This is a genomic window from Alloalcanivorax xenomutans, assembly GCF_900217905.1.
GTDB lineage: Bacteria > Pseudomonadota > Gammaproteobacteria > Pseudomonadales > Alcanivoracaceae > Alloalcanivorax > Alloalcanivorax xenomutans.
This window is the reverse complement of the sequence record NZ_OBMO01000029.1, coordinates 1-45799: the sequence shown is the minus strand read 5'-3', so window position 1 is coordinate 45799 and position 45799 is coordinate 1. Positions and strand designations below refer to the sequence as shown.

The following is a 45799-nucleotide window of genomic DNA, read 5'->3' as shown; positions in this document are numbered from 1 at the left end:
CCACAGTCTGTACCCTAGGGTCAGAAGCTTGCCTGGTCCCTCCACCCCGACAAGTCTCTTCTTTCTAAGACTTGCCGGGTAACCATACAAGCTTGCCTGCAAGCGAATCTCCCAACACCGGAGACCACATTCGTGTTGCTGGGCACCATAGAATCTCCGCCTACAGCGGCCTTGTAGCAATCTCTGGATTCAGAGCTTTCTCTGTCTGAACTAGAGCGTACAGCCCCCATCCACGGCGATAGCCTGGCCAGTGACGTGTTCGGCACAGGCCAGGTACACCGCCAGTTGCCCCATGTCTTCCGGGGTTTGCGCCACGCCCTGGGGCAACAGGGTTTTCTGGTGGCGAGCCCAGGATGCCTCCTCGCTTTCCCCTTCTTCCCGCCAGCGCCCGGCCAGGCCATCCTCGCCACGCCACATGCCAGTGCCAACGATGCCCGGGCACAACGCGTTGACGGTGATGCCGTCCAGGGCCACTTCCTTGGCCACCGCGTTGGTGAAGCCGATCACCGCGAATTTGGACGCGGTGTAATGGGACAGATCCGGGAAGCCGATCTTGCCGGCGATGGAGGCCACGTTGATGATGCGCCCCCAGCGTCGCGGCCGCATCACCCGCACCGCGGCCTGGGTACAGAGGAAAACCCCCTTGGCGTTCACCGCCATGATACGGTCGAAGTCCTCGGCGGTGAGTTCCTCGATGGACTGAATACTGATGATACCGGCGTTATTGACGGCGATATCCAGGCCGCCCAGCTCCGCCTCCACCTTTTCCACCATGGCACGCACCGAATCCGGCTGCGCCACGTTGACGGAGATCGCCACGCTACGTCGCCCCGCGGCCTCTACCTTGGCGGCGGTTTCCTCGGCGATGGTCTGATCCAGATCCGCCACCGCCACATCCGCGCCGGCCCCGGCCAACGCCAGCGCAATGCCCTGCCCGATACCCCGGCCACCGCCGGTGACCAGGGCGACTTTTCCTTTCAATTCCATGATCGCTGCTCCTGTTCAATGAGTCCCGGCGTTCAGCATAGGCGGGACAGGCCCGCCCGCCGCTGACGCAAATCAATCAAGCCAGATGATGCACTTCCTGCTGGCCATACACCGGCGTGTCCAGGCCTTCCATCCGTGCTTTCAATTGCAGCGCCAGGAACTGCGAGTAGAAACGGGACTGGTGCAGATTGCCGCCATGGAACCAGAGCGCCTGCTGCCGGGTGGGCTTCCACATATTGCGCAATTCGCCTTCCCAGGGGCCCGGGTCCTTGGTGGTGTCCGAACCCATACCCCAACATTTACCCACTTTGTCCGCCACTTCCTGGGAAATGATGCGCGCCGCCCAACCGTTCATGGATCCATAACCGGTGGCGTAGACGATCAGATCCGCCGGCAACTCGGAACCGTCGGTCAGCGTCACCGAATGCGTATTGATGCGCTCGATGCCGACACCGCTTCTCAATTTGATATCACCGTTGGCCACCAGCTCGCAGGCGCCCACATCGATGTAATAGCCGGAGCCGCGGCGCAGATATTTCATGAACAGGCCGGAACCGTCGTCGCCGAAGTCCAGCATGAAACCAGCGTCGCGCAGACGGCGGTAGAAATCCGCGTCCTTCTCCGCCACCTGTTCATAAACCGGAACATGAAACTGCGGCATCACTTTGTAGGGAATGGAGGCGAAGGTCATGTCCGCCATTTCCGTGGTGATACCGTTATTCACCGCCTCTTCGGAGTACAACGGCCCCAGCACCAGCTCCATCAGTGTTTCCGATTTGATCACGTGGGTGGAGGAACGCTGCACCATGGTGACGTCGGCGCCGTGCTCCCACAGGGCCGCGCAAATGTCGTGGGCCGAGTTGTTGGCCCCCAGCACCACGCACTTCTTGCCGGCATAGGCTTCACCTCCGGGGTGCTTGCTGGAGTGATGCTGCTCGCCCTGAAAATCTTCCATGCCCGGGATTTCCGGCACATTGGGCATGCCCGACATGCCGGTGGCGAGCACCAGTTGTTGCGGGCGCAAGGTGACACGCTCGCCATCGCGGTTCACCTCCACCAGCCATTCCTGCTTCTCCTCATCGAAACGGGCGGAGGTGCATTCAGTGGATCCCCAGTAGTTGATCTCCATGATCCGGGTGTACATCTCCAGCCAGTCGCCGATCTTGTCCTTGGGCGAAAACACCGGCCAGTGATCGGGAAACGGCAGGTACGGCATGTGGTCATACCAGACCGGATCATGCAGACACAGGGATTTGTAGCGGTTGCGCCAGGAGTCGCCGGGGCGCGGGTTCTTTTCCACCACGATGGTGGGGACATTCAACTGCCGCAGACGCGCCGCCAGACCGATACCGCCCTGGCCGCCGCCAATGATCACGCAATAGGGCTGGCGGCTGTAACCCAGCTCCGCTTCCTCCTCGCGGCGTTCCTCCAGCCAGCTTTTACGGTTCTTGAACACGCCATGGCGGGCCCCCTTGGGCCGCAGGGCATTACGTTGCTCCGGATAATCCCGCAGTTCCTTTAGCGTGGTCAGCAGAGTCCAGGCCTTGCCCTCACGCAGACGCAGGTGGCCATGGCCTCGTCCCACCGCGGTCTGGAAAGTAATCCAGGCTTCCACCACGCCGTTTTCCTCCCGGGCGTCACCGGCCAGGTTCCAGTCGAAGGGTTTGGTGTTGGCGACGGTGGCGCCAATCATGTCGCGCAGGGCGGCATGCCCCTCCACGGTTTTGATGTTCCAGGTGAAAGAGACCAGATCGCGCCAGTAACCGTTTTGCTCGAACAGTTCGGCGGCGGCGGTGGGGTCGTCACCGCTCAGGGTACGCTCCCATTCGCTAAGCCAGTGTTCCACCTGTTGGTTCGGCGTGTTCGCATTACTCATGATTTGCTCCTCGCATGCGTTGTTGTTTTTCGTGTTCCGCCACCGGCGTCGTGGTCGATACGGACGCGGGGGCGGATGCAGGGACAAGAGCAGAAGCCGTGCCAATCCCCCGGCATGGCCGCCAATTGACTTTTAGAGCATTGATTCGGAAAAGAATTTTTAATGGAACCGGGTACAGGACAACGTTTCTTGGAGAGGTTTAATAGCCTTCTCAGGCGTAACGGCGCGCAACGCTTTTCGTTACAGGTGTAACGTCCGCGGGGTGCATTTAGTACTCAAGTCGGATGGAGCCGTCAGGGCCATGGGGCTAGGCTGAATCCCAGGCAAAAAACAGAACAACAATCCAACGCGGAGGCCCGGGCATGAGCAGCCTGCATGCGCAACAACGCCGCCACATCGACGACATTCTGCGATACGCGGACGGCGGCTATCGTCCCACCGTGTCCCCTGGCGACGCCATGATCGCCCGATCCTGGAAACGCTGTATCGAAGAGTACGGCCTGGATCCGGCGCGGCCCCGCCCGGCCCGTATCGTTACCCATCAGACCCTGCGGGAACATCAGGAAAGCGCCGACGAGTTTCTCAATGTGGCGCGGGCCGGCGTCGAGCAGTTGTATGGCCAGATCGCGCGACTTGGCTATGTGCTGCTGCTCACCGATCAGCGCGGCATTACCGTGCAGTTTCTGGGTGACCGCCGACACGACCAGCGGCTGCGCCAGGCGGGGCTCTATCTCGGCGCTGACTGGAACGAATACCACGCCGGCACCTGCGCCGTGGGTACTTGCATCCGCGAAGGCGAGGCACTCACCTGCCATCGCCAGGATCACTTCGACGCCACCCACATCGGCCTCACCTGCACCTCGGCGCCGATCACCGATCCCCAGGGTCGTCTACTGGCGGTGCTGGACATTTCCGCCCTGGATTCCGCGCCGACCCGGGACAGCCAGAATTTCGCTCTGCATTTGATCCGCCTGTACGCGCGCATGATCGAGGATGCCTACTTCTTGCGCCTTTACCGCCACCACACCGTGTTCCGCTGCGATACCTCACGGGAACTGGTGCAGGTCAACGGCCAGTATCTGTTCGCTCTCGACGGCGACGGCCGGGTACTCGCCGCCAACGGCGTCGGCCGGCATCTGCTGGCCCGGGCGCGCACGGACGACGGCGACATCGCCTTGCCGGAAATGTTCGACTGTGACGCCCGGGATATCTGGTCCATCCCCTATGCCTGCGAAGATCAGGTGCGTGCCTTTCGGGTACAGGCTCTCGGCAGCACCCTGTTCGGCAGCCTCATCGAACCGCGCCGGCCGGCCCGGCCCGCCGCGCCGCAAGCGTTGATCCCGGAAGAGGCGGTACCTGAGCTGGACCGGCTGGCGGCCGACGATCCGGCCATGCGCCGCACTCTGAAGCTGGCCAAGCGTCTGCGGCAACGGGACGTGAGCCTGTTGATCCTGGGGGAAACCGGCACCGGCAAGGAAGTGCTGGCACGGGCCATTCATGACGCCGGGCCGCGCCGGCACAAACCGTTCGTGGCGGTGAACTGCGCCGCCATTCCCGAATCCCTGATTGAAAGCGAATTGTTCGGCTACAGCCCGGGCACCTTCACCGGCGCCCGCGCCAAGGGCATGCGCGGCCTGATCCAGCAAGCCCACGGCGGCACCCTGTTTCTGGACGAAATTGGCGACATGCCATTGACGTTACAGACCCGGCTGCTAAGGGTATTGGCGGAGGGGGAAGTGTTGCCGCTGGGTTCGGAGCGGCCCATATCGGTGGACTGCCGGGTGATCGCCGCCACGCACCGGGATCCGGCCAGATTGATCGCCGACGGCTATTTTCGCGAGGATCTTTATTACCGGCTCAACGGCGCCACACTGCGGCTGCCCGCGCTCCGGGAACGAGCGGACAAACAACATGTGATCATCTCGGTAATGGGCCAACTGGCCCGCGCCGTCGGGCAACCGCGGCTGCAGTTACGCGCGGATGCCATGAGCGCGTTGCTGGCCTGCCCGTGGCCCGGCAATATCCGTCAGTTGGTGAACGCCCTGAACTTTGCCGAGGCCACTTGTGACGGCGAGCAAATTACGGTGAACGATCTGCCGGAAGAGTGTCTGGCCCAGGTGATCGGCCCCGGCACCACGCCGGCCACCACGGAGGATGACGACGATGGCGACCCGCAACGCGCCGGCCTGCTGTCGATCCTGAAACGCCACCACTGGATGATCAGCGCGGTGGCCCGGGAACTGGGCGTATCCCGTCCCACCGTCTACCGTCGTATGCGCAAGCACGGGCTGACACCGCCGAATCAGCGGGATGGTTAGCCTGATAGTCGCCAAAATCAGGTTAATCAGGGTTCAGTGGGAAGTTTTTCCAGCAGGGGAGTGTCGCCGGTCAGAGTCTTCCAGGACCGCGTTTGGCCAGGGATGGCCAAACGCGAGCATACAGGGATGTACTTGTAGCGTGCCCTGGAAGACTCTGACCGGCGACACTCTTCGAGCTCTGAAATACCCAGCTTCGAGTCAACAACGGTGAAAAGAAAGGCGAACCTTTCGGCTGGCTGTGACCGAGGGTCTTGCTTGTCCCCCGAGGTGTCCATGACTGTGTGAGGCAGGACGCCGAACGCAAGCCTACAGGGACATATTCACGGCGGGTCATGGACACCTCGGGGGACAAGCAAGACCCGGCTACGAAGCACTAAAGCCTCTCAGTCGAACTGCCGTTCGTCGGCGATCACCTTGCCGTCGTTGGGCAGGGAACCCGGTGCCACCAGTTCCACACCACCGCGCAGCTTGGTCACCACTTGCAGAGTCTCGGTGACTTTCTCGGCGAAGGCGCTATCGCTGCTGTCGCATTCCGCCGACAGCACCATGCGGTCCTGCTCGTTTTCCCGGGTCACCACCAGACGGGCCCGCTGGATTTCCGGGTGCCGCTGCATCAGCTGGTTGATCTGCTCCGGCGCCACGAACATGCCCTTGATCTTGGTACGCTGATCGGCCCGGCCCATCCAGCCTTTGATACGTGGCGCGGTGCGTCCGCACGGGCTGGCACCGGGCATGATCGCGGTCATATCACCGGTGGCGATTCGGATCATCGGGAAGCTGGCATTGCGCAGCACGGTCACCACCATCTCACCGACCTCGCCATCCGGTAACGGATCCCCGCTACCCGGACGCACCACTTCGATCAGCACGTCCTCATCGGCGATCAGTCCTTCCCGCGCCTCAGACTCATAGGCCACCAACCCCAGCTCGGCGGTTCCGAAACTCTGCGACACCTTGACGCCCTGGGCTTCCACTTCCTGACGCAGGCTGCTGCTGAGCGGTTCGCCGCCCACCGAAGCCGCCACCAGAGAACTGGTGTCCTTGCCCAGTTCACGCCCCTTGTCCAGCAGCATTTTCAGAAACGACGGCGTGCCGCCGTAGTAGCTCGGACGCAGTTGCTGGATGGCATCGAGCTGCATCTCGGTGTTACCGACGCCGGCGGGAAATACCGAACAGCCAATCGCCCGGGCGCCGCTGTCCACCATCATGCCGGCGGGGGTGAGGTGATAAGAAAAGGTATTGTGCACCAAAGCGCCAGGGCGCATGCCCGACGCCCACATGGCGCGGCCAAAGCGCCAGAAATCCGTAATCGCCTCGCTGGCTTCGTAAATCGGTCCTGGCGACAGAAAAATCCGCGACAGCTCGCCCATGGGCGCCGCTTCCATGCCGCCCAGTACACCCTGTGCCTGGATCGTGGGAATATCGGACTTGCGCGTCAGCGGAATCCGGGCCAGGTCCGCCGGGCCTTGAATCGCCTCGGGGTCGATATCGGCCAACACGCCGGCCCAATAGCGGGATCGCGCCTTGGCGTGGGCCAGCGCCGCGCGCAGCGCTTCCCATTGTCGTGCCGACCGCTCATCAGGCGAGCGGGTTTCACGATCATCCAGATACGCGGAATGACTACCCATGCTGTTTCTCCTGAGCACGACCGGCGCTCACCGGTCGTCACAAACTGATGAATCCACCGCTCACGGCGTCAGGACAACCAACGCTTGCGGCGACGATAATGCTTGGTATCACGGAAGCTCTTGCGTCCTTCTCCGGATCCCACGCCAAGGTAGAACTCCTTGACGTCCGGGTTTTCACGCAACTGGGCGGCATCGCCGTACATGACGATACGGCCGTTTTCCAGGATGTAGCCGTAATCCGCATGGCGCAGAGCCACATTGGTGTTTTGCTCGGCCACCAGGAAGGTCACGCCCTCCTCCTTGCGCAGCTTGGAGACGATGTTGAAGATCTCCTCCACCAACTGCGGCGCCAGGCCCATGGACGGTTCGTCCAGCAGGATCATGCGCGGCTTCGCCATCATCGCCCGGCCCATGGCCAGCATTTGCTGCTCACCGCCGGAGGTGTAGCCGGCCACCGAACGGCGGCGCTCCTTGAGGCGGGGGAAATAGGTGTAGACCATTTCCATGTCGCGCTGCACCGCGGCGGCGCCGTCACGCCGGCCGTAGGCGCCGACCAGCAGGTTTTCTTCCACGCTCAGGTGTTCGAATACCCGGCGCCCTTCCATGACGTGCAGTACACCTCGGCGCACACGGTCGGCGGCGCTCAGGGTGTCGATGCGCTCGCCGTTGTAATGGATCGATCCACGGGTGATGTCACCGCGTTCCCCGGTTAGCAAACCGGAGATGGCTTTCAGGGTGGTGCTCTTACCGGCACCGTTACCGCCCAGCAGGGCAACGATGGACCCCGGCCCCACATCCAGGGATACCCCTTTGAGCACCAGTACCACGTGGTTGTACACAACTTCGATGTTATTAATGGAAAGCAGGGTCTGTTCGGCCTGTCGAGCCGTGGCTTGTTCCGCCATGTCGTTTTTCCTCTGTTCGGTCAGCGGTGCCGGAGTGTCTACTGCTCCGGCACCGCGCCGTTAGTCACAGGACCGTTAGTCGCAGGATTTGGGGGTGATGCCTTCCTGCTTGGCGTAGGCTTCCGCCGACGCTTTGTACATCGGGAACACCAGGTCCTTGTTCGGCTTGCGGAATTCAGTGACCTGCTCCCAGGCTTCGCCATTCCACTGCTGGATCAGCGCCATGCCGGGGCCCTCGTGGTCCAGACAGGTAATATGCACCGGCGGCATCAGGCCGCCCATACCCAGCTCCTTGGTGCGGGCCTCGGGGATATCCAGACTCTGCCACGCCTTCAGCGTTTCCTCGCGGGTGGAGGGCCGGCCTTTCTCGGACATTTCCTGAGCCTGACGCCAGGCTTCGACGATATAACCGGCGTTGATCAGGCCGCGGTTATAGGCGATGGTGCCTTTGGCATCACCGGAACCGGCCGCCAGATCCTTGTCGTAGACGTGCTTTTTCAGTTCCTGGTAGATCGGGTAATCGGCACCGGGACCGTGGAAGGTAACCGCCTTATAGCCCTTGGCGTCTTCTCCCGCCGGTTTCACCGCATCGTCCTGGGCGGCGTAGATACCGCCAATCATGCGGCTGACGTCGATGCCCATGGAAGAGGCGGTACGGATGGCGGTGGGGTTCATCACGCCCCAGCCGAACAGGGAGATCCAGTCCGGTTTGATGCGGCGCACCTGAGTCCACACCGTGCGCTGCTCCACACCCGGCGGAGAGATCGGCATTTCGTGCAGAGTGAAGCCGTACTTCTCAGCATAGTGGCGCAGCACGCCCAGCGGCTCCTTACCATAGGCGGAATCGTGATAGGCATGGACGATATCCTTGCCTTTCAGGTTTTCCCAGCCGCCTTCCTGCTCGGCGATGTAGTCCATCACCACGGTGGTGCTGGACCAGTAGGTGGTGGGCACCATGAAGACATTATCCAGCACCGGGCCATAAGCGGCATCGGCGCGGCCATAGCCCATGGTGCTCATGGTGATGCCGTCCGCCCGGGTACGCGGAATCAGCGCATAGGTGATCCCGGTGGACAACGGCGCCACCACGGTGGCGCCGCCGTGGCGGTCCTTGAGACGTTCATAGCATTCCACGCCCCGGTCATTGGCATAACCGGTTTCACACTCCTCAAGACGAATTTTCACGCCGTTGATACCGCCGTCGCGCTCATTGATCAATGTCACGTAATCGGCGAAGCCATCAGCAAAACCGATGCCGCTGGGCGCGAAGGGACCGGTGCGGTACACCAGGCTTGGCAGGTACTGCTCCTTGGCCTCCTGCGCCTGCGCGGAGATCGCGCCGGTCAGGCCGATGCAGGCACTCAGCCCCATCAGCGCCGCTTTCCTCAACATTGTTGTTTTCATGATCGTCCTCCAAGGGGGCAAGCCCCCGACCCTTGATTGTTATTTCATTGTCCGCCCGACCGGGCGATTCTTCCTGTTACAGCCTTTTCCGCCACCGTCGTGATCAATAGGGGAACGGCCAAAGCCGCAGTTTCTGTTTGGCGATGCTCCACAAACGAGCCATGCCATGGGGCTCCACGATCAGGAAGAAGATGATCAGGGAGCCAAAGATGAACACTTCAATGTAGCTGATCATGGCGGTGCTCAATGGCAGCCCCAGAGCGCTGGGAATGATATTGAGGAAGATCGGCACCAGTACCACGAAGGCGGCGCCAAGGAAGCAGCCCAGAATCGACCCCAGACCGCCGATGATCACCATGAACAACACGTCGAAGGAAGTGTAGATATTGAACGCATCCGCCTCCAACTGGCCGAGGTACAGGAACGCCCAGAGCACACCGGCGATGCCGATGAAGAACGAGCTCACCGCGAACGCCTTCAGTTTGGTGGGCATGGGCCGGATACCGATAATCTCCGCCGCCACGTCCATATCGCGGATCGCCATCCATTTGCGGCCCGTGGCGCTGCGTACCAGGTTCTTGGCCAGCAGTGCCATCACCACCAGGATAATCAGCGACAGATAGTAGCGGTCGGTAACCGTTTCGATGCTCCAGCCGAACATGTGGAAATCCGGTGCCGAGATCACCCCGGAAGCGCTGTAGTTATTGAACCAGGGACGCTGTAGCAGCCAAACCAGGAAGAACTGCGCCGCCAGCGTGGTCACCGCCAGATAGAACCCTTTGATGCGCAATGCCGGCAGGCCGAACAGCACCCCGGCGCCGGAGGTAATCAACCCCGCCAGCACGAAGATCACCGGCATCGGCAAGTCGGTGCGGATCGCCAGGTTCCAGGCGGCGAACGCGCCCACCGCCATGAAGCCGCCGGTGCCCAGGGATATCTGCCCGCAATAGCCCACCAGGATGTTGAGCCCGATGGCCGCCAATGAGTAAATCAGAAACGGCAGCAGCAACGAGTTCATCACATAGTTGGACGCGGTGAACGGAATCACCAGGAACGCCACCAGCAGCACCAGGATCAGGAAAATACGGTCCTGGCGCAGCGGCAGGATCGCCTGGTCCGCCTGATAGGTCTTTTTGAACTGTCCGGATTCGCGATAAATCATGCGGTCAGATCCTTTCGATAATTTTTTCGCCAAACAGGCCTTCCGGCCGCCATACCATGAACGCCATGGCAATGATGTACGCGAACCAGCTGTCGATGCCGCCGCCGATGATCGGTCCCAGATAGACCTCCGCCAGAGCTTCGCCGGCGCCGATGATGAGGCCGGCGACGATGGCACCCGGGATCGACGTGAGTCCACCCAGCAACAGCACCGGCAGCGCCTTGAACGCCACGTCCACCATCACTGGCTGCACCCCCAGGGCGCCGCCCCAGACGATGCCGGCGACCACCGCCACCAGCCCGGCGATGGACCACACCACCACCCACACCGTGCTCAGCTTGATGCCCACCGACTGTGCCGCCTGGTGATCATCCGCCACCGCTCTCAATACCCGTCCCATACGGGTCTTCTGCGAGAAAAACACCAGCCCCACCACCAGCGCGGCGACGATGGCGGCGGTGATCAGGTCATAGCTCTGCAGCAGCATGTCACCGAGAAAGATCGGATCGGAGGGGATACCCACGTCCAGCGTACGCGACCGGCTGCCCCAGAAAATCTCGGCGAAGCCGATCAGGGCGAAGAAAATACCGATGGTGGACATGAACAGGATGATCGGTTCCTGGTTCACCATCGGGCGCAATACCACCCTCTCGATGACCCAGGCCACGCCGATCATGATCACCAGGGTGATCGGGATCGCCAGCCAGTACGGCAAGCCCCAGTCGTTGTGCATGCCGCCCATGAACATGGCGGCGAACAGGACCATCGCCGCCTGGGCGAAGTTGAAGATGCCGGAGGCCTTGAAGATAAGAACGAAGCCCAGCGCCACCAATGCGTACATCACCCCGGCCAGCAAGCCGCCGATGAGAACTTCCAGAAAAAACATCATGGCTATGCGCTCTCCTGTTCCTGAACACCCAGATAAGCCTCGATCACCTTGGGATCGTTGCTCACCTCCCTGGGCGTGCCCTCGCCGATCTTCTCACCGTGATCCAGCACCACGATGCGATCGGACAGGTCCATCACCACGCCGATATCGTGCTCGATCAGGCAAATAGTGGTGCCGTACTCATCATTGACGTCGAGAATGAAACGGGCCATGTCCTGTTTTTCTTCCAGGTTCATGCCCGCCATGGGCTCGTCCAGCAGCAGCAGTTCCGGCTCCGCCGCCAGTGCCCGGCCCAGTTCCACCCGCTTTTGCAGGCCGTAGGGTAAGGTGCCCACCGGGGTCTTGCGCACATGCTGCAGATTGAGAAAGTCGATGATCTCCTCGCAGAAGCGCCGGTGTTCCAGCTCCTCGCGGCGGGCGCGGCCAAACCAGAAGGCGTTCTCCAGCAACGAGGCCTTGGTCTTCAGATGCCGGCCGGTCATGATGTTGTCCAGCGTCGACATGCCCTTGAACAACGCAATGTTCTGAAAGGTCCGGGCGATGCCCTGACTGGCGGTCACGTAGGGCCGCATATGCTTACGCGGCTGACCTTTGTAGGTCAGGGTCCCGGAAGTGGGATGATAAAAACCGTTGATGCAGTTGAGCATCGACGACTTGCCCGCTCCGTTGGGACCGATAATGGAAAAAATCTGCCCCTTGCGGATTTCAAAGCCCACGTCATGCAGGGCACGGACCCCGCCGAAACGCAGCTCCACATTTTCCACTTTGAGCAGTACTTCCGACTCCTGCTCGCGTGGCGTCAGATCGGAAACCGTTGCCACCATGGTTCACCCCGCCTTGCTGAGCTGCTGATAGGTACTGGCGTCACTGATCGACAGCGTGGAACGCAGTTGACCGGTGCTGCCATCCTCGTAAGTCACCCGGACATCAACGTCCACCCTCTCATCACCGCCGTAAAGCGCCGAAATCAGCGGCTCATAACGCTCGGCGATGATGCGCCGGCGCACCTTGCGGGTACGGGTGATTTCGCCGTCGTCCGGGTCCAGCTCCTTGTGCAGGATGAGAAAACGGTGAATCTGGATCGATGCCATTTCCGGATCCTCGGACAGATCCCGGTTGACCGCTTCCACCTCTTCTCTGATCAGCTGGTACACCTCTTCGCGCCCGGCCAGGTCCATATAGCCGGTGAACGAGATGTTGCGCCGTTCCGCCCAGTTGCTCAGCGCTTCGAAGTCGATGTTGATGAACGCGGTGACATAATCCCGTTGATGACCAAACGCCACCGCTTCCTTGATGTGCGGGTGGAACTTCAGTTTGTTCTCGACGAACTTGGGACTGAACAGGGTGCCGCCATTGAGACGCCCCACATCCTTGGCCCGGTCGATAATGCGCAGATGGCCATCCTCGGTGAACATGCCGGCATCGCCGCTGTGCACCCAGCCATCCTCGGTCTTGGTTTCACGGGTGGCTTCTTCGTTCTTGTAGTAACCCATGAAGACACCCGGGCTGCGGAACAACACCTCGCCGTTTTCGTCCAGCCGCACTTCCACGCCTTCCGCCGGCGGCCCGACGGTATCCGGGCGCACGTCGTTGTCCTTCTGCAGGCACAGGTACACGGAACATTCTGTCTGCCCATACAGCTGTTTAAGGTTGATGCCCAGGGCGCGGAAGAAGTCGAAGATGTCCGGACCCAGCGCTTCACCAGCGGTATAGGCCAGACGAATACGGCTGAAGCCGAGCACATTACGCAGCGGTCCGTAGACCAACACGTTACCCAGGGCGTAATGCAACCGCTCGAACAACGACACCGATTTGCCTTCCAGAAGACGCACGCCAACCTTGCGGGACACCTTCATGAAATGTTGGAACATGATCTGCTTGAGACGGCTGGCGTTCTCCATTCTCACCATCACATTGGTGATCAGGTTTTCCCAGATCCGCGGCGGCGCGAAGAAGTAAGTAGGCCCGATTTCGCGCAGATCGGTCATTACCGTTTCCGGGGATTCCGGGCAGTTGAAGCAGAAGCCGGAGATCAGACTCTCGCCGTAAGTGATGAAGTGATCGCCCACCCACGCCATCGGCAGATAGGCCAGGGTTTCGTCTTTCTCGGTGATGTTGTCGAACTTCACCGCCAGCTTGCCGGTCTCGATCAGATTGTCATAGCTGAGCATGACCCCCTTGGGCCGGCCGGTGGTACCGGACGTGTAGACGATGATGGACAGGTCCGGCCCTTGTCCCAGGGCCGCTTCGCGAGCGAAGAAATCACTGTTCTCACGGGCGTAGGCGCGGCCTTTTTCCTGCACCCCGGTCAGTTCGTGCAGAAACGGTTCCGGGTAGTTGCGCAGGCCCCGCGGATCGTCATAAACCATGGTCTCCAGACTCGGCACCTGGCTTTTGATGTCCAGCACCTTGTCCACTTGCTCCTGGTTTTCCACCACCGCGAAGCGGACCTCCGCATGGTGCAGCACATACTGCATTTCGTCGCCGACCGAATCCTGATACAGCGGCACCGGAATGGCGCCCATGGCCTGTACCGCGGCCACCGACCAATACAGTTGCGGCCGATTGTCGCCGATCACCGCCACCCGGTCGCCGCGCTGCAGCCCGAGCGCCTTCAGCCCCCCGGCCAGGGCTTCCACCTCCTTGTACACCTGGCGCCAGGTCCAGGTCTGCCAGATGCCCAGATCCTTTTCCCGCATGGCATCCACATTCGGCCGATGCTCGGCGTTATGAATCAGCAGTTTGGGAAATGTGTCCAGTTCATTGACCGACATGGCGGAAACCTCCCTTTTTTCTCATACCAAACCGAAGGTTGGTCACGGTGAAACAGGGGGTTGCCACGGAGATTCCGGTGCGGCTCGGACAGGCTCGGGAAGCGATGACGGAGCAGGGCCGGACAAGGGAATAACAGGAAATCGCGGTGCTCATGGCAGCCGTGGCACGTTCAATAGACCTACTGACGCCACCAGTGCCCGCCAAACGAGGGATACACGTCAAGGCTCTCACCTCCAGCTTTTGCGTGGCCGCTCGGACCACGACGTTATTGTTATTAACCGTTCTTATACTTACTCTTTTCTGTTTCAGGCTACCCGCCTGACGGCCTTTTGCAAGCGGTCCGCACAACGGCGTCCGCGGGATCATCCAGGGCCGGCGCATCAGCGCATGACCATCTATATCATCGACTGGCTGCACCAAGCTGTCGTTTCCGCGACAATCTGGGAAAGAAGCTCTTTTTCAGACCGGAGTACGGGATTACAACACCATGTCCGTCAAAGATCATAGCGATGACATCACCACCTCCCACAGCGACGTGGAGAGCATGCTGCGCGACTCGATCTGGGCCCAGAACCTGGATTCCGTGGCACTGGATCACGTGCGCAGTCAGATCACCGAGCGGGAGGTGGGCCCGGGGGAGTATGTCTGTCATCAAGGTTACCCGGCGGACCATTGGATCGGCGTGATTCAGGGGCTGGTGAAGCTCAGTGTGCTGTCGCCGGAAGGCAAGGCGATCACCCTTACCGGGGTCAATGCCGGCGGGTGGTTCGGAGAAGGCTCATTACTCAAGGACGAGCCCCGCCGCTATGATGGTATCGCGGTGGGCCAGACCCGGGTGGCTTTGATGCCCCGCGTCACTTTCACCTGGTTACTGGACAACAGCATCGCCTTCAACCGTTTCCTGCTGCGACAACTGAACGAGCGCCTCGGCCTGTTCATCTCCATGGTCAGCTTCGATCGCATGCTGCGCCCCGAGGCCCGGGTGGCCCGCTGCCTGGCCACGCTGTTCAATTCCTACCTCTACCCCAATGGCTCCCTGAGCCTGAAGGTCTCCCAGGAAGATGTGGCGCAACTGTGTGGTATGTCACGCCAGCGCGCCAATCAGGCCCTGCGCGAGCTGGAAGCCAACGGCCTGCTGAAAGTGGAATACGGCCGCATCAACATCCAGGACCTGGAAGCACTGCGGGACTATGGGGAATAGGGAAAGCAGGTAATAGTTAATAGTGAACAGTTAACAGCGAAAACCCTGGAACGGCCCCGTAAGGGGTAATGCTTTGACCTTCTCTATTAACTGTTCACTACTCACTTTTCACTGATTTTTCCCGGTGGCTGGAAGCCGAATCCGGAGAAGGCGCGGGCGAGGCCGGGTTTTTCCGGCGCCGTGGCCCAGCTGAGGAAGGCGCCGGAGGACACCGTCGGCAGGGGCACCTCCCCCACCACCTGTACCACCCGCCGGGCAATGGCGTCGCCGGAGTCGATCCAGTGCACGGGTCCTGGCGCCACGGCGGCCAGGGATTCCCGCAGCAGCGGGAAATGCGTGCAGCCGAGCACCACCGTATCCAGCCTGGCAATCGCCGCCAGAGGCGCCAGACACTCGGCGAGCACCCGTGCGTCCAGCGGCTCCCCGGCCAGCCAGCGTTCCGCCTGGGCCACCAGCGGGTCGGCGGCGACGCGCGCCACGGTACAGTGGCCAGCGAATTCCTCGATCAGACGGTCGGTGTAGGGACGCGTCACGGTGGCGGTGGTGGCCAGCAAGGCAATGACTCCGGTGCGGCTCAGTTGCGCCGCCGGTTTGATCGCCGGCACCGTCCCCACCACCGGAATCGCCAGCCGTTCACGTAACGCCTCCAGCGCCAGAGTACTGGCGGTATTGCAGGCCACCACCAGCACCCGGGCGTCACTGGCCGCCACCGCCGCCACGCAGACGTCGACGATCCGGTGCAGCAGCCAGGAATCCGGCTTGGTACCGTAGGGCAAGGCGGCGTTGTCACAGACATAAGCCAGCGGCAGGCCCGGCACCTGTTGGCGCAGGGCGGTCACCACCGACAGACCGCCGACACCGGAATCGAACACCAACACCGGGCGGCTCACAGCACCACCCGCAGCCACAGCCACCACAGCCAGTGCTTTTGCCCGGCCAGGAAGCGCCTGGCGGCGTTGGCCACCCGTTCCTGACCGCGCAGGCGCCACCAGTGGCGACGCACCAGACGCAGACGTATCGCCGGATCGATCTCGTCACTGTCCAGCAGCCACTCCAGCGCGAAACCGAACAGCCCGCCGCGCCGCGGATCGCGGCGTAGCCGCTCCAGGTTAGCAAGCAGTTCATCGCCGGATACGCCGGCCAGCGCCTGGGCCCGGGCCCAGACGACCACCACGGCGTCGGGCATGTCGGGGTCGGCCAGCCAGTCCGGAACCGACCGCCACAGCGCCTGGCGGGCATCGGCGCCGGCGGCCGCCACCCATGCCAGCGGCTCCAGCAGCAACCAGTTGTTATCGCGCCAGTCCCGGACCACGCTTTGATACAACGGCCAGGCCGCGTCCAGCTCAGCGGACTCCAGCGCCAGCCGCAACTGCCGGGCGCGCACGAACACATTGCCCTCGTCGACCAGGATGCGGGTCATCAGTTCCCGCGCCCGTTCGGGGTGCCCGCTGTCCATATAGTGGTCCAGCAGCGTCAGTTGAATATAGGTGTCGGAATAGTCCCGCGCCAGGGCCCGCTCCAGGTAATCGGACACTTCCTCCTCGATGGCCCGCCGGGCGTCGCCTTCGGTCACCTCCAGCATCAGTTCGGCGGCTTCCACCAGGGCACCGGCATGCCCCGGCTGCAGTGCCACCAACTGGCGGCTGGCGTGCAGACAGGGTTCCACTTCACCGGCGTCCTTGTACCAGGTGGCCAGCAGACGCCAGCCACGGGAGAATGCCGGATCATCGCGCAGCACCTGATCCCGCATCATGCTGATGGCGGTGTCGCGATCGCCCTGCTGATGACGCAGCCAGGCGGTGAAGCCCAGCACCTCGGTGGGCGGCGGCCCGCGCCAGTAGTCCCGTGACAGTAGCGGCTCGATCTCCTTTTCCCGGCCGATCCGGTGCAGCACCTCGCATTGGTCGATCACCAGAGAGGGGTCGTGGGGGCGCAGCGCCCGTGCCCGTTCGATGAACGCCAGTTCCTGATCCTGCTCGTCGGTGAGCATATAGCAGTGGCGCCACAAATCAGCGTTACTCTCCTGCTCGTTGGCGAGACGTTCCGCCAGCGCCAGTGCCTCGCCACGGCGATCGGTTTCCCGCGCCCATTCACCCAGCTTGTCCCAGCCCCAATGGTAATCCGGGGTCTCGGCCAGGGCACGGACCATGGTGTCGAAGGCCTCCTCGCGCTGCCCGCGCCGCCACAGCAGATCGGACTTGTAGCCCAATAGCAGGCCTTCCCGGGGCAAGCGCCGCAAGGCGCGGTCGATGTGTCCTTCGGAGGCATCGAAGTCGCCCCGCACTTCCAGCACATCGGACAGGGAAATGACCGCCTGCACCCAGTCCGGCGATTGCCGCAGACACTCGGTCAGGTCGGCCTCGGCCCCTTCGGTGTCGTCCGCCAGCAAGCGCAAACGACCGCTTTCCAGCCACAGGCGCGGGATCAGCGGGAACCGCCGGCAGCCCTCCTGAATGCACTCCAGGGCGCGGTCCAGATGGCGTACATCGCGATGAAAATGGGCGGCGGCGAGCCAGCTCTGCCACAGGTCCGGACGCTCCGCGATGACCTGATCCACGAACGCCGCCACCTCCTCATCCGTGAGGAAACGGCGGGCCAGCGCCACGAACGCTTGCACACCGTCACCGAAGGTCACTTGTTCCAGTAATTGCCGATGAATGAAGCCCAGCGCCTCGCGCTTGGCGGCCACGTCCGGATAACACTCCAGCAAGCCGTGAAAGGCATCCGGCCGATCCACGCTGGCCCGGATAGCGGCACGGAAGGCCTGTGCCGCGGCGTCGTTGTCCTGGGCCAGCAGATGGGCGCGCGCGCTGATCACCAGAGCCCGATGGTCGTCCGGGGCTTCCGCCAGCACCCTGCTGGCGAAACGCAGGGCCTGAGCGTAATCGCCGCGCTCCAGGGCACAATCGGCCATGGCCTGGGCCACCCGGCTGTCGTCCCCGGCCTGCGCCGCCAACGCCTCCAGTTGCGGCCAGCGTTGACTGGGCGGCAGTGCCTCGAGGAAGTCGAGCTTGACGCCGCGAATACCGTAATCATGGGGATTCAGGCTGCCCTGGCGGTCGATGAACGCCAGTGCCGCCTCCAGGCTGTCGTCGCGCCGCAGTTGCCCGGCAACGAAGCGCAGCGCGCCGGTGTGGAACGGCCGCAGCGCCAGCAGCGCCCGGAAGTGAACACTCGCCTGCTCCAAGTCTCCGGCCTGGCGGGCGATATCCCCCTCGAACTCCAGCACCATCGCTTCCGGCAGATCGGCGCGGCGCTGGGCCAGTAACGCCCGGGCGCGTTCCAGATCGGAGCGGCTCTGATAGAAAATCAGCGCTTCATTGACCAGCCACACGTTGCGCGGATGCTCGTTCAGCGCCTGCTCGAACACCTCCGCGGCTTCGCGGCTCAAATCCAGTTGCTCCAGCATCAACGCCAGCGTCACCCGGGCGTCGGCGGACAACGGTCCAAGCCGGTCGGCGCGGCGGCGCAACCAGTCCAGAGCCTGGTCGGTCTGGCGCAGAAAGCGGGCCGCCTTGAAGTAGCTCTGGGCGTAGCGCTCCACCTTGTCTTCCAGGCAGGCACACAACCGATACAGTTCAAACGCCTGCTCGCGTTTGCCCTCGTCCCAGTTGAGCCCGGCCAGGGAATAGAGGGCGGTGGCTCGGGTCGGCTCCAAGCGCAACAAGCGCTCCAGCCATTGGTGGGTTTCCTCCGCCACCCGATAGTCGTGGCGCAGGGCATGGACCAGCGTCTGGATCAGCAGCGGATGGCTGTGGCCCGCCTCCAGCTGCTCACGCAGGTAGGTACGCTGCTCCTGGAAACGGCCCAGCTCACCAAGCATATCGGCCCGTGAAGCGATCAGGTTGAGGTCTTCCGGATAGCGTTCCAGCAGCGCATCCAGGGTCTTCAATGAGGCCGGCGCGTCGTGGTCATAGGCGGCCAGGCTGCGCTCTCCCCACAGCACCAGGCGGTGCTCGGCGCCTTCCTGGCGCAACTGTTCCAGCGCCGTCACCGCCGCCGGCCGGTCGTGCCGCTCCAGCGCCAGTTGCAGATCATGGTAGTGGTCGTACAGACGTGCCGCCGGCAGCTCAATGCCTTCCAGCCGCCCGGCCTGATCCGATGGCACCACCACCATGCAGCGCGGGCCAGTGGCGGCGTAGCGTTTGGCGGCACCGTCCATCAGCATTTCGCTGATCAGCGGCGAGAACGGATCACGGATTTTGTACACGCCCTTGCGCAAGTCGTAACCGACAATGGCCTGCATATGGGCGCTGCCCGGCTCCACCGTGGACAGCGCCACCGGCACGCCCCGATCCACCAGGGCACGAATGATGTCGTGATCCATTTCGAATTCACGCACATGCCAGCCCAGTTCGCTGATCCAGCGCCGCTCGGTGGAAGCCGGCGTGCCGTCGTAGCAAATCTGTTCCGCCACCTCCAGGTGGTCGAACTGGTGCCCCCAATAGCGGGCCAGGGCCACGAAAGTGGCGGGCGCGCAGGTCATGTGATGCTGGCGCACGAAGGCCACCGGCAACAACGCCTCCGCCGGCTGGTCACGACGTTCACGTAGGCGCTCGCGGACACTGACCACGAACGGATCCTTCAGCTCGTCGGCGGCCTGCAGCGCCTGATCCAGCTCACCGCGCTCATAGTGCAGCTCGAACTCCCGGTAGACCAGTTCCCGGTCCACGGTGCCCGGCAGTTCCGGCACCAGGGAGCGGGCTCTTTGCAGCGCTTCAGCGGCGGCGTCGCGCTCGCCATTTTCCAGCAATAGATCATAGAGACGCAGACACAGCTCCACCGATTCCATGCGGGGGGCATGCTTGGCCAGCAACGCCACGGCGTCGTCCCGCTGGTCCAGCAGCAACAGCAATTCGGCCCCGGCGGCCACCACCGGACGCGGTGGCGCGGGTGACGCCAGCCACGGCTCCAATACCGCCATGGCCTCCGGATAACGGTCTTCCCGCTGCAAAATAACGGCGTGCTCGAGCGCCAACCAGGAGGAATCCGGATGCAGGGCCAGGGCCCGTTCGAGGAACTCGTGGCTGCGTTCCCAATCGCGGTAGATGCTGTAAAGCGTAGCGAAATGACCCAGCCACAGCCCTTGCAGATGGGGGTCGTCCTCGCACAGAATCTCGCCGTGTTGCTGAATGAAGCGCAGCGCCGCCCAGGGCCCGCGCCGGCCGAGCAATTGAAAACCGCGATAATAGCGCTGGCGCGGCCGCTCCGGTGCGCCGCGCCAGGCGCGCTGCATCAGCGCCAGGGCGGTACGGGAGCGGCCCAGATGGTTCAGCGTGCGGCCGCCCAGCAATTGCAATTCCGGGTCTCGCCATTGAGCCGGTTCACCGTGTTCGCGACGCAAAATATCGAAGGTCTGCCGGTACAGCCCCTGTTGGTACTTTTGGCGCGCTTGCCACAACGCATCCGTGGTTTCGGTGACTCCCTGCTGCACGCTCCCCTCCCCTTGCCTTTAAAAAAGAGGGACATGTTAGCCGTGCGAGACAAGAACCGCACCGTATGCGGCGGTTCGTTGTGGGAACGTGGTCTCAGATTTGGCGCGCGACCACTCCGGCGGGCCCTGTCTGGTCGGCTTCCAGCCACCGCGCCAGACGCGCCACCACCGCCGCCGGCCGTCGTGCCCAGCGAAAATGGTCCGCCTTGTCATTCAATTCGCCAGCGCTCAGCACCTGCTCTTCCGGGCGATGACGCTGAAAGCGCCTTAACACCGAATCCACCGCGATGGCGGAGGCGAAAGGGTCATTCTCCATACGCAACATCAAGGCGGGGCCGGTGTAGTCCGCCAGGGCCTGATCCACCCGGCGGTCATCGGCGCCGACCCGATAACGATTGGTCAGCGCCAGGTGACGCCAGTCGCTCATCACACCACGCGCCTCGCGCCCCCCGAAACCGAGGCGGTCACCGGGGTAATAGCCAAACAGCAAGTGGCACAACGGAATCAGGCGGGTGAGCCGTTGCACCCGGCGGCGGTCCGCTTCCTGATAAGCGGAGATCCAGGGGCTGCCGCAGGCGCACATGACGATACCCTCGAAACGCTGCGGGTAGAGACCCGCGCACATCGCCGCATAGTGGCCGCCAAGGCTGTGGCCGAACAGGTAAACCGGCTGCCGCGGCGCCTCCTTCGCGATCCAGTCCAGCACCGCCGGCACGTCGTCCTCGACGACGTCACGAAAACCCCAGTTATGCCGTCTTGAGGGACGCAGAGCACTGCTGCCCAGGCCCCGCTGCTCCATCAGCGCCACCGACCAGCCGCGCGCGGCCAGCTCCGCCACCAGTTTGTCGTAGAAGGGCGCGGCCACGCCGAGAGCGCCCATGACCAGAAAGACCGGGCCACCACCAGCCACCCAGGTGACCGGCACCGCATAGCCTTTCCCGTTATCGATGTGTACCGACCGTGCTTCGTTCATCCCCTTTCTCCCCACGCCGGGAGAGGGCCTCCTCAGCGCGCTTCGATTTTCGTCTTGCCGCAACGCTGGCACCGGTAGAGGGTGACCAGTCGCCCCTGTTTGGAATCAAAGGTGGTGTCCTTCGCCACCACCCATAGAGCCTGTTTACGATCTATTCGCCACCGCGTTGCTGCTGGAAAAGCCGCCAGACGGCGTCGCGGACTGCAGGCTTTGGTGGGCCAAAGGCAAAGGCCGGGGCGTCGTCTGGCGGCTTTTCCAGCGCAACCCGAAGGGCCGGGCCCCTTTTGCCGCCAGATCGCGATTACGCTTGTTTATGTAGATTGACTACACCGCACAATCGAAATCACGACCTGACGACAAAATGAACTCCGGCGCGGCGGTGAATAGATCGTAAACAGGCTCTTGAAAGCCGTGGCAGCACAGACTTTTGTTGGCGACTTTCTTTTTCGCCGGTTTCGTGAAGGGCAGGATATCGGCCATGGCCGGGCCTCGTGAGGTTAGAGCCCCTCAGCATAGCCGCCCCGCTCACCACGCAACAGCCGCCAACATCGCCGCCATCACCAGTTCCAGCAGCAGAAACCGCGCCGGCCATTTCGGCAGGACCCGGTCCACCGCCCAGGAAACCAGACGCCCCGCCGCCATCCCCAACAACGCCACCGCCACCGTGACGGTAATGCCGTCGCGCCAGAGCGGCGACACCCAGGCCACCAGCAAAAGTATGGCGATGGCGATGCCGAAACCGCCATACACCGCACGCACTTCGTTGCGCATCGGCGCCGTCAAGGCATGAACGTCGAAATACGCCAGCACCATTGGCGGGCGGGCCAGAGCGACAAGCCCCATTACCAGAAACACCATCGCCACCGGAAGCAGTAACAGAATCATGGCGGATCCTCCGTGAACGGGGCGGCGCCAGGACGCCGCCCCAGGACATCATGCGTGCGCCGGCTGCCGCAGGCCCCGCCACTGGCACCACACGCAGAAAGCGGTGATCAGCACCAGGTCCGCCAGCAGCAATTGACCGATATTGGAGAGCCAGGGCGCCGCCACCAGCATCACCACCGGCATCGCCACGACAAAAGCGGCGTCCGCCAGGGTCAACAATCGCGCCAGCAGACGCGGAATCGGCCGGCGAGTGGCGACCCAGGCCAGATCCACCGCCAACACCAGCAGCACGGCACCAGCGGCGGTGGCCAGCCACACCGGGATAGCGCCGGCATGAGCGCCGGCCAGACCGGCGAAGAAGGCGCCGGCGGTAACCAGGGGAACGCCGAACACGGCGCAGACAATGGCATTGAACAGCAGTGCGGATTTCAAGGATTGCCAGGGCATGATCATTCTCCTTCGTGGTTTCTGATAGAGTCAGAATCCCCGCCAGGGGTAATCAAAACAATTACCTCGGAGGTAATCACATGCAGGCAGGCACGATACTGGCGGACTGGCGCCGCACTCGACGCATCAGCCAACTGGAACTGGCCAATAACGCCGGCGTTTCCAGCCGCCATCTCAGTTTCGTCGAAAATGGCCGCTCCCGCCCGAGCGCGGACATGCTCAAACGGCTGGCCGGGGCGCTGGATCTGAGCCTCAGGGAAACCAATTACCTGCTCACCGCCGCCGGCCATCCGCCGGCCTTTGGCGAAACCCGCCTGGACGAGGCCGCCATGGCCCCGGTGCGGCAGGCGCTGAATCTGATGCTGGAGAACCACCTGCCCTATCCGGCGGTGGTGCTGGACGCGCACTGGAACCTGCTGCTGGCCAATCCGGCTCAGCACCGTATCGTGGCGGCCATGGTGGCGGAGCGCGGCCCGCTGCCGGAAACCACCAATATCATGGAACTGGCATTTCATCCCGACGGCTTCCGCCCGTTCATCGAGAACTGGCCGGTGGTGGCATCGTTCCTGCTGCGCCATCTGCGCCGCGATCTGCATGCGCGACCAGACCCGGCACTGCACCGCCTGCACCGTCGTCTGGCGACGCTGGCCGATCTCAGCCGGATTCCGGTGGACATGCCAGTGAGTACGGACCCGATGCTGACACTGGTGCTGAACATCGGCGGGCAACGTCTGAACGCCTTCTCCACCCTGGCCAGTTTCGGCACCGCGGTGGACGTGGTGATGGAGGAGTTGCGCATAGAACAATATTTCCCCGCCGATGAGGCGACGGCGCGGTGGTTCAGGACACAGGCGGGCGAGAACGGCGGTGGTTGATTCGTTTTTCACCGACACGCATCGAAGCCGGCGCCACAAACCCGTATAATCGCCCGCCCCCGCAACCATCCAGGCGATCGCATATCCATGACCGAATTTGTTCCCGGGCAACGCTGGCTAAGTGAATCCGAAACCGAGCTGGGTCTCGGCGTGATCAAGGAGGTGGACTACCGCCTGGTCACCGTGCACTACCCGGCGGTGGAAGAAGAGCGGACCTACGCCAAAAATAACGCGCCGCTGTCCCGGGTCACCTTCGATGTGGGCGAGACCCTGACCACCGACGACGGCCTGGAACTGAAAGTTCAGGCGGTCAATGACCTCAACGGGCTGCTGGTCTATCACGCCCATCCGGTGGATCAGCCGGACAATGTGCAGCCGGTACCCGAGTCCCATCTCGGCCATCAATTGGCCCTCAATGGTGCTCAGGAACGCCTGCTGGCCAACCAGCTGTCTTCCAATCGCTGGTTCGAACTGCGCATCAAGGCACTGCAGGCCAAGGCCCAGAGCGAACGGTCTCCCCTGCAGGGGCTGCGTGGCGCCCGTATCGATCTGATCGGCCATCAGCTGTATATCGCCGAGCAGGTGGCGCGCCGCTACGCACCGCGGGTGTTGCTGGCCGATGAGGTGGGGTTGGGAAAAACCATCGAGGCGGGCCTGATTCTGCATCAGCAACTTTATACCGGGCGCGCGCAGCGAGTGCTGGTGGTGGTGCCCGATGCCCTGGTGCATCAGTGGTTCGTGGAAATGGCACGGCGCTTCAATCTGCGCTTCAGCATTTTCGATGAAAGCCGCCTGGAGGCGCTCGGTGCCTCCAGCGCCGCCAGCATCAAGAACATGCTGGCGGATATCATCGCCGAGGAAACCGGTCAGGAGTCGGCCACCCAGGACAATCCGTTTCTGTCCGAACAACTGGTCCTGTGCAGCACCACCTTCCTGGAAGGCTGCGACATCGATCTGCTGGCGGAGGCGGAATGGGATCTGCTGGTGGTGGACGAAGCCCACCACCTGGCCTGGAGCCCGGAACAGCCCTCCACGGCTTATAGCCGGGTGGAACAGGTGTCACGTCAGGCCCGTGGTCTGCTGTTGCTCACCGCCACACCGGAGCAGTTGGGTCTGGAAAGCCACTTTGCCCGCCTGCGCCTGCTGGACCCGGACCGCTACCCGAGCCTGGACGCCTTCATCGAGGAACAACAGCAGTATCGGCAGGTGGCGGAACTGGCCGGCGCCCTGCATGACGAACCCAACTGGTCGGCGTCACTGCGCGAAAGTGCCGCCCACTGGCTGCCCGGCGAAGACATCGACGAAAGCCGCCGTGACGCCATTCTTGGCGAATTGCTGGACCGCTTCGGGCCTGGCCGGGTGATGTTCCGCAACACCCGGCACAATGTGGCCGGCTTCCCGGAGCGGCGGGTTCAGGGTTACCCGCTGCCCTTGCCGGAGGCCTATCGCCTCGACGAGGACGAGGATCTGGAGCTGGCGCTGTACCCGGAAACCGCTTACCGGGACGACCGCTGGTGCGCGGAGGATCCGCGCACCGACTGGCTGGAGCAGTTCCTCAAGCAGCATCGTGGTGAAAAAGTGCTGGTGATCTGCGCGCATCGCAATACCGCCATCGACCTGCACGCCCACTGCGGCTACAAGCTGGGGCTGAATCTGGCGGTGTTCCATGAGGACATGGATCTGATCGAGCGGGACCGCGCCGCCGCCTTTTTCGCCGACGAAGTGGACGGCGCCCAGGCCCTGATCTGCTCCGAGATCGGTTCCGAAGGCCGTAACTTCCAGTTCGCCCATCATCTGGTGCTGCTCGATCTGCCGCGCAATCCGGACTTGCTGGAGCAACGCATCGGTCGCCTGGACCGCATCGGCCAGACCGACACCATTCAGATTCACGTGCCGCATTTCCAGGCCCACGCCCAGCAAGTCCTGTTCCGCTGGTACCACGAAGGCATGGGCGCGTTCGAGCACACCAATCCCGCCGGTCACGAGATAGGCCAGCGCTGCGGGGAAGCCCTGGAACAGGCCTTGCGCGCCCCGGACGATGACACCAAGGTCTCCGCCCTGCTGGCGCAAACCCGGGAGGTCACCGATGAACTGCGCCAACGCCTGGAGGAAGGCCGGGACCGCCTGCTGGAAATGGCATCCTGCGATCGTGAACAGGCCGACGGCTTGCGCGACCAACTGGCCCAGGAAGATGAGCAAACGCCCATGGCGTTCCTCGGCGAGGTGTTCGAACACTACGGCGTCGATCAGGAAGACCACTCCGAACACGCCTGGGTTCTGAAGCCGGCGCCGCATTTGCGCGAACCCTTCCCCGGTCTGCCGGAAGAAGGCATCACCGTCACCGACCAGCGCGGCACCGCCATCGCCCGGGACGACATGCAGTTCCTGACCTGGGAACACCCGATGGTCACCGGCGTGCTGGACCGCTTGCTCACCGAAACCCGAGGCAAGGCCTCGGTGGCGCTGCTCAAGAACCCCAAAATCCCCGCTGGCACCCTGCTGGTGGAAACCATCTATACAGTGTCGTGCAGCGCTCCCCGGCATCTGCAGCTGGACCGCTTCCTGCCCACCGTGACGATCCGCCATCTGCTTGATCCCAAAGGGCGTGATCTGTCCCAGGCCATCGACTTCCCGGGCCTGTGCCGGCAGTGCCACAAGCTGGAAAAACCGCTGGCCCGCAAAGTGGTTGGCAGCCAGAAGGCGCTACTCGAAAAGCTGCTGCGCGCCAATGAATCACGGGCCAGGGAAGCAGCAGAAGAGCATATCAACAGCGCCCGCGAAGCGATGAACCGCCATCAGCAAGCGGAGCTGGCCCGGCTCAAGGCACTCCGCGAGAAGAACCCGGCGGTGCGTGACGAAGAGATCGAGTTCCTGGAAACGCAGACCCGGGCCCTGGCCGCTTATCTGGACCAGGCGCGGGTGCAATTGGAAGCGGTCCGTGTGATCGTTGCCGGAAACTGAGTTAAGGAGTGCCGGAATGAGCTATCTGCCCTGTGTGGAAATCGAACCGCCGCAGCCCGCTGAAACCAGCGTGATCTGGTTGCACGGCCTGGGTGCCAGCGGCCATGACTTCGAGCCGGTGGTACCGGAGCTGGCACGCAAGAGCACCCGTTTCGTATTTCCGCACGCACCGCAAATTCCGGTGACCGTCAACGGCGGCATGGTCATGCCGGCCTGGTACGACATCATCAGCCTGGGCGGCGGCGGGCCGATCGACGAGGACGGCATCCGCCGCTCGGCGGCCCGGATCGACGCCCTGATCGAACGTGAGATCGAGCGCGGCATTCCCGCCGAACGCATTGTTGTGGCCGGCTTTTCCCAGGGCGGCGCGGTGGCCTATGAGGTGGCTCTGCGCCATCCGGCACGGCTGGCCGGCCTGATGGCCTTGTCCACGTACTTCGCCACCGCCGACAGCATCCAATTCAGCGATGCCAATCAGGCCCTGCCGATCTTCATCGCCCACGGTACTTTCGATCCCATGGTGCCCGAGGAAGGCGGCCGCCGGGCGGCGGAAACGCTGACCGCCAAAGGTTACTCCACGGACTACAAAACCTACCCCATGGAGCACGCGGTGTGTCTGGAGGAGATCCAGGACATCGCCGCGTTCCTGCATAGCGTGCTCGACTGACCACCGCTGCCCCACCGTTGTGGGTCAGGCCCTGCTTACACGTTGATTCGCCGCCAAGGCAGCTTCCCACAGCGGCTCAGTCGGTAAACACCTCATCGAACAGGTCGTCCATGGCGGCAAACGCCCGCCGCGCCACCTTGGCGTTGTATTCGCTGGTGCCCGGGTTGCTGGCGTTGGGATCGGTGAAGGAGTGCACCGCCCCACCGTAATTGATAAAGGTCCAGTCGGCGCCGGCGTTGTCCATCTCCACCTTGAAGGCGGCGATCGCTTCGGCGCTGACCATGGGGTCGTCGGCGCCGTTCATCACCAGCACCGGCCCGCGGATCGGACCGCTTTGCTCCGGCTCCGGCGTCTCCAGCAGGCCGTGGAACGACGCCGCCGCCCGGATGTGGGCGCCATCGCGGGCCAACTCCAAAGCGCAGGCACCACCGAAACAGAAACCGAACACCGCCACCCGGTCCTCGGCCACGCCCAGTTTGCCCGCCTCCTCGCGCAACACAGCCAGCGCCGCCCGCAACCGGGCACGCAGCGCGGCGTTGTCGTTGCGGATCGCGCCCATGGCCTCCGCTGCTTCCCCTGCGCTGGCGGGGCGCACCTCCACACCGTAGGGATCAAGGACCAGAATGACATTGCGCTCTCCGACTCGTTCCCGAGCCAGCTTCTCGGCGGCATCGCTGACACCGTAAAAGTTCGGCGCCATCAGCAGGGCCCGGTCAGGCTTACCCTCCGCCGGATACAGCAGCCGCCCTTCGAAGGGGGCTCCGTTCACCTCATAGGACACGGTCCGCACTTCAACTTCCGACATATTCCTCTCCCGTCATATCAAACGGCGCGATAACACCGTGGCAAAGATAAAATCTCGTAATCCCGGGCTCTGGCACACTTTCTCGAACGCCATCCGGCTCTATATTGGAGAAACGAACATTGCACAGAATCCACAAGGAGGACGCAACCATGGGCCGCAAACTGATTACAACACTGGCTGTGGGCGCCCTGTTGGTCACCGGCGCGGCGCAGGCGGATCCGCCCCCCTGGGCCGGGAACGGCAACAAGCACAACGGCAAACCCCATAAGGTGGAAAAACGGATCGAGTACCATAACGATCGTGACTGGCGCGACTACCGCTTCTCCCGGGATGAGCGGGACCGGCTTGGCCGCTTTTATCAGCGCTACCCTTCCCATTCGGATCTGCCGCCGGGACTGCGCAAGAAGCTGGCCCGCACCGGCGAACTGCCGCCGGGATGGCGCAAGAAACTGCAGTCCGGACACCGCCTGTCCGATGATCTCCGCCGGTTCGGCTACCGCCTGCCCAACAGCTACTACGGAGACGGCTATCGCGGTGGCTACGGCTACTCCGATTATGTCATCGACAATGAGGTGGTTCGTGTCCTGGACGCCACCCAGACCATCATCGACATCTTCCAGTTGACCCGCTAACGAAACCACGGAGGGAACCCCTGCTCTTCTCCGGCGTCACATTGAAGGTGCGACTTTGGAACCACCGACACGGATAATCAGGAGTTCCCATGCCCAGATTGGCGATTCAAGGCCTGCTGGCGATCACCGCCACGCTCTGGCTGTCCCAACCCACCCTGGCCCGGGTGGAGAGCAGCGATATCGACCCACCGTCGGTGGAAACCCTGGAACCGGGCGCCGCCTCGGCCACCGAAACCCCGCCCGGAGAAAGCGAAGAGGAAAAATTCTGAATTTGGAGGTTTTACCGGGAACTTGCCGTCAACGGCACTGACTAATCTTGTGCAGTTTCTCCCTTGTAGATAATCAGGCAACCCTCGGGGCGCCTGGCGGAACGAACCGCCGGCGCCTTTTTTTTGTGTCCACCATCCGAGGCGGATCCGCTATTTCTTGCCGCCAGGCCCGAACGGCATGGGGAAGGAGGTCACATTGGAGCCGGTGGCCTCGGTAATTTTACCTATTCCTTCCTTCTCCACCTCATCCACCCGGATGATGGCGTGCATGGGAATGAACGAGCGCTGGACGCCGGCGAACTCACTCTTCAGCCGTTCCTCGGACGGATCCACCACCATTTGCGATCGCTCGCCAAATAAAAATTCCTCTACTTCGATGAAACCGTAGAGCTCACTCTGATAGATCTGGGCGGCGTAGATCTCATAGATCTGCCCCTGATTGAGGAAAATAACCCTGTAAATCTGACGGCTTTTGGACATTCCTGAATCCCTGCGCAGGGGTCGAAACGGGGCGCGCAGTCTAGCATAAATCGGCCCGGGCACACCCTCCCCAAGCCACGTGACATGCGGCATTCCGGCTGGACTTTACCCCCTTGAATGTCTAGAGTTACCCGCCGTATGCCGTGGGGCATTTTGCCGCACTCTGGAAATTCGAACCAAACCACTCATATTCATGTAATTTGTTGATTTGGTTGGGGTTTCCCCCTTCTCGAGACGTTTGGGCAGCCGCTTTTTTGGCCTGCCCCGCCCCGTTTTGGGTCTGGAATCCGGCAACGGCTCCACAGCATCCTCAAGAAAAAGCCTGGGCCCGGTTCCAGGTGCCGGTGACGGCTAAGAAGGCGAAGAATGGGCTTGGACTCCTTACTGGGGGGTACCTTGCCGGGGAAAACAGGGAGCAAACGCATGCAGTCAACTCTGTTCCACCGCATGGCGGTCGGCTTGACCTCGCTGATGATCAGCGGGTTGGCCACGGCCAGCGACTGGGCTGAACGTTCCGACCACAACCTACGGCCCGGGGTGACCGCCGTCGCCCAGGAAATTCACGGCTTGCATAACACCGTGTTGTGGATCGTATCCATCATCGGCCTGCTGGTTTTCGGGCTGATCCTGATCTCGGTGATCCGTCACCGCCGATCCAAACACCCAACCCCAGCCACCTTCCATGAAAATATCTTCCTGGAAGTTCTGTGGACGATCATTCCCTTTATCATCTTGATCGCCATGGCCGTACCCGCCACCCGGGTACTGATTGAACTGGACGATACCGCCGATTCCGAACTGACCGTCAAAGTCACCGGTTATCGCTGGAGATGGGGCTACGAATACCTCACCTACCAGGACGACAACGACGTCGGTGTTTCCTTCATTTCCTCCCTGGCCACGCCTCCTGAACAGTACGAAAACCCGGTACTCTCCGGCGGCCTGTTCCCCTACGGCACCGCCAAGGACCGCGTCGGCGCGCCGTCCCAGGACAAGGACCACAACTACATGCTCGAAGTGGATAACCCGCTGGTTATTCCTTCCGGCCAGAAGGTTCGTTTCCTGGTCACTTCCGATGACGTGATTCACTCGTTCTGGATCCCTGATTTCGGCGGCAAGAAGGACGCCATCCCCGGCTTCGTCAACGAAACCTGGGCGCTGGTTCCCGAGGGCCAGGAAGGCACCTACTATGGTCAATGCGCCGAACTGTGCGGTAAGAACCACGCGTTCATGCCCATCGAGGTCAAAGTGGTTGCCCAGAGCGAGTTCCAGGAGTGGCTGGCGCAGAAGAAAGAAGAGGCCGCCGCCGCACCTGACCTGACTCCGTTCGAAAGCCTGGACGCCGCCATGGAGGTGGGCGAGAAGGTCTACGCTGGTCAGTGCGCGCTTTGCCACGGGCAAAACGGTGAAGGCGGCATCGGTCTGGCTTTTGCCGGCAGCGACTTCGCCACCAAGTCCGAGCATCTTGAGGAGCATATCCATGTGCTTCTCGAAGGTCGTAACGCCATGCCGGCCTTCAAGGGCCAGTTGACGCCGAAGGAAATCGCGGCGGTGGTGACCTATGAACGGAACGCCTGGGGTAACGACACCGGCGATCTGATCCAACCCGAAGACGTACACGAAGAAGAGTAAGGGAGGGGACCGCGATGAGCACTGTTGCCGCAGCACACGATGATCACGATCATCACCACGCCCCGACCGGCCTGAAGCGCTGGCTGTTCAGCACCAACCACAAGGACATCGGTACGCTGTACCTGTGGTTCAGCTTTGCCATGTTCCTGGCCGGCGGTTTCATGGCGATGATCATTCGGGCCGAATTGATCGAGCCCGGGATGCAATTCGTTGATCCGGAATTCTTCAACCAGATGACCACCGTCCATGGTCTGACCATGGTCTTCGGGGCGGTCATGCCCGGTTTCGTGGGTCTGGCCAACTGGATGATTCCGCTGATGATCGGCGCGCCGGACATGGCGTTGCCGCGTATGAATAACTGGTCGTTCTGGATTCTGCCGTTCGCGTTCGCCATTCTGCTGAGCTCGGTGCTGTTGAGCGCCTTCGGCCATGGCAACCCGAGCGCGCCGAACTTCGGCTGGACCTTCTACGCGCCGCTGTCCACCAAGTACGGCCCGGCCTCCACCGATCTGTTCATTCTCTCGGTCCACATGATGGGGATCTCTTCCATCATGGGCGCCATCAACGTGATTGTGACGGTGTTCAACCTGCGGGCACCGGGCATGACCCTGATGAAAATGCCGCTGTTCGTTTGGACCTGGCTGATAACCGCCTTCCTGCTGATCGCGGTGATGCCGGTACTGGCCGGCGCCGTCACCATGATGCTCACCGACCGTCACTTCGGCACCAGCTTCTTTGATGCCGCCGGCGGTGGCGACCCGGTTCTGTTCCAGCACGTGTTCTGGTTCTTCGGGCACCCCGAGGTGTACATCATGATTCTGCCGGCGTTCGGTATCGTGTCGGCGATCATTCCCACTTTCGCGCGCAAGCAGTTGTTCGGTTACGCCTCCATGGTGTACGCCACCGCTTCCATCGCGCTGTTGAGCTTCGTGGTCTGGGCCCACCATATGTTCACCGTGGGCATGCCGCTGGCCGGCACCCTGTTCTTCATGTACATGACCATGCTGATCTCGGTGCCCACCGGGGTGAAGGTGTTCAACTGGGTGGCCACCATGTGGCGCGGTTCCATGACCTTCGAGCTGCCGATGAAGTGGGCCATCACCTTCGTCATCCTGTTCACCTGCGGCGGCCTGTCCGGTCTGATGCTGGCGATCACGCCGGTGGACTTCCAGTATCACGACACCTACTTCGTGGTGGCGCACTTCCACTACGTATTGGTCTCCGGCGCTGTGTTCACCATGTTCGCCGCCGCTTACTACTGGCTGCCGAAGTGGTCCGGCGTGATGCCGAGCAAGGTACTGGGTGAACTGCACTTCTGGAACTCTCTGATTTCCGTGAACCTGCTGTTCTTCCCCATGCATTTCGTGGGCCTGGCCGGCATGCCGCGCCGCTATGCCGACTACGCTCTGCAATTCGCCGATTACAACTTCTGGATCTCCATCGGCGGGTTCTGGTTCGGTCTTTCCCAGCTGTTCTTCCTGGCTGTGTGTCTGCAGTGCGCGCTGAAGAAAGGCGAGAAGGCGGAAGCCAAGCCCTGGGACGGCGCCGAAGGTCTGGAATGGGAAGTGCCGTCTCCGGCCCCCTTCCACACCTTCGACACACCGCCGGTGGTGAAGTAACGGATCCGACGGAAAGAGGGAGGCACCATGAGCAACGACGATCTGCAGGCCCGCAACGCCCGCACTTTGAAGAAGCTCCTTATCTGGGCGGTGGCAATGTTCGGCTTCGCCTTCGCCATGGTGCCTTTCTATAACGTCATCTGTGACATCACCGGCCTGAACGGCAAGACATCCAACACCGCGGCGACCCAATCGCCGGAAACCGTGGTGGAGGACCGGGTCGTGACGGTGGAGTTCATTACCCAGAACGGGGCCGGCGTGAACGGCAGCTTCTACGCCAAAACTCACCGGGTGCGCGTGCATCCGGGCGAGATCACGCTGGTGAACTTCTACGCGAGCAACCCCAAGGACCACGACATCATCACCCAAAGCATCCCCTCCATTACTCCCGGGCAGGCGGCGCGCTACCTGCACAAAACCCAGTGTTTCTGTTTTGATCAGCAGACGCTGACGGCGGGGGAGATGAAGGAAATGCCGATGATTTTCTACCTGGATCCGGAGTTGCCCAAGCACATCACCACCCTGACCCTGTCCTACACCATGTTCGATGTGACCGAACGTGTAACCGGGACTGATAACAAAAGCGACACCGTGGTGCGCTAAAACCCGGTGGTAGAGGAGACCAATTCAATGGCAACCGATAAGTACTATGTACCCGAGAGCAGCCCCTGGCCCCTGGTGGCCTCGGTGGGGCTGTTCATGACCGCCTTCGGCGGCGCGCACTTCATTCAACAGGCCACCGACCCGGACACCTTTTCCGGTTCCTGGGGCCAGCCGCTGTTCTTCTTCGGCCTGGCCTGGCTGTGGCTGACCATCGCGCTGTGGTGGCGTGACACCATCAAGGAATCCCGTGGCGGGCTGCACAGCCATCAACTGGGCATTTCCTATCGCCAGGGCATGCTCTGGTTCATTTTTTCCGAGGTGATGTTCTTCGGTGCTTTCTTCGGCGCCCTGTTCTACACCCGCTGGCTGATCGTGCCATGGCTGGGCGGCGCCGGCAGCAACGCCATGACCCACGAGTTACTGTGGCCGGACTTCCAGGCCATGTGGCCGCTGGTGAAGACGCCGGGCGGCACCACCACCCAGGCGATGGGTGCCTGGGGTCTGCCGGCGATCAACACCGCCATCCTGTTGACCAGTTCCATCACCCTGACCATCGCCCACCACGCCTTACTGGCTGGCAAACGCGGCAAACTGATCGGCTTCCAGGCCATCACCGTTCTGCTGGGCGCAATCTTCCTTGGTCTGCAGGTGGAAGAATACATCCATGCCTATACCGAAATGGGCCTGACCCTGGACGCCGGCATCTACGGCAGCCTGTTCTTTATGCTCACCGGTTTTCATGGGGTCCATGTCACCATCGGCACCATCTTCCTGGCGGTGACGCTGATCCGGGTGATCAAGGGGCATTTCGACGCCGAGAACAACTTCGCCTGGGAAGCGGGGGCCTGGTACTGGCACTTCGTGGACGTGGTGTGGCTGTTCCTGTTCGTGGTGGTGTACTGGCTGTAACACGCCGCCGCCGTCCCGAACACCAAAAGCCCCGGCAATGCCGGGGCTTTTTTGTTCGAAGCTCCCACAAAGCAGCTTCGTACCACAAACTGTGGGAGCCAGCCTGCTGGCGAATGCGACCTCCAATGCTGGGATATTCGCTTGCAAGCAAGCTCCCACAGCGGCGTTGTAGCAACCTCCGAATTTATCTCTCCACGGCTCGATGAAGGGTAATGCCGTTTCCTGCTAGACGCTGGCGATCTCCGCCGCCGTCAGCGCCCGATATTGGCCCGGCGCCAGGTTCGGATCGAGGTGAATTTCCCCCATTTGCTCGCGATGCAGAGCGACAACGCGATTGCGGAAGTGGCCGAACATGCGCTTGACCTGATGATAACGCCCTTCGTACAGGGTCAGGCGGGCGCGGTGGCTGCCCAGCAATTCGAGTTGGGCGGGCAAGGTGGTGAGATCTTCATAGGCAAAGTACAGACCACGGGCGAACACCTCGATGTAGTCCTCGCTGATAGGCTGCTCGGTATCGACCCGGTAAACCTTGGGTTTGCGCTGCTCCGGCAGGGTAATACGCCGCGACCAGTGCCCGTCGTTACTGAGCAACAAAAGGCCACTGGTATTCAGATCCAGCCGCCCGGCCAGGTGCAGTTCGTGTTTGTCCGCCTCATCGAGCAAATCGAGCACGGTGCGGTGGCTATCGTGCCAGGTAGCGCTGACCACGCCCACCGGCTTGTGCAGCATCCAGTAACGGGCGCCGCGCCCGGCTTGCAGCAGAGTACCGTCCAACTCCACACGCTGAAATGCGCTCACCTCATGACGAGGGTTACGCACCACTTCACCGTCCACCCGCAGGCGCCCGGCACTGATCAGCAGCCGGCTTCGCCGCCGGCTATAAAGTGGAGAGAGGCTTAGCAAGCGATCCAGGCGCATGCTTCCATCCTGCTTACAGCGGCTCGGCGCCCTTTACTCTCCTTGTTGCTGCACCGGCTCGCCGTACAAGGTGGTCGGATTGACATCGTGGGGCTGGATCCAGCCCATCATCATGCTCAGCAGAATAAATATGAACACCGCCGCCGAGAAGCCCACCCGCCAGGCCAGCGCGCGCATGGTTTTACCTTCCTTGCCTTCATTACGGACCAGGGCCATCAAGGCCCGTCCCAGGGAGACCACGGCCGCGGCCAGCAGCACGATGACGATCAGTTTCACCCACCACATACAGGCACCTTCCACACTCGCTGTTCATGTACAATGTGCGCCCATTGTAGTCCCCCGGCGGTGAAGTGCACGCTCCACCGGCCGCCGTGACCCGGAGATCGCCCATGGCCGGAAAACCCCGCCTGTTTTCCCCTCTTGCCACCGCACTCACCCTGGTGGTGATCACCGTGTGCCTGAGCTTGTCCTGGTGGCAGTGGCAGCGCGCGGACGAGAAGAGAGAATGGCTCGCGGACCAGGCCGGCAAGGCCGCCGGGGCGCCACAGTCGTTATCCGCGGCCTTGAGGCATGAGGACCGCCAGCATCTGCCCATCACTGTCAGCGGCGAACTCGACAACGCCCGTCCGGTACTGCTGGACAATCGCATGAATCAGGGCATCGCCGGCTACTACCTGCTTTCGCCGCTGCGTACCGATGACGGCCGCTGGGTGCTGATCAATCGCGGCTGGTTACCCCGTGGCAGCGATCGCGCGGTGCTGCCCTCGGTGGCGCCAGTGACCGGTCCGCTCACCGTGGAAGGCACGGTATACGAGCCCTCCACCCGTGCCCTGGTACTCAAGGACACCCCTCTGCCGGACAATCAATGGCCTTTAAGGGTGCAAAAGGTGGATTTTGCAGCCATCGGCGCCCGACTTGGGGTAGAATTGGCGCCCTTTGAAATCCGCCTTGCCGCGGATCAAGGCCTGGGCGATCAGCCGCCATTGCCAAAACCCTGGCAAGACGCGGAAACCACCATCAGCCCGCAACGTCACGAGGCTTACGCGCTGCAGTGGCTGGGGCTGGCCGTGGCGGCCCTGGTGGTCTTTCTGGTAGCGAGTCGGCGGCAGGCACGCCGACAGGATCAACTGGACGTATAAACCGATGTCCCCTCGCAGCAAAAACAGACTCACTTTACTGGCCATTCTCAGCCCCTTCGTGCTGTTTTTCCTGGCCGGCCGTTACCTGATCGACCCCTGGGAACTGCCGCGCCAGAACAAGGGCCAGTTGCTGATCCCGCATATTCCGGTGTCGGATCTGGGCCTGATGGAAAGCACCGAAGATCCCTACCGGGCCGATGACATGAGCGGCCGCTGGACAATGATGTACGTCGCCGGCGACGGCTGTGACAGCCGCTGCAAGAACGGCCTCTACTATCAGATGCGCCAGGTTCGCCTGGCACTCACCGAGGATGCGCAGCGCGTACGCCGGGTCGTGGTGCTTACCCGGCAACCAGATGCGGACTTCCGTGCTTTCCTGGACGACAATGTCGCCGGCATGGAGGAGGTCCAGGGTGACCTGGAGACCCTGAAAGCCACGCTCGAAGCCGCTTACGGCGAGAGTCAGTCTTCACCGGTGGGGGATATTTATCTGGTCAGTCCCGACGGCCAGATTTTCATGCGTTACCCCACCCACGAGGACATGGAAGCCACTCTGGAAGAGGCGGAGAACATCCGCCTGGATTTGAAACGGACACTCAAGGGCTCCCTGATCGGTTAGCGCCTACCCGGCACCACCGTTTGGATAGCCCGTGCTTTTATCCCGCGCGGACAACCCGCGCGTAGATCGGATGAACACCAGCAGGTCCCGAAATCATGCAAACCCTGACGTCTTCCCAAATCTGGCTGCGTCGCGTGACGATCGTAGCCATTTTCCTCGCCGCCGGCGTGATCGCACTGGGCGCCTGGACCCGCCTCAGTGATGCCGGCCTGGGCTGCCCGGACTGGCCCGGTTGCTACGGCCACCTGGATGTGCGTAAAGCCGTGGCCCACGTGGCCGATGTCAACTCGACGGATCCCGGCGCATTGCGTGAAGCGCACAAAACCATCCCGGAGATGGTCCATCGCTATTTCGCCTCCGTGCTGGGCCTGACCATCCTGATCATCGCGGCGCTCAGTTGGATCAATCGCAAGCGTGCCAAACAACCGCTGAAACTGCCGCTGTTCCTGGTGGTGCTGGTGATCTTCCAGGGCCTGCTTGGCATGTGGACGGTGACCATGGGGCTGCAGCCCACCATCGTCATGCTGCATTTGCTCGGCGGCTTCACCACCCTCACCTTGCTGTCGCTGCTGGCCGCCCGCCTCTACCGCTGGCCGGAATTTCTCAACGACTGCGATGTCCGCACCCTCAAGCCACTGGCCGGCCTGGCCCTGGCGGCGGTGATTCTGCAGATCGCCCTGGGCGGCTGGACCACCGCCAACTACGCGGCGGTGGTCTGTACCGAACTGCCGGTGTGTGAGTCCGGATGGACCGAACACCTCAATTTCGCCGATGCCTTTATTTTCTGGGGGCATGAGCACGACCTGCCCGACTATGAATTCGGCGTGCTGGAAAATGACGCCCGTACCACCATCCATGTGATGCATCGTTTCGGCGCCTTGCTGGTCTCTCTGCTGGTGCTGACCCTGGTGGTCCGCATCCTGCGCCGTGCTCACAGCACCTTTTTTCGCAACTTCGCCGGAGTGATCCTGCTGCTACTGCTGGTGCAAGTGGGTCTCGGCATCGGTAATGTGGTATTTTCCGTGCCACTGCGGATAGCGGTGGCGCACAACTTCGGCGCGGTGGTCCTGCTGATCACCCTGGTCCTGTTCATCCGCGCCATCAACGTCAAATGCACCAGTGCCCGACCGGGCCCCAACGGGGAATAGCGTTCATGAGCACCACCACCTGGCGAGACTATCTGGCCCTGACCAAGCCTGGCGTGGTCATGCTGCTGATGGTGACCGCCGTGGCCGGCATGTTTCTGGCCACGGATCCGCCGGGCATGGTTCCGCTGCCAATCTTTATCCCGGCGTTCGTAGGGCTGTCTCTGGCGATGATGGCCTCCGCCGCCATCAATCAGATCATGGACCAGAAGATCGATGCGATCATGAAACGCACCGAGCAGCGGCCGCTGGTGGCGGGCAAGCTGTCACCGCGAGCGGCGGTGGCGTTCGCCGTGGCGCTGGCGATGCTGTCCATGGCCATGCTGTACTTTCTGGTCAATCCGATGACCGCCTGGCTGACCCTGTTCGGCTTTGTCGGCTACGCCTTTGTCTATACCCTGTATCTGAAGCGCGCCACGCCACAGAACATCGTTATCGGCGGCGTCGCCGGCGCCATCCCGCCGCTGCTGGGCTGGGTGGCGGTAACCAACGAACTTCACCCCCATGCCTGGCTGCTGGTGTTGATCATCTTCGTGTGGACACCGCCGCACTTCTGGGCGCTGGCGATCCATCGGGCCGATGAATACGCCAAGGCCGATATCCCGATGCTGCCAGTGACCCACGGCATCCCGTTCACTCGCGAGTCGGTGCTCTATTACACCATCCTGCTGTTCGTGTGCTCGCTGCTGCCCTATCTCACCGGCATGAGCGGGCTGATCTATCTGATCGCCGCGGTCATCCTCGGCGCCATCTTCCTGGTGCACGCGGTGCGCCTGCGCTTCTCGGAAGACCCCAAATTGCCGATGAAGACCTTTGGCTACTCCATCACCTACCTGTTCGTGTTGTTCACCGCGTTGCTGGTGGACCACTACATCCCGCTTTACCCCTTCATCGTCTGAAAGACGCTTCCCACAGACCGGACCACGAGCCGCTGTGGGGGCGTTGTCCGGGCAACGGGCCTCGCGACGAGTGTTAATTCGATCACGCCGGCTCGTCGGTCTACTTGGTTGTACGGCGGCATTACAGTAACTTAACCCATGGGAATGAAGGTCCGCCGGATGCGAGGCCGGCATTCCCCAATAATATGAGGTCCCGTGGCCGGCCCCGTCCGCTCCTGACAACCGCCGCTCGCGAGGAACCACGATCCGGGGAACCACGTTACTATCATTCTGGGGGGATAGTATGGGGGAGTGGCTATTCGCCGGCGTTATCGCCGCGCTGCTGTTGTATCTGATCGCCGTCTACAACCGGCTGATCCGTCTGCGTAATCAGTATCGCAATGCTTTCGCTCAGATCGATGTGCAGTTGCAACGCCGCCACGACCTGATTCCCAATCTGGTGAGCGCCACCCGCGCTTATCTGCGCCACGAACAAGACACGCTGACCCGGGTCACCGAAGCCCGCCGGGACGCCGCCAAAGCCCGCACCGATGCCGCCCGCCAACCAGGCGAAAGCGATGCCATGGCACGTCTGTCACAGGCCGAGAATCTGCTTTCCGGCAGCCTTGCCCAGTTTCGGGCCGTGGCCGAGAGCCATCCGGAACTGCGGGCGGACGCCACCGTGTCCGAGCTGATGGAAGCCCTCACCAGCACCGAGAATCGCATCGGTTTCGCCCGCCAGGCCTTCAACGACACCGTGATGGGCTACAACACCTACCGCGAGCAGTTCCCGAATAACCTGATCGGCGGTCTGTTCGGACCATTCCGCGCCGCCGACCTGCTGTCACTGGAAACCGCGACGGCACGTCAAGCGGTCACGGTCAGACTCTGAGGCCACGGCGGCGATGGACTTCTTCCAGCATCAGACCCAGGCCCGGCGCCGCACCCTGCTGCTGGCGCTGTACTTCCTGCTGGCCCTCGCCGGAGTCACCGCGGCGGTCAATCTGGTGACCGTGGTGCTGGTCCGCCTGTTGCTGCCCGGCCTGGCGTCCGCGCCCTGGCTCGGCAGCAGTCCGTTCTGGTGGGTCAGTCTGTCGACGCTGTCGATCATGGCGTATGGCTCGCTACGCAAGGCCTGGCAACTGCGCGGCGGCGCCACCGCGCTCACCGCGCTGCTGTCGGCACGGGAAGTGGACGCCGACGCCGGCGACCAGCCGCTGCGCCGGCTGCGCAACGTGACGGAGGAGATGGCGATCGCCAGCGGTCTGCCGGTGCCACGCCTGTTCGTGCTGGACAGCGAAACCGGCATCAATGCCTTCGTCGCCGGCGCTCGTCCGGATCAGGCTTTGCTGGTGGTCACCCGCGGCGCCCTGGAGCAGCTGAGCCGGGAGGAACTGCAAGGCGTGGTGGCTCACGAATTCAGCCATATTCTCAACGGCGACATGCGCCTTAACCTGCAATTGATGACCGCGCTCTCCGGTATTCTGGCGGTGGGAAAAGTGGGCGAGTTCCTGTTGCAGCCGATCTCCCGGCGGCATCGCTATCAACCGCTCTTTTTCACCGGCGGCGTCCTGATGATGACGGTGGGCTACGCCGGGCTGTTCTTTGGTCGACTGATCAAAGCCGCCATCTCCCGGCAGCGCGAACATCTGGCGGATGCCTGCGCGGTACAGTTCACCCGGCAAAGTGAAGGCCTGGCCGGCGCTCTGATCAAGATTCGCAACGGTGGGGGTTCCTTGTTGCATTCCCTGTATGCCGAGGACATCAGTCACATGGGCTTCGCCGAAACCGTGTCCGTTCATCTGCGCGCCCTGCTCTCTTCGCACCCGCCATTGGAGCAACGCCTGCGGGCACTGGGTCCGGATTGGAACGCGCGCGCCCGGGTACGGGCACGCCGCGCCCCCCGCGCTTCTCAACATATCGGTTTTCTCGACGATGCCAATCTGGGTTACGCCCGGTCCCTGGTGGCCAGTATTCCGGAGCCCCTGCGGCAAGCCCTGGCCGGCAACGAAGGCGCCGAAACAATTCTGTACGCGCTGGCGCTGGGGCCCCGCCCAATACCATCGGCGCTGGCCGGCGGCAAACGCGGCGAGTGGATCCAGCAAGTACGACAGCTGGGCACCCGCCTGCGCCTGCCGTTGCTGGATCTGGCGCTGCCAACCCTGGCGCGCCAGCCCTTGGCGCGGCGCCAGGCCATCATTGATCAATTACTGGGAATCGCCCGCCAGAGAGGCAATCGCGATCTGCTCTGCTGGGCCCTGTGCGCGCTGGCCCGAACCCGCCTGCTGCCCGCCAAACGGCTGCCGGAGCCTGCCCTGCATCGGTTCGGCGCGGTGGCGGCGGACCTTCAGGTGGTGTTTTCCGCCCTGGCCTGGGCCGCCGACAGTGCCCGTCATACCGCCGTGACGCTGTTTCAACAAGCCACCCGGGGGCTGCTGCCAGCGGGCCGTCAACTGTTGCCTCCGGACCGCTGCACACCGGAGCGGATGAATCATTCAGTGGCGCGACTGAATCGGCTGACACCACCGCTCAAATCAGCGGTGATCGATACCGCCGCCGACCTGATACTCGCCGACGGCCGGATTCAGGTGGCGGAAACAGAACTGTTAAGGGCCCTCTGCGCCCTTCTCGACAGCCCGATGCCACCTTTGTTTCGTCGGACCCGCTGATTCTCCGTCAATGCGGATGCCATGGAAAAAACAATGCATTTGGAAAAAATAAGCCACCGCGTCACCCGTGACGCGGTTCATCAAGCCACCCGCGAAGTACGCCAGGGCCAGCTCGATCCGGCGTTGAATCAATGGTTCTCGGACCAGGGGCTGGACCTGGGCCGCACCCTGTTCGCCAGTCTCTGCCCCTTCGATCAACATACCTACACCGGCACACTGGTGGATCCCCAGGGCCGCGTCCTGGAGTTCCTGGTGGATCTGGATGAGCCGGACAACAGCAGCCTGGAGGACGTCAGCGACGAGCTGGGCCCCAAGCACCCGGAACATCCGGAGGCGGATCCCTGCGATCGCATCACCATGGCATTACTGATGCAGCAGCAAGGCGACGTGGGGAACTCATGAAAGATCCGACCGGAACGGCAACAGCGTCAGCGCTTCTTCCCGGTAGCCGCTGACATGCCGGGCTTCCCGGGCACAGAAATCCGCCACCGCGCGTTGAAACTCCGGTTCCGCCAGCCAGTGCAAAGAATAGGTAATGACCGGTTCAAATCCGCGCAACAGTTTATGCTCGCCCTGCACACCGGGATCGAACTCCGCCAGCCCCTGCTCGATGGCGAATTCGATGCCCTGGTAGTAGCAAAGTTCGAAGTGCAAAGCATCGAATTCGCGCAGGCAGCCCCAATAACGGCCGTACAGAGCCTGATCGTCGAACAGGTATAAAGCGGCGGCCACGGTGTCGTCCCGATGGCGGGCCAGCGCCACCATGATCTGATCTCCCTGGGAGGCGGCCAGATCGGTGAAGAAGGATTCGGTAAGATAAGGCCACTGCCCTCGTTTCAGATAGGTGCTGGCGTAACACTGGTAAAAGTGCGCCCACTCCGCTTCACTCAGCGTCGATCCCAGCCGGCGTTCCACCTGAACCTCCTGCGCCGTGACTTTTTCCCGTTCGCGTCTCAGGTTCTTGCGCTTGCGGGACTGGAAGCGCGCCAGGAAATCGCCGAAGTCAGCATAACCGTGGTTGAACCAGCGGAAATGGCAGGCCTGCCGTTCGACCAAGGGCAGCTCCGCCAGCGCCATGCGGCTGGCGCGGTCCGGAAACAACAGATGCCAGCCCGAAGCACCGGTTTCCGCCATTCGCTCGCGCACCGCCCGCCACATTCGGCCGGCGTCGATGTCCCCCCGCCAACGCGGTCCCACCACCGGAGTATAGGGAATGGCACTGACCAGCTTCGGATAATAGCGGTAACCGTAACGCTCGTAGGCGTCCGCCCAGGCGTAATCGAACACGTACTCACCACGGGAGTCCCGGCGCTCGAATAGCGGCAGGAAACCGCCATCGAGTTGCACATGACGGGGCAGCCAGCCGGCGTCTTCACCAGTGGCGCCGCTGCGCGCCAGGGCCTGAAAGAAACTGTCGGATAAAAACGGATACCGCAAAGTAACGCCTCTACTGCTCAATTCGGCCCTGGCGGGTGTGAGATTATCCGCCGCCTTGGTTACAATGGCCCGGCGGCGATCATAATGATAACGCAGGCCGATCTACTCCGGGGCTCGCCCTTTATCCCTTCTTTGCCCGCGGAGGCGACGCTCCCCTACAAGAGGAAGCGCGCGGAAACGACCATCGGCCCTGGCCGCCCGCCGGTAGCGCCGGCGTGACGTTCCTCTCCGCTTTTCGGAGAGGGTCCCGAGCCCAATGAGCATAAGGTAACGTCCATTCCATGAAAGTTTCCAAACCTTTGGCCGCCTTTTATATGCTGGCAGCCTTGTTACTGGCCCTGTGCGGCGCCTGGCTTATTTTCGCGCCGCGCTCCCTGATTCTCTCCGTGCATGACATCGAGCTGATGGTCTCCCCGGTATTGTCCCAGCAGGCCGGCCTGGGTCTCCTGCTGGCCGCCGCGGTGAACCTGGTGTGCCCGCTTGGCGGGCCCGGCCGTCTGCCCCTGCATTTGGCGGTGTTCTTTTACCTGGCGGGGCTGGTACTGGCCCACGGCCAGGTGGCCTTCGGCGTTGCCGCCTGGCTGTGGATTCCGGTGCTGATTTACCTGCTGCCGTTGCTGCCCTGGCAAAAACTCCGACTCGGCGGCGGCACCATGCGCCATGGCGAGGTGAAGTGGTTCAATCCCAATAAAGGCTTCGGTTTCATCCTTACCGACGATGAGGAAGAAATTTTCGTCCACTTCAAGGCGGTACAGAATGGTGGGCGCCGCAGCCTGCGTACCGGCACCCGGGTTCGCTTCACCACACGGCAATCCGATCGGGGTGAACAGGCCGATCAGGTGTACATCGAACAATAACCGGATCTTCACGCCATGAATCTGGCCTTCGCCGATTGGGCCGTGATGGCCCTGTACCTGCTGGTGGTACTGGTCATCGCGCTGTATTGCTCGCGACGCAATACCAGCACCGAAGAGTACTTCGTCGGTGGACGCCGGTTTCGCGGCTGGGTCATCGGCCTGTCCCTGGTCGGCACCTCAATCAGTTCGGTGACTTTCCTCGCCTACCCCGCCGACGCCTTCAAGACCGGCTGGCTGCGCTATCTGCCCAATCTGGCGCTACCCTTCGCCATCGCCATGGCGGCCTGGTTCTTCCTGCCGTTTTTTCGCCGTGGCAATCTGACCAGCGCCTATGAATATCTGGAACAGCGCTTCGGGCCGAGCCTGCGGGTGTACGGGGCGGCGGCGTTCATCATCGCCCAGTTGGTACGGGTGTCGATGATCCTGTGGCTGCTGGCGCTGCTCATCCAGCAGTTGGTATCGATCCCGCCGGCCACCGCCATCGTGCTCAGCGGCCTGTTTGTTGGGCTGTACACCGTGGTCGGCGGTATCGACGCGGTAATCTGGACCGATGTGCTGCAAACCGTGGTGCTGATCCTGGGTGGCGTGTTGTGCCTGTGGATCGTGGTGGACGCCCTGCCCGGCGGGCTGGTCCAGCTGTTCAGCGAAGCCGGCCGGGCCGGTAAATTCGCCCTGGCGGAATGGGGTGAGGACGGCCCAGGGGCCACCCGCTGGACACTGTCCCTGAGTGAAAAAACCGCCACCATGATGTTGTTCATCGGCCTCACCAACTGGCTCACCGAATACGCCAGCAACCAGAACACGGTGCAGCGCTACTGCGCCGCCCGCTCCCTCGGCGAAGCCCGGCGCGCCCTGTGGGTCTATCTGTTCACGGCCTTGCCACTGTGGGCCTTCTACATGCTGTTGGGGACCGGGCTCTGGGTGTTCTTCCAGCACTTCCCCGACTCACAGTCACAGGAAGTTCTGGCCGGCACGGCCCGGGCGGAAACCATCGTGCCCTGGTTCATTACCGAATATCTGCCGGTGGGTATCGCCGGGCTGGTGGTGGCGGCGGCGCTGGCGGCGGCGATGAGCTCGCTGGATTCCAGCATCAACGCCGTGGCCACGGTTTCCGTAGTTGATCTCTACCGCCGCCACTGGCGGCCGAATCAGGAGGATCGCCATTATCTGGCGGTGGCGCGCAGCGCCGCGGCACTGACCATGGTCCTGATGATCCTGGGCGCACTCTGGCTCAACGGCGCCACCACTCACACCCTGCAGGACACCTCCACCATCCTGGTATCACTACTGGGCGGCGGTATGCTCGGACTGTATCTGCTGGGGTTCTTCACACGCACCGGTAACACCTTCTCGGCCTGGTGCGGCCTGATCTGTACTCTGGCCTTCACCGGCTGGACTCTGCTGTCGGAACAGAGCTGGTGGCCGGAAGCACTACGCGCCCCCTTTGATCTGTACTACACCGGCCTGATCGGCAATGTATTGATGTTTTTGGTGGGTTATGGGGTGGCTCATCTTAGTGGCCGGCTGCTGGCCAGCCGCTACGGTTGAAGGCTGGCTGGCGCACAACACGCCGGCACGCCAAACCCTTGGCCCTCTTGCAGGCCTGGGGACATGAATTCAGAGGTAGCTACAAGGCGACTGTAGGAGCTTGCCTGCAAGCGAATGGGGGCCTCTCAGGCCTTCGGGATATTCGCTTGCAGGCAAGCTCCTATGTATGGACTCGCCCGTTGCTGTCAACCCTGCCTTGAACATGGCTACCCGGTGGCATCTATGTATCAGGCCTGTTCGAGGAAGCCTCAAT

40 protein-coding genes are annotated in these 45799 nt (G+C 62.4%); 20 read left to right on the top strand and 20 right to left on the bottom strand.

Annotated features, from left to right (window positions below):
• Window positions 1–210: 210 nt before the first annotated feature.
• Both CRO06_RS18640 and CRO06_RS18635 read right to left on the bottom strand, forming a co-directional pair.
• Window positions 211–987, bottom strand: coding sequence for an SDR family NAD(P)-dependent oxidoreductase (locus CRO06_RS18640; RefSeq protein WP_063141952.1), 777 nt, complete (start codon window positions 985–987; stop codon window positions 211–213).
• Window positions 988–1063: 76 nt separating this feature from the next.
• Window positions 1064–2863 carry an NAD(P)/FAD-dependent oxidoreductase gene (locus CRO06_RS18635; RefSeq protein ID WP_097059120.1) on the bottom strand — a complete coding sequence of 600 codons (1800 nt, stop codon included), beginning with the start codon at window positions 2861–2863 and terminating at the stop codon, window positions 1064–1066.
• A gap of 362 nt (window positions 2864–3225) precedes the next feature.
• Between CRO06_RS18635 and CRO06_RS18630 the strand changes: the two genes are divergently transcribed.
• Window positions 3226–5181, top strand: coding sequence for a sigma-54-dependent Fis family transcriptional regulator (locus CRO06_RS18630; RefSeq protein ID WP_055100175.1), 1956 nt, complete (start codon window positions 3226–3228; stop codon window positions 5179–5181).
• Between the two features lie 383 nt (window positions 5182–5564).
• Here the strand turns inward: CRO06_RS18630 and CRO06_RS18625 are convergent, their stop codons facing one another.
• From CRO06_RS18625 to CRO06_RS18595, 7 genes are all read right to left on the bottom strand, one after another.
• The gene (locus CRO06_RS18625; protein ID WP_097059119.1) at window positions 5565–6809 is read right to left on the bottom strand and encodes a phenylacetate--CoA ligase family protein; all 1245 of its coding nucleotides are present in this window, start codon (window positions 6807–6809) and stop codon (window positions 5565–5567) included.
• Between the two features lie 68 nt (window positions 6810–6877).
• Window positions 6878–7714 carry an ABC transporter ATP-binding protein gene (locus CRO06_RS18620; protein ID WP_097059118.1) on the bottom strand — a complete coding sequence of 279 codons (837 nt, stop codon included), beginning with the start codon at window positions 7712–7714 and terminating at the stop codon, window positions 6878–6880.
• 75 nt (window positions 7715–7789) lie between these two features.
• Window positions 7790–9118: an ABC transporter substrate-binding protein gene (locus CRO06_RS18615; protein ID WP_082439136.1), complete on the bottom strand. Its 1329-nt coding sequence runs from the start codon at window positions 9116–9118 to the stop codon at window positions 7790–7792.
• A gap of 103 nt (window positions 9119–9221) precedes the next feature.
• Complete coding sequence (locus CRO06_RS18610) at window positions 9222–10280, bottom strand: branched-chain amino acid ABC transporter permease (RefSeq protein ID WP_022995309.1); 1059 nt, start codon at window positions 10278–10280, stop codon at window positions 9222–9224.
• 4 nt (window positions 10281–10284) lie between these two features.
• Complete coding sequence (locus tag CRO06_RS18605) at window positions 10285–11169, bottom strand: branched-chain amino acid ABC transporter permease (RefSeq protein ID WP_022995308.1); 885 nt, start codon at window positions 11167–11169, stop codon at window positions 10285–10287.
• Window positions 11170–11171: 2 nt separating this feature from the next.
• On the bottom strand, window positions 11172–11993 hold the full coding sequence (locus tag CRO06_RS18600; RefSeq protein WP_097059117.1) for an ABC transporter ATP-binding protein: 822 nt from the start codon (window positions 11991–11993) through the stop codon (window positions 11172–11174).
• 3 nt (window positions 11994–11996) lie between these two features.
• Complete coding sequence (locus CRO06_RS18595) at window positions 11997–13943, bottom strand: AMP-binding protein (protein ID WP_022995306.1); 1947 nt, start codon at window positions 13941–13943, stop codon at window positions 11997–11999.
• 488 nt (window positions 13944–14431) lie between these two features.
• On the opposite strand from CRO06_RS18595, the gene CRO06_RS18590 reads away from it, so the two are divergent.
• Window positions 14432–15145: a Crp/Fnr family transcriptional regulator gene (locus CRO06_RS18590; protein ID WP_097059116.1), complete on the top strand. Its 714-nt coding sequence runs from the start codon at window positions 14432–14434 to the stop codon at window positions 15143–15145.
• 101 nt (window positions 15146–15246) lie between these two features.
• Here CRO06_RS18590 and murI read toward each other — a convergent pair whose 3' ends face one another.
• The 6 genes from murI to CRO06_RS18565 form a co-directional block, all read right to left on the bottom strand.
• Entirely contained in the window at window positions 15247–16035 is a 789-nt protein-coding gene (gene murI, locus CRO06_RS18585; RefSeq protein WP_097059115.1) for a glutamate racemase, read from the bottom strand.
• On the bottom strand, window positions 16032–20579 hold the full coding sequence (locus CRO06_RS18580; protein WP_097059114.1) for a tetratricopeptide repeat protein: 4548 nt from the start codon (window positions 20577–20579) through the stop codon (window positions 16032–16034). The genes murI and CRO06_RS18580 overlap by 4 nt, the downstream gene beginning before the upstream one ends.
• Window positions 20580–20673: 94 nt before the next feature.
• Complete coding sequence (locus CRO06_RS18575) at window positions 20674–21552, bottom strand: alpha/beta hydrolase family protein (RefSeq protein ID WP_097059113.1); 879 nt, start codon at window positions 21550–21552, stop codon at window positions 20674–20676.
• A gap of 324 nt (window positions 21553–21876) precedes the next feature.
• Window positions 21877–22032 carry a hypothetical protein gene (locus tag CRO06_RS20110; protein WP_179746658.1) on the bottom strand — a complete coding sequence of 52 codons (156 nt, stop codon included), beginning with the start codon at window positions 22030–22032 and terminating at the stop codon, window positions 21877–21879.
• Window positions 22033–22077: 45 nt separating this feature from the next.
• Entirely contained in the window at window positions 22078–22437 is a 360-nt protein-coding gene (locus tag CRO06_RS18570; protein ID WP_097059112.1) for a DUF4345 family protein, read from the bottom strand.
• A 48-nt stretch (window positions 22438–22485) separates the two neighbouring features.
• Window positions 22486–22884: a hypothetical protein gene (locus CRO06_RS18565; protein ID WP_022995299.1), complete on the bottom strand. Its 399-nt coding sequence runs from the start codon at window positions 22882–22884 to the stop codon at window positions 22486–22488.
• A gap of 80 nt (window positions 22885–22964) precedes the next feature.
• Here CRO06_RS18565 and CRO06_RS18560 point away from each other — a divergent pair, with 80 nt between their 5' ends.
• From CRO06_RS18560 to CRO06_RS18550, 3 genes are all read left to right on the top strand, one after another.
• A complete protein-coding gene (locus tag CRO06_RS18560; protein WP_022995298.1) occupies window positions 22965–23759 on the top strand; it encodes a helix-turn-helix domain-containing protein in 795 nt (264 codons plus the stop codon).
• Between the two features lie 87 nt (window positions 23760–23846).
• Window positions 23847–26720 carry an RNA polymerase-associated protein RapA gene (rapA, locus tag CRO06_RS18555; RefSeq protein WP_097059111.1) on the top strand — a complete coding sequence of 958 codons (2874 nt, stop codon included), beginning with the start codon at window positions 23847–23849 and terminating at the stop codon, window positions 26718–26720.
• A 16-nt stretch (window positions 26721–26736) separates the two neighbouring features.
• Window positions 26737–27387: an alpha/beta hydrolase gene (locus CRO06_RS18550; RefSeq protein WP_022995296.1), complete on the top strand. Its 651-nt coding sequence runs from the start codon at window positions 26737–26739 to the stop codon at window positions 27385–27387.
• 76 nt (window positions 27388–27463) lie between these two features.
• Here the strand turns inward: CRO06_RS18550 and CRO06_RS18545 are convergent, their stop codons facing one another.
• Window positions 27464–28192 (bottom strand): dienelactone hydrolase family protein, encoded by a 729-nt coding sequence (locus CRO06_RS18545; protein ID WP_097059110.1) that lies wholly within the window; start codon window positions 28190–28192, stop codon window positions 27464–27466.
• 149 nt (window positions 28193–28341) lie between these two features.
• Between CRO06_RS18545 and CRO06_RS18540 the strand changes: the two genes are divergently transcribed.
• Window positions 28342–28824, top strand: coding sequence for a hypothetical protein (locus CRO06_RS18540; RefSeq protein WP_022995294.1), 483 nt, complete (start codon window positions 28342–28344; stop codon window positions 28822–28824).
• 89 nt (window positions 28825–28913) lie between these two features.
• Complete coding sequence (locus CRO06_RS18535) at window positions 28914–29093, top strand: hypothetical protein (protein WP_022995293.1); 180 nt, start codon at window positions 28914–28916, stop codon at window positions 29091–29093.
• Window positions 29094–29243: 150 nt separating this feature from the next.
• On the opposite strand, the gene CRO06_RS18530 is transcribed toward CRO06_RS18535, so the two are convergent.
• Entirely contained in the window at window positions 29244–29573 is a 330-nt protein-coding gene (locus CRO06_RS18530; protein ID WP_022995292.1) for a DUF1820 family protein, read from the bottom strand.
• A gap of 423 nt (window positions 29574–29996) precedes the next feature.
• On the opposite strand from CRO06_RS18530, the gene coxB reads away from it, so the two are divergent.
• From coxB to CRO06_RS18510, 4 genes are read left to right on the top strand one after another with little or no spacing between them, the layout of a single operon-like run.
• The gene (gene coxB, locus CRO06_RS18525; RefSeq protein WP_022995291.1) at window positions 29997–31205 is read left to right on the top strand and encodes a cytochrome c oxidase subunit II; all 1209 of its coding nucleotides are present in this window, start codon (window positions 29997–29999) and stop codon (window positions 31203–31205) included.
• Between the two features lie 14 nt (window positions 31206–31219).
• A complete protein-coding gene (ctaD, locus tag CRO06_RS18520) occupies window positions 31220–32824 on the top strand; it encodes a cytochrome c oxidase subunit I (protein ID WP_022995290.1) in 1605 nt (534 codons plus the stop codon).
• Between the two features lie 27 nt (window positions 32825–32851).
• Window positions 32852–33427, top strand: coding sequence for a cytochrome c oxidase assembly protein (locus tag CRO06_RS18515; RefSeq protein ID WP_014993500.1), 576 nt, complete (start codon window positions 32852–32854; stop codon window positions 33425–33427).
• 27 nt (window positions 33428–33454) lie between these two features.
• Window positions 33455–34336, top strand: coding sequence for a cytochrome c oxidase subunit 3 (locus CRO06_RS18510; protein WP_097059109.1), 882 nt, complete (start codon window positions 33455–33457; stop codon window positions 34334–34336).
• 225 nt (window positions 34337–34561) lie between these two features.
• On the opposite strand, the gene CRO06_RS18505 is transcribed toward CRO06_RS18510, so the two are convergent.
• Together CRO06_RS18505 and CRO06_RS18500 are read right to left on the bottom strand one after the other, a co-directional pair.
• The gene (locus CRO06_RS18505) at window positions 34562–35254 is read right to left on the bottom strand and encodes a pseudouridine synthase (protein ID WP_097059108.1); all 693 of its coding nucleotides are present in this window, start codon (window positions 35252–35254) and stop codon (window positions 34562–34564) included.
• Window positions 35255–35287: 33 nt separating this feature from the next.
• Entirely contained in the window at window positions 35288–35539 is a 252-nt protein-coding gene (locus CRO06_RS18500; protein ID WP_022996098.1) for a twin transmembrane helix small protein, read from the bottom strand.
• Window positions 35540–35643: 104 nt separating this feature from the next.
• Here CRO06_RS18500 and CRO06_RS18495 point away from each other — a divergent pair, with 104 nt between their 5' ends.
• From CRO06_RS18495 to CRO06_RS18465, 7 genes are all read left to right on the top strand, one after another.
• Window positions 35644–36393 carry an SURF1 family protein gene (locus tag CRO06_RS18495; RefSeq protein ID WP_097059107.1) on the top strand — a complete coding sequence of 250 codons (750 nt, stop codon included), beginning with the start codon at window positions 35644–35646 and terminating at the stop codon, window positions 36391–36393.
• 4 nt (window positions 36394–36397) lie between these two features.
• Window positions 36398–37012, top strand: a complete 615-nt coding sequence (locus CRO06_RS18490) for a hypothetical protein (RefSeq protein ID WP_022996096.1) — start codon at window positions 36398–36400, stop codon at window positions 37010–37012.
• 134 nt (window positions 37013–37146) lie between these two features.
• On the top strand, window positions 37147–38160 hold the full coding sequence (locus CRO06_RS18485) for a COX15/CtaA family protein (protein WP_244902856.1): 1014 nt from the start codon (window positions 37147–37149) through the stop codon (window positions 38158–38160).
• Window positions 38161–38165: 5 nt separating this feature from the next.
• The gene (gene cyoE, locus CRO06_RS18480) at window positions 38166–39056 is read left to right on the top strand and encodes a heme o synthase (RefSeq protein ID WP_014993493.1); all 891 of its coding nucleotides are present in this window, start codon (window positions 38166–38168) and stop codon (window positions 39054–39056) included.
• Window positions 39057–39339: 283 nt separating this feature from the next.
• Entirely contained in the window at window positions 39340–39927 is a 588-nt protein-coding gene (locus CRO06_RS18475; protein WP_026949586.1) for a LemA family protein, read from the top strand.
• A 13-nt stretch (window positions 39928–39940) separates the two neighbouring features.
• Window positions 39941–41704, top strand: coding sequence for a M48 family metalloprotease (locus CRO06_RS18470; protein WP_097059106.1), 1764 nt, complete (start codon window positions 39941–39943; stop codon window positions 41702–41704).
• A 33-nt stretch (window positions 41705–41737) separates the two neighbouring features.
• Window positions 41738–42106 (top strand): hypothetical protein, encoded by a 369-nt coding sequence (locus tag CRO06_RS18465; RefSeq protein WP_022996091.1) that lies wholly within the window; start codon window positions 41738–41740, stop codon window positions 42104–42106.
• Here the strand turns inward: CRO06_RS18465 and CRO06_RS18460 are convergent.
• Window positions 42101–43141 (bottom strand): GNAT family N-acetyltransferase, encoded by a 1041-nt coding sequence (locus CRO06_RS18460; protein ID WP_055098730.1) that lies wholly within the window; start codon window positions 43139–43141, stop codon window positions 42101–42103. The genes CRO06_RS18465 and CRO06_RS18460 overlap by 6 nt on opposite strands.
• Window positions 43142–43422: 281 nt before the next feature.
• Between CRO06_RS18460 and CRO06_RS20305 the strand changes: the two genes are divergently transcribed.
• Complete coding sequence (locus CRO06_RS20305) at window positions 43423–43998, top strand: cold-shock protein (RefSeq protein ID WP_022996089.1); 576 nt, start codon at window positions 43423–43425, stop codon at window positions 43996–43998.
• A 15-nt stretch (window positions 43999–44013) separates the two neighbouring features.
• Window positions 44014–45546: a sodium:solute symporter family protein gene (locus CRO06_RS18450; protein WP_097059105.1), complete on the top strand. Its 1533-nt coding sequence runs from the start codon at window positions 44014–44016 to the stop codon at window positions 45544–45546.
• Window positions 45547–45799 lie beyond the last annotated feature (253 nt).

What these genes read in the sequence shown, in the direction of transcription:
- CRO06_RS18510 (WP_097059109.1), top strand. Translation starts at nt 33,455, where the DNA reads ATGGCAACCGATAAGTACTATGTACCCGAGAGCAGCCCCTGGCCCCTG.
- CRO06_RS20110 (WP_179746658.1), bottom strand. Translation starts at nt 22,032, where the DNA reads ATGGCCGATATCCTGCCCTTCACGAAACCGGCGAAAAAGAAAGTCGCC.
- CRO06_RS18640 (WP_063141952.1), bottom strand. Translation starts at nt 987, where the DNA reads ATGGAATTGAAAGGAAAAGTCGCCCTGGTCACCGGCGGTGGCCGGGGT.
- CRO06_RS18630 (WP_055100175.1), top strand. Translation starts at nt 3,226, where the DNA reads ATGAGCAGCCTGCATGCGCAACAACGCCGCCACATCGACGACATTCTG.
- ctaD (WP_022995290.1), top strand. Translation starts at nt 31,220, where the DNA reads ATGAGCACTGTTGCCGCAGCACACGATGATCACGATCATCACCACGCC.
- CRO06_RS18615 (WP_082439136.1), bottom strand. Translation starts at nt 9,118, where the DNA reads ATGAAAACAACAATGTTGAGGAAAGCGGCGCTGATGGGGCTGAGTGCC.
- cyoE (WP_014993493.1), top strand. Translation starts at nt 38,166, where the DNA reads ATGAGCACCACCACCTGGCGAGACTATCTGGCCCTGACCAAGCCTGGC.
- CRO06_RS18530 (WP_022995292.1), bottom strand. Translation starts at nt 29,573, where the DNA reads ATGTCCAAAAGCCGTCAGATTTACAGGGTTATTTTCCTCAATCAGGGG.
- CRO06_RS18570 (WP_097059112.1), bottom strand. Translation starts at nt 22,437, where the DNA reads ATGATTCTGTTACTGCTTCCGGTGGCGATGGTGTTTCTGGTAATGGGG.
- CRO06_RS18500 (WP_022996098.1), bottom strand. Translation starts at nt 35,539, where the DNA reads ATGTGGTGGGTGAAACTGATCGTCATCGTGCTGCTGGCCGCGGCCGTG.
- CRO06_RS18550 (WP_022995296.1), top strand. Translation starts at nt 26,737, where the DNA reads ATGAGCTATCTGCCCTGTGTGGAAATCGAACCGCCGCAGCCCGCTGAA.
- CRO06_RS18495 (WP_097059107.1), top strand. Translation starts at nt 35,644, where the DNA reads ATGGCCGGAAAACCCCGCCTGTTTTCCCCTCTTGCCACCGCACTCACC.
- CRO06_RS18535 (WP_022995293.1), top strand. Translation starts at nt 28,914, where the DNA reads ATGCCCAGATTGGCGATTCAAGGCCTGCTGGCGATCACCGCCACGCTC.
- CRO06_RS18515 (WP_014993500.1), top strand. Translation starts at nt 32,852, where the DNA reads ATGAGCAACGACGATCTGCAGGCCCGCAACGCCCGCACTTTGAAGAAG.
- CRO06_RS18560 (WP_022995298.1), top strand. Translation starts at nt 22,965, where the DNA reads ATGCAGGCAGGCACGATACTGGCGGACTGGCGCCGCACTCGACGCATC.
- rapA (WP_097059111.1), top strand. Translation starts at nt 23,847, where the DNA reads ATGACCGAATTTGTTCCCGGGCAACGCTGGCTAAGTGAATCCGAAACC.
- CRO06_RS18575 (WP_097059113.1), bottom strand. Translation starts at nt 21,552, where the DNA reads ATGAACGAAGCACGGTCGGTACACATCGATAACGGGAAAGGCTATGCG.
- CRO06_RS18540 (WP_022995294.1), top strand. Translation starts at nt 28,342, where the DNA reads ATGGGCCGCAAACTGATTACAACACTGGCTGTGGGCGCCCTGTTGGTC.
- coxB (WP_022995291.1), top strand. Translation starts at nt 29,997, where the DNA reads ATGCAGTCAACTCTGTTCCACCGCATGGCGGTCGGCTTGACCTCGCTG.
- CRO06_RS18610 (WP_022995309.1), bottom strand. Translation starts at nt 10,280, where the DNA reads ATGATTTATCGCGAATCCGGACAGTTCAAAAAGACCTATCAGGCGGAC.
- CRO06_RS18620 (WP_097059118.1), bottom strand. Translation starts at nt 7,714, where the DNA reads ATGGCGGAACAAGCCACGGCTCGACAGGCCGAACAGACCCTGCTTTCC.
- CRO06_RS18565 (WP_022995299.1), bottom strand. Translation starts at nt 22,884, where the DNA reads ATGCCCTGGCAATCCTTGAAATCCGCACTGCTGTTCAATGCCATTGTC.
- CRO06_RS18605 (WP_022995308.1), bottom strand. Translation starts at nt 11,169, where the DNA reads ATGATGTTTTTTCTGGAAGTTCTCATCGGCGGCTTGCTGGCCGGGGTG.
- CRO06_RS18625 (WP_097059119.1), bottom strand. Translation starts at nt 6,809, where the DNA reads ATGGGTAGTCATTCCGCGTATCTGGATGATCGTGAAACCCGCTCGCCT.
- CRO06_RS18595 (WP_022995306.1), bottom strand. Translation starts at nt 13,943, where the DNA reads ATGTCGGTCAATGAACTGGACACATTTCCCAAACTGCTGATTCATAAC.
- CRO06_RS18545 (WP_097059110.1), bottom strand. Translation starts at nt 28,192, where the DNA reads ATGTCGGAAGTTGAAGTGCGGACCGTGTCCTATGAGGTGAACGGAGCC.
- CRO06_RS18590 (WP_097059116.1), top strand. Translation starts at nt 14,432, where the DNA reads ATGTCCGTCAAAGATCATAGCGATGACATCACCACCTCCCACAGCGAC.
- CRO06_RS18475 (WP_026949586.1), top strand. Translation starts at nt 39,340, where the DNA reads ATGGGGGAGTGGCTATTCGCCGGCGTTATCGCCGCGCTGCTGTTGTAT.
- CRO06_RS18635 (WP_097059120.1), bottom strand. Translation starts at nt 2,863, where the DNA reads ATGAGTAATGCGAACACGCCGAACCAACAGGTGGAACACTGGCTTAGC.
- CRO06_RS18465 (WP_022996091.1), top strand. Translation starts at nt 41,738, where the DNA reads ATGCATTTGGAAAAAATAAGCCACCGCGTCACCCGTGACGCGGTTCAT.
- CRO06_RS18470 (WP_097059106.1), top strand. Translation starts at nt 39,941, where the DNA reads ATGGACTTCTTCCAGCATCAGACCCAGGCCCGGCGCCGCACCCTGCTG.
- CRO06_RS20305 (WP_022996089.1), top strand. Translation starts at nt 43,423, where the DNA reads ATGAAAGTTTCCAAACCTTTGGCCGCCTTTTATATGCTGGCAGCCTTG.
- CRO06_RS18490 (WP_022996096.1), top strand. Translation starts at nt 36,398, where the DNA reads ATGTCCCCTCGCAGCAAAAACAGACTCACTTTACTGGCCATTCTCAGC.
- CRO06_RS18600 (WP_097059117.1), bottom strand. Translation starts at nt 11,993, where the DNA reads ATGGTGGCAACGGTTTCCGATCTGACGCCACGCGAGCAGGAGTCGGAA.
- CRO06_RS18450 (WP_097059105.1), top strand. Translation starts at nt 44,014, where the DNA reads ATGAATCTGGCCTTCGCCGATTGGGCCGTGATGGCCCTGTACCTGCTG.
- CRO06_RS18505 (WP_097059108.1), bottom strand. Translation starts at nt 35,254, where the DNA reads ATGCGCCTGGATCGCTTGCTAAGCCTCTCTCCACTTTATAGCCGGCGG.